The organism is Prevotella sp. oral taxon 306 str. F0472 (assembly GCF_000257925.1).
Classification (GTDB): Bacteria; Bacteroidota; Bacteroidia; order Bacteroidales; family Bacteroidaceae; genus Prevotella; species Prevotella vespertina.
In genome coordinates this window covers 115,343-173,013 of sequence record NZ_AJIN01000009.1, presented here as the reverse complement: position 1 = coordinate 173,013, position 57,671 = coordinate 115,343, and the positions used below count along the sequence as shown (strand labels likewise).

Annotated in this window: 45 protein-coding genes and 3 tRNA genes (2 of these 48 running past the window's edge); 17 read left to right on the top strand and 31 right to left on the bottom strand. The window is 42.9% G+C overall.

Annotated elements, in window-relative coordinates; translation table 11 throughout:
- Positions 1-56: the 3' end of a UDP-2,3-diacylglucosamine diphosphatase gene (locus HMPREF9969_RS00955; RefSeq protein ID WP_009433974.1), read on the top strand. It extends 709 nt beyond the left edge of the window; only the last 56 of its 765 coding nucleotides appear in the window; the start codon falls outside the window, past its left edge; the stop codon is at positions 54-56.
- 733 nt (positions 57-789) lie between these two features.
- On the opposite strand, the gene HMPREF9969_RS00950 is transcribed toward HMPREF9969_RS00955, so the two are convergent.
- Entirely contained in the window at positions 790-1,995 is a 1,206-nt protein-coding gene (locus HMPREF9969_RS00950; RefSeq protein ID WP_009433971.1) for an acetate kinase, read from the bottom strand.
- A 226-nt stretch (positions 1,996-2,221) separates the two neighbouring features.
- A complete protein-coding gene (pta, locus tag HMPREF9969_RS00945) occupies positions 2,222-3,268 on the bottom strand; it encodes a phosphate acetyltransferase (RefSeq protein WP_004384635.1) in 1,047 nt (348 codons plus the stop codon).
- A gap of 176 nt (positions 3,269-3,444) precedes the next feature.
- Between pta and HMPREF9969_RS00940 the strand changes: the two genes are divergently transcribed.
- Entirely contained in the window at positions 3,445-5,190 is a 1,746-nt protein-coding gene (locus HMPREF9969_RS00940; RefSeq protein WP_009433990.1) for a GNAT family N-acetyltransferase, read from the top strand.
- A 231-nt stretch (positions 5,191-5,421) separates the two neighbouring features.
- Here HMPREF9969_RS00940 and cdaA read toward each other — a convergent pair whose 3' ends face one another.
- The 4 genes from cdaA to HMPREF9969_RS00920 form a co-directional block, all read right to left on the bottom strand.
- Complete coding sequence (gene cdaA, locus HMPREF9969_RS00935) at positions 5,422-6,195, bottom strand: diadenylate cyclase CdaA (protein ID WP_009433987.1); 774 nt, start codon at positions 6,193-6,195, stop codon at positions 5,422-5,424.
- Positions 6,196-6,215: 20 nt separating this feature from the next.
- Positions 6,216-7,058, bottom strand: a complete 843-nt coding sequence (folP, locus tag HMPREF9969_RS00930; RefSeq protein ID WP_009433934.1) for a dihydropteroate synthase — start codon at positions 7,056-7,058, stop codon at positions 6,216-6,218.
- 723 nt (positions 7,059-7,781) lie between these two features.
- A complete protein-coding gene (locus HMPREF9969_RS00925; RefSeq protein WP_036894482.1) occupies positions 7,782-9,317 on the bottom strand; it encodes a RagB/SusD family nutrient uptake outer membrane protein in 1,536 nt (511 codons plus the stop codon).
- A gap of 25 nt (positions 9,318-9,342) precedes the next feature.
- Positions 9,343-12,426, bottom strand: a complete 3,084-nt coding sequence (locus HMPREF9969_RS00920; RefSeq protein ID WP_036894480.1) for a SusC/RagA family TonB-linked outer membrane protein — start codon at positions 12,424-12,426, stop codon at positions 9,343-9,345.
- A gap of 333 nt (positions 12,427-12,759) precedes the next feature.
- Between HMPREF9969_RS00920 and HMPREF9969_RS00915 the strand changes: the two genes are divergently transcribed.
- From HMPREF9969_RS00915 to HMPREF9969_RS00885, 7 genes are all read left to right on the top strand, one after another.
- Positions 12,760-14,082, top strand: a complete 1,323-nt coding sequence (locus HMPREF9969_RS00915; protein WP_009434011.1) for a UDP-N-acetylmuramoyl-tripeptide--D-alanyl-D-alanine ligase — start codon at positions 12,760-12,762, stop codon at positions 14,080-14,082.
- 78 nt (positions 14,083-14,160) lie between these two features.
- Positions 14,161-14,233: transfer RNA gene (locus tag HMPREF9969_RS00910), tRNA-Pro, on the top strand.
- Between the two features lie 518 nt (positions 14,234-14,751).
- Positions 14,752-15,738: an SPFH domain-containing protein gene (locus tag HMPREF9969_RS00905; protein ID WP_009434018.1), complete on the top strand. Its 987-nt coding sequence runs from the start codon at positions 14,752-14,754 to the stop codon at positions 15,736-15,738.
- On the top strand, positions 15,735-16,070 hold the full coding sequence (locus tag HMPREF9969_RS00900; protein ID WP_009433917.1) for a hypothetical protein: 336 nt from the start codon (positions 15,735-15,737) through the stop codon (positions 16,068-16,070). The genes HMPREF9969_RS00905 and HMPREF9969_RS00900 overlap by 4 nt, the downstream gene beginning before the upstream one ends.
- Before the next feature lie 22 nt (positions 16,071-16,092).
- Entirely contained in the window at positions 16,093-17,505 is a 1,413-nt protein-coding gene (locus tag HMPREF9969_RS00895; protein ID WP_036894477.1) for a TFIIB-type zinc ribbon-containing protein, read from the top strand.
- Between the two features lie 32 nt (positions 17,506-17,537).
- Positions 17,538-18,926 carry a TFIIB-type zinc ribbon-containing protein gene (locus HMPREF9969_RS00890; RefSeq protein ID WP_009433943.1) on the top strand — a complete coding sequence of 463 codons (1,389 nt, stop codon included), beginning with the start codon at positions 17,538-17,540 and terminating at the stop codon, positions 18,924-18,926.
- A gap of 23 nt (positions 18,927-18,949) precedes the next feature.
- Entirely contained in the window at positions 18,950-19,708 is a 759-nt protein-coding gene (locus HMPREF9969_RS00885) for a toxin-antitoxin system YwqK family antitoxin (protein WP_009433889.1), read from the top strand.
- A gap of 166 nt (positions 19,709-19,874) precedes the next feature.
- Here the strand turns inward: HMPREF9969_RS00885 and HMPREF9969_RS00880 are convergent, their stop codons facing one another.
- From HMPREF9969_RS00880 to prmC, 14 genes are all read right to left on the bottom strand, one after another.
- Entirely contained in the window at positions 19,875-21,323 is a 1,449-nt protein-coding gene (locus tag HMPREF9969_RS00880) for an alpha-galactosidase (RefSeq protein WP_009433935.1), read from the bottom strand.
- Between the two features lie 199 nt (positions 21,324-21,522).
- Entirely contained in the window at positions 21,523-22,758 is a 1,236-nt protein-coding gene (locus tag HMPREF9969_RS00875) for a SusF/SusE family outer membrane protein (protein ID WP_009433906.1), read from the bottom strand.
- Between the two features lie 30 nt (positions 22,759-22,788).
- Positions 22,789-24,534 (bottom strand): RagB/SusD family nutrient uptake outer membrane protein, encoded by a 1,746-nt coding sequence (locus tag HMPREF9969_RS00870; protein ID WP_009434002.1) that lies wholly within the window; start codon positions 24,532-24,534, stop codon positions 22,789-22,791.
- 34 nt (positions 24,535-24,568) lie between these two features.
- Positions 24,569-27,556, bottom strand: coding sequence for a SusC/RagA family TonB-linked outer membrane protein (locus tag HMPREF9969_RS00865; protein ID WP_009433926.1), 2,988 nt, complete (start codon positions 27,554-27,556; stop codon positions 24,569-24,571).
- 739 nt (positions 27,557-28,295) lie between these two features.
- Positions 28,296-28,994 (bottom strand): DUF4919 domain-containing protein, encoded by a 699-nt coding sequence (locus HMPREF9969_RS00860; RefSeq protein WP_036894520.1) that lies wholly within the window; start codon positions 28,992-28,994, stop codon positions 28,296-28,298.
- Between the two features lie 16 nt (positions 28,995-29,010).
- A complete protein-coding gene (locus HMPREF9969_RS00855; RefSeq protein WP_009433939.1) occupies positions 29,011-30,552 on the bottom strand; it encodes a YifB family Mg chelatase-like AAA ATPase in 1,542 nt (513 codons plus the stop codon).
- An 11-nt stretch (positions 30,553-30,563) separates the two neighbouring features.
- Complete coding sequence (locus HMPREF9969_RS00850) at positions 30,564-31,559, bottom strand: DUF4369 domain-containing protein (RefSeq protein WP_009433952.1); 996 nt, start codon at positions 31,557-31,559, stop codon at positions 30,564-30,566.
- Positions 31,560-31,576: 17 nt separating this feature from the next.
- A tRNA-Leu gene (locus HMPREF9969_RS00845) sits at positions 31,577-31,662 on the bottom strand.
- Between the two features lie 435 nt (positions 31,663-32,097).
- The gene (locus tag HMPREF9969_RS00840) at positions 32,098-32,682 is read right to left on the bottom strand and encodes a hypothetical protein (RefSeq protein WP_009433959.1); all 585 of its coding nucleotides are present in this window, start codon (positions 32,680-32,682) and stop codon (positions 32,098-32,100) included.
- Positions 32,683-32,692: 10 nt separating this feature from the next.
- Positions 32,693-33,142 (bottom strand): SRPBCC domain-containing protein, encoded by a 450-nt coding sequence (locus tag HMPREF9969_RS00835; protein ID WP_009433885.1) that lies wholly within the window; start codon positions 33,140-33,142, stop codon positions 32,693-32,695.
- A gap of 22 nt (positions 33,143-33,164) precedes the next feature.
- Positions 33,165-33,800, bottom strand: a complete 636-nt coding sequence (pyrE, locus tag HMPREF9969_RS00830) for an orotate phosphoribosyltransferase (protein ID WP_009434019.1) — start codon at positions 33,798-33,800, stop codon at positions 33,165-33,167.
- Positions 33,801-33,886: 86 nt separating this feature from the next.
- Positions 33,887-34,594, bottom strand: coding sequence for a ComF family protein (locus HMPREF9969_RS00825; protein WP_009433873.1), 708 nt, complete (start codon positions 34,592-34,594; stop codon positions 33,887-33,889).
- Positions 34,591-35,097, bottom strand: coding sequence for a regulatory protein RecX (locus HMPREF9969_RS00820; RefSeq protein WP_009433960.1), 507 nt, complete (start codon positions 35,095-35,097; stop codon positions 34,591-34,593). Before HMPREF9969_RS00820 ends, HMPREF9969_RS00825 begins: the two co-directional genes overlap by 4 nt.
- On the bottom strand, positions 35,094-35,957 hold the full coding sequence (gene prmC / locus HMPREF9969_RS00815; protein ID WP_009433876.1) for a peptide chain release factor N(5)-glutamine methyltransferase: 864 nt from the start codon (positions 35,955-35,957) through the stop codon (positions 35,094-35,096). Before prmC ends, HMPREF9969_RS00820 begins: the two co-directional genes overlap by 4 nt.
- Before the next feature lie 27 nt (positions 35,958-35,984).
- On the opposite strand from prmC, the gene ribD reads away from it, so the two are divergent.
- Positions 35,985-36,965 (top strand): bifunctional diaminohydroxyphosphoribosylaminopyrimidine deaminase/5-amino-6-(5-phosphoribosylamino)uracil reductase RibD, encoded by a 981-nt coding sequence (gene ribD / locus HMPREF9969_RS00810; protein ID WP_083835274.1) that lies wholly within the window; start codon positions 35,985-35,987, stop codon positions 36,963-36,965.
- A 4-nt stretch (positions 36,966-36,969) separates the two neighbouring features.
- On the opposite strand, the gene HMPREF9969_RS00805 is transcribed toward ribD, so the two are convergent.
- Positions 36,970-38,259 (bottom strand): serine dehydratase subunit alpha family protein, encoded by a 1,290-nt coding sequence (locus HMPREF9969_RS00805; protein WP_009433985.1) that lies wholly within the window; start codon positions 38,257-38,259, stop codon positions 36,970-36,972.
- Between the two features lie 75 nt (positions 38,260-38,334).
- Entirely contained in the window at positions 38,335-38,748 is a 414-nt protein-coding gene (locus HMPREF9969_RS00800; RefSeq protein ID WP_009433946.1) for a hypothetical protein, read from the bottom strand.
- A 182-nt stretch (positions 38,749-38,930) separates the two neighbouring features.
- On the opposite strand from HMPREF9969_RS00800, the gene HMPREF9969_RS00795 reads away from it, so the two are divergent.
- Both HMPREF9969_RS00795 and HMPREF9969_RS00790 read left to right on the top strand, forming a co-directional pair.
- Positions 38,931-39,170 carry a DUF4160 domain-containing protein gene (locus HMPREF9969_RS00795; protein WP_009433989.1) on the top strand — a complete coding sequence of 80 codons (240 nt, stop codon included), beginning with the start codon at positions 38,931-38,933 and terminating at the stop codon, positions 39,168-39,170.
- 11 nt (positions 39,171-39,181) lie between these two features.
- Positions 39,182-39,589 (top strand): DUF2442 domain-containing protein, encoded by a 408-nt coding sequence (locus tag HMPREF9969_RS00790; protein ID WP_009433982.1) that lies wholly within the window; start codon positions 39,182-39,184, stop codon positions 39,587-39,589.
- A gap of 9 nt (positions 39,590-39,598) precedes the next feature.
- On the opposite strand, the gene HMPREF9969_RS00785 is transcribed toward HMPREF9969_RS00790, so the two are convergent.
- A complete protein-coding gene (locus tag HMPREF9969_RS00785) occupies positions 39,599-41,539 on the bottom strand; it encodes an AAA domain-containing protein (RefSeq protein ID WP_009433997.1) in 1,941 nt (646 codons plus the stop codon).
- 547 nt (positions 41,540-42,086) lie between these two features.
- Between HMPREF9969_RS00785 and HMPREF9969_RS00780 the strand changes: the two genes are divergently transcribed.
- The 3 genes from HMPREF9969_RS00780 (at position 42,087) to HMPREF9969_RS00770 (ending at position 44,582) form a co-directional block, all read left to right on the top strand.
- The gene (locus tag HMPREF9969_RS00780; protein ID WP_036894472.1) at positions 42,087-43,529 is read left to right on the top strand and encodes a C69 family dipeptidase; all 1,443 of its coding nucleotides are present in this window, start codon (positions 42,087-42,089) and stop codon (positions 43,527-43,529) included.
- A gap of 146 nt (positions 43,530-43,675) precedes the next feature.
- Positions 43,676-43,747 (top strand) — tRNA-Arg (locus tag HMPREF9969_RS00775).
- Between the two features lie 25 nt (positions 43,748-43,772).
- The gene (locus HMPREF9969_RS00770) at positions 43,773-44,582 is read left to right on the top strand and encodes an ADP-ribosylglycohydrolase family protein (protein WP_009433927.1); all 810 of its coding nucleotides are present in this window, start codon (positions 43,773-43,775) and stop codon (positions 44,580-44,582) included.
- On the opposite strand, the gene HMPREF9969_RS00765 is transcribed toward HMPREF9969_RS00770, so the two are convergent.
- Entirely contained in the window at positions 44,545-45,540 is a 996-nt protein-coding gene (locus HMPREF9969_RS00765; protein WP_009433991.1) for a patatin-like phospholipase family protein, read from the bottom strand. The genes HMPREF9969_RS00770 and HMPREF9969_RS00765 overlap by 38 nt on opposite strands.
- A gap of 201 nt (positions 45,541-45,741) precedes the next feature.
- Between HMPREF9969_RS00765 and HMPREF9969_RS00760 the strand changes: the two genes are divergently transcribed.
- The gene (locus HMPREF9969_RS00760; protein ID WP_009433986.1) at positions 45,742-47,439 is read left to right on the top strand and encodes an RluA family pseudouridine synthase; all 1,698 of its coding nucleotides are present in this window, start codon (positions 45,742-45,744) and stop codon (positions 47,437-47,439) included.
- A gap of 13 nt (positions 47,440-47,452) precedes the next feature.
- Here HMPREF9969_RS00760 and HMPREF9969_RS00755 read toward each other — a convergent pair whose 3' ends face one another.
- On the bottom strand, positions 47,453-49,441 hold the full coding sequence (locus HMPREF9969_RS00755; RefSeq protein WP_009433895.1) for a KUP/HAK/KT family potassium transporter: 1,989 nt from the start codon (positions 49,439-49,441) through the stop codon (positions 47,453-47,455).
- Between the two features lie 142 nt (positions 49,442-49,583).
- Between HMPREF9969_RS00755 and metG the strand changes: the two genes are divergently transcribed.
- On the top strand, positions 49,584-51,647 hold the full coding sequence (metG, locus tag HMPREF9969_RS00750; protein ID WP_009433958.1) for a methionine--tRNA ligase: 2,064 nt from the start codon (positions 49,584-49,586) through the stop codon (positions 51,645-51,647).
- A 715-nt stretch (positions 51,648-52,362) separates the two neighbouring features.
- Here metG and HMPREF9969_RS00745 read toward each other — a convergent pair.
- The 6 genes from HMPREF9969_RS00745 to HMPREF9969_RS00720 all read right to left on the bottom strand — a co-directional run.
- On the bottom strand, positions 52,363-52,836 hold the full coding sequence (locus HMPREF9969_RS00745) for a DNA-binding protein (RefSeq protein WP_036894469.1): 474 nt from the start codon (positions 52,834-52,836) through the stop codon (positions 52,363-52,365).
- Positions 52,837-53,069: 233 nt separating this feature from the next.
- Positions 53,070-54,665 carry a hypothetical protein gene (locus HMPREF9969_RS00740; protein WP_009433925.1) on the bottom strand — a complete coding sequence of 532 codons (1,596 nt, stop codon included), beginning with the start codon at positions 54,663-54,665 and terminating at the stop codon, positions 53,070-53,072.
- Between the two features lie 43 nt (positions 54,666-54,708).
- Complete coding sequence (locus HMPREF9969_RS00735; protein WP_036894517.1) at positions 54,709-54,918, bottom strand: hypothetical protein; 210 nt, start codon at positions 54,916-54,918, stop codon at positions 54,709-54,711.
- Between the two features lie 382 nt (positions 54,919-55,300).
- Positions 55,301-55,846 carry a hypothetical protein gene (locus HMPREF9969_RS00730; RefSeq protein WP_036894513.1) on the bottom strand — a complete coding sequence of 182 codons (546 nt, stop codon included), beginning with the start codon at positions 55,844-55,846 and terminating at the stop codon, positions 55,301-55,303.
- 59 nt (positions 55,847-55,905) lie between these two features.
- Positions 55,906-56,616, bottom strand: coding sequence for an ABC transporter ATP-binding protein (locus HMPREF9969_RS00725; RefSeq protein WP_009434007.1), 711 nt, complete (start codon positions 56,614-56,616; stop codon positions 55,906-55,908).
- A gap of 7 nt (positions 56,617-56,623) precedes the next feature.
- Positions 56,624-57,671 carry the 3' portion of a putative transporter gene (locus tag HMPREF9969_RS00720; RefSeq protein WP_009433937.1) on the bottom strand. The gene runs 614 nt beyond the window's last position, so 1,048 of the gene's 1,662 nt are visible here — the last part of the coding sequence; the start codon falls outside the window, past its right edge — the gene reads right to left on this strand; it ends in the stop codon at positions 56,624-56,626.

The window sequence follows — 57,671 nt, the reverse complement described above, 5'->3', positions numbered from 1 at the left end:
TCGATGGTGAACATATGTTCCTAGAGGAATACGTTGAAGGGGAAAGCAAGCCTTAACAAAAGTAAAAATAAGCCTATTATCAAGATAAAAAGTTATTTTTTAGCTATAAAAACTCATTTTCCTTAGAAAGTATTTGGAAGTTACAAAACAAACTCGTATCTTTGCATTGTCTTTTAAGAGATAGTATTCTTCAATAAAGAAAGGCTATCAACTAAATAGAAATAGCATATTAAAAAGAATTTAAGACATTCACAATATAAAATTAAAACTCAGGTTTGTAGATTAAGTTTAGTCAAAAGAAAGGTGGTTGTCGTGAGACAACTACCTTTCGCATTTTATAACAATTCACCTCTTATATATATCCTACTCTATCACTACTAACGAAAAATTACTATACAACTTCATACTTATCAGTAGTTAAAAAATAATTTATTAGGGAGAAACAGAGCATAAAGGAAAATCTTTCTATAAGTTTTATACCATGTTGAGAATCATTGTTTGAAACTGATTTATTCCCTAGTCCATTTTAAATTTGATTTGCTGTCATATTTAGCACTTGAGATAAACAACTGGTTGTAAGTCTATTCTGAATGAGAAAATTATAACAGCAATGCCTGGAAAAACAAAAAGATAGACTGTAGCAAAAGCTCTTTTCCACATTTCTACATCGCTGAACATAGCAATACAAGTAAGCTATGGTAGAAACAATGGATGGGTCATGAGTATCATTACCCCACTTTTAATACAGTCTATCACTAATATTCAATATCCGTAGGAAATCCCTAGATATTACTTCTTCAAGTCTTTAACAAGTTCTTGAGTATCACGTGCAATGACAATCTCTTCATCAGTTGGCACAAGAACAACCTTTACCTTTGAATCATCAGTAGAGAGAATCTGCTCCACTCCACGCACTTCATTGCGCTTCTTGTCCAACTTGATACCAAGATACTCCATGTCTTGACAAGCATCCCAACGCAATCCGGTCTGATTCTCCCCAACGCCTGCTGTCCACACAATGATGTCTACACCATTCATAGCAGCAGCATAAGCACCGATGTACTTCTTAATACGATAAGTGTACATCTGCAGTGCTAAATGAGCAAGTTGATTGCCTTCGTTATCAGCATTCTCTATGTCACGCATATCAGAGCTGATACCCGTAATACCCAACACACCACTCTCCTTATTCAAGAAGTCTGCCATTTCCTGTGGTTTCTTACCGAGCTTCTCCATCAAGTAAGTTACTGCAGAAGGATCGATATCACCAGAACGAGAACCCATCATCAAGCCTGCCAATGGTGTTAAGCCCATTGAGGTATCGATGACCTTACCATTCTTGATAGCTGCAATAGACGCACCATTACCAATGTGACAAGTGATAATCTTCTGTGTCTTGATGTCTACACCTAAAATTTCACATACACGTTGTGATACATAACGATGACTAGTTCCGTGGAAACCATAGCGACGAACATGATACTTCTTATAGAGATCATAAGGAACAGCATATAGGTAAGCATAATCTGGCATAGTGCTATGGAAAGCATTATCAAACACTGTTACCTGTGGTGTGTGAGGCATCAAAGCATCCACAGCACGCAATCCGCGCAAGTGACCAGCATTATGAACTGGCGCTAAGTCTATAAGACTTTCAATACCTTCTTCTACTTCTTTTGTAACGATACAACTCTTCTCAAAGAGGTCACCTCCTTGCACTACTCGGTGTCCAACAGCGTCTATCTCATCAAGACTCTTTAATGCACCAATCTCTGGATCTAGTAACACTTTGAACACAAGAGCCACACCTTCTTTATGTGTAGGAAGGTCTGCCATGATTTGTTTCTTCTCACCATTAGGGAGCTTAACCTTTATGAAAGCCTCATCAAGTCCAATGCGTTCTACACCGCCCTGAGCCAACACTGACTCGTCTTTCATATCGTACAACTTGTACTTAATAGAACTACTTCCGCAGTTCAAGACTAATATCTTCATATTTTGATTATAGGAGTTAAAGGAGTGAAGGGAGTGAAATGGAGTTAAGGTAAATGTTCTTATTAGGGTAAAGCCATACCAATAAACGATTCACACGCAGATAAATATAACCCCAGAATTTACGCTCTTCCCTTCCTCTTTATTGATTACTTAATTACTTAGGAGTGTTTCCCTCTATGCATGCTACTCCTCTCTCCATAGGGAGAGGAGCTGAGGAGAGGCTTCTTTATAGCTTTTTTGCATCTTGAGCTTGGCATGCTGTGATAGCTACCATATAATAGATATCATCTACACAACAACCACGAGAAAGATCGTTAACAGGACGAGCTATACCTTGGAGGATAGGTCCAATCGCCTTAGCACCACCAAGACGTTCGATTAACTTGTAGCCAATGTTACCTACTTCCAGGTTTGGAACAACAAGCACATTAGCCTTACCTGCTATCTCCGAACCTGGTGCCTTCTTAGCAGCAACAGCAGGGACAAGAGCAGCATCAGCCTGTAATTCACCATCAACCTTCAGTGTTGGGAACTTCTCCTTGGCTATCTTTGTTGCCTCAACAACCTTATCTATAATGTAAACACTCTTACCCGTCTCACGGTCGATAGCGTCTTTTGCTGATCCCTTAGTAGAGAAACTCAACATGGCAACATGTGGGTCTTGGAAGCCAGCAACGCTCTTTGCGGTCTCGGCAGTAGTGTAAGCGATTTGAGCCAACTGATCGGCTGTTGGGTTAGGAGTAACAGCTACATCACCCATAACGACAATACCATTCTCACCATACTGCTGTTCGTGAGTGAGGATGAGCATAGCTCCACTCACACAAGTGATACCTGGCGCACATTTAATAATCTGTAAAGCAGGGCGAAGCGTGTCACCTGTTGTAGAGAGAGCACCTGATATCTGCCCATCAGCGCCCTCTGTCTTAATAATCATACAACCCAGATAGAGATTATTCTTTGTCACTAACTCACGTGCCTGGTCGATAGTCATACCCTTTTTCTGGCGTAGTTCAGCTAGCTTAGCAGCATATTCTTCGCACTTAGGGTTATTCTCTGGGTCAACAATGGTCGCCTTGTCAATGTTCTTAAGCCCCCACTCTGTGGCAAGCTTATGTATGTTGGTGGGGTTGCCAATGAGGATTAGATTGGCGATATCATCGGCTAATACCCTGTCAGCCGCTCTAAGGGTTCGCTCCTCTTCTGCCTCGGGGAGCACGATACGTTGCTTATCGGCTTTAGCGCGTGCAACGATTTGCTCTAATAAATCCATAGTTCTTATTCTATTGTAATAATTGTACTTCGGTCTTTAAATTGTTTACCTGCAAAGATAGCTAAATTAACTCATAATCCCAAACAAGAGTCTTGTTTTATATCAGAAAAGAGCTATCCTCTTGGCTATCCCAGCTTTTCTACATATCTTTGTAGCCTAACCAGATTATAGACAACATGATTAAATTCCACGATGTAAAGACGTCTGATCGCGAACTAATACAAGGTTATACACTTTGTGGAGACCGTCAGAACTGTGATTTAAGCTTTGCAAATATCATCTCATGGAGGTTTCTTTATAACACACAAATCGCTGAAGTCGATGGCTTCTTAGTGTTCCGCTTTTATACAGGGCACCATCTCGCATACATGGCACCAGTATGGAAATGTGCATGGAACGAGGCTATGCGCGACCGATTCGCTGCCGTTGTCCGACAGATGAGGGACGATTCTATCACCTTAGGGCATCCTTTCTTAATGCTAGGTGTATGCAGTTATATGGCGGAGATACTAGAAACTACTTTCCCCAACACCTTTGATATCAAACCAGACCGTGACCACTTCGATTATATCTACTCACGTGAAAAGCTCGCAACACTATCTGGTAAGAAGTTACAAGGTAAGCGAAACCACTGCAATAAGTTCCGTAAAACATTCCCAAACTACGTATATAAGGACTTAACAAAGGACATGATTCCAGAATGTATAGCTGTGGAAGAGAACTGGCGAGAGGTTACAAAGGAGGATACCGAGGGCGATGAAGAATTATCGGAAGAGCTTCGTTCAATGACACGTGTCTTCGATTTATGGGATGAAATCGGTGCTATTGGTGGCACAATATGGGTAGATGATAAGTTGATTGCCTTCACCTTTGGTTCGCCTATCACTAACAAGGTGTTCGATGTATGCGTTGAAAAGGCAGACACAAGCTACGAAGGAGCTTTTTCTATCATCAATCAGGAGTTCGCCAGACACCTCCCTGAGCAATACGAATACATGAATCGTGAGGAAGACCTTGGTATTGAGGGCTTGAGATACGCCAAACTTTCATACAAGCCAGACATTCTTTTAGAGAAGAATGTGGTCATGGAGAAATATCCCTTAGCGCAAGAAGAGGATCAGCAACGCATTAAGGAGGAGACAATCAGCCTATGGCGAGACACTTTCCACGACGTGGAACCATTCATACAACTCTATTTCTCACGTGTATTCAAGCCCGAATTTAACATCACTTGTCAGGCTGATAAGCATACTGTTGCAGCCCTTCAAGCCTTGCCCTATACAATGAAATACTACGATGAGGAGGTGCGCACGGCTTATATCTCTGGTGTTAGTGTGCGTGAGGAGTACCGAAAGAAGAACATGGGAGGCAATTTGATGTCTCAAGCTCACTTCCAACTCTATCACAAGGGGGCTGTCTTTGCAACATTGATACCTGCCGAAGAGTGGCTATATGAATGGTATGAACGATGCGGATATGCACGACGTATCATGGTAATGGCACCGCCTACTGATGTTGACAACATGGACTTTGATTCGTTCGACAAGTGGCAACGTTCCAAAGATTGCGTTCTATTGCATGATGCCGAGGGTTTCGATATTATCAAGGAGGACTATCGTATTGCGCTTTCTGTCGACCCGAATGCTAAAAGACAGACGGAAGATATACAAGGAATGATACGTGTTATCAATGCAGAAAAGGCGTTGCAGCTTTATGCTCAACGGCATCCTAATCGCATAGAGAACCTCCGTGTGTATAATGACTCGGATATTCCGAAGAATAACATGTACTTCCAAATAAAGGAAGGACACGTTTCTCACACGAATCAACCACTGCCGAACACACGTTCATTGACAATCAATGAGCTAGTAGACTATATCTTCAAGGATGACAAACTAGAGATGAATCTAATGTTGAATTAGGTTAGCTCGAATAGAAGAAGGCGTTTCCTCATTACAAGGAGACGCCTTCTTCAAAACAAAGAAACGCCCTTCTCGCATTGAGAAGGGCGTTTCCTTGTTTTCGTTCCGATAGTTCAATCTAACGAGGCTGTACCTCATTGCACACTGACCCATCCTCTACTTTCATACAGACGTCTGTCTCGCAAGTTGTTCCTCCCTATTCGGGGAGGTTGGGTGGGGCTTGCTCTGAATTCAAGACAGCACCATCTCCTTTGTCAAGATACTCTCCAGTTGTTCGGCAGAGAGGCGCAGTTGGAACTCACCATGCATGGCAACACTAATGCGACCAGTCTCTTCTGAAACGATGATAGCCAATGCGTCCGAATCTTGTGAGATTCCCATGGCTGCACGGTGACGCAGACCTAACTCCTTAGGAATATCTTGCTTGTGGCTTACTGGCAATATACATCCTGCCGCCTTAATGCGTTGTTTGGAGATAACCATCGCTCCGTCATGCAGAGGCGAGTTCTTGAAGAAGATGTTTTCAATCAGTCGTTGATTAATGCGGGCGTCTATCAAGTCGCCAGTCTCAACTATGTCTTCCAACATCACACCCCGTTCTATAACAATCAAAGCACCCACCTTGCCACGACTCATACTCATGCAAGCCATGACGATAGGCATAATTGTTTCCTTATCAACCTCCTCCTTGCTTGCTCTCGTAAATAGTTTGATAATGTTCTTCACCTTCCGATGTGCGCCAAGACTATACAGGAAGTGGCGTATGTCTTCTTGGAACAGAACGATAAGACCAATGACTCCCACCGAAACCAGCTTATCAAGGATACCACCTAAAAGTCGCATCTCTAGCACCTGACTAACGATGAGCCATAGGATAACAAACAACATGATTCCGATGAAGATGTTCAGTGAGCGTGACTCCTTCATCACACGATAAATATAATAGAGCATCAATGCCACAAGCACGATGTCGATTACATCCTTTATACCAAATGGGAAAAACATAAAAGAGGGTCTTTATTATTTCACTTTATAGTATTTTGTCGCATTGCACCAACTATTTTGACAGCCTCAACCGCCTCACGAACATCGTGCACTCGCAGTATGTTTGCACCTTTCAATAGGGCGATGGTGTTCAAAATGGTTGTTCCGTTCAGACTTTCAGCCGCCGTAATCCCCAAAAGTTGATGAATCATTCGCTTCCTACTAATGCCTACAAGGATGGGAAGTTCCATGACTTGCAACCGTTCCATGACACTTAATAGCTCGTAATTGCCCGCTACGGGCTCTTTACCAAAGCCGAAACCAGGGTCGAGAATAATGTCTTTTTGCCCCAAATCACGCAATTCTTGCACCTCTCGAGAGAAGTCGATAAGCATGTCATGAAGGTTAGCTGCGGTAGACATAAGGATATAAGGTGCCCCAAGTTCGGCTACGGTACGGAACATTTCAGGGTCTTTGCCTTCCTCAACATCGTTGATTATATCTGCACCGAACTCCTCAATCGTCCTTCGGGCAATGTCAGCATGGAAAGTATCAATGGATAGTATGGCATCAGGCTCGGCTTCTTTGACAATCGGGAGAGCGAAGGCTAATCGCTGCATCTCCTCTTCTGCACTGACAACAACGCCTCCTGGACGTGTTGAACAGGCTCCGATATCAATAATCTTAGCCCCTTCAGCAACAATCTGATGGGCTCGCTGGCGGATAGCTTCAGCCGTTTGCACTCGACTATTAGCATAGAATGAGTCGGGCGTAACGTTCATGATTCCCATTACCAGCGGTTCGCCCAAGTCGATGAGACGCCCACGAACGTTGATAGTATAGCTTATGGGCGTTCCATCACCCAATGTTTTCATCTTCTCCATAGGCACAAAGGTAATGTAAATATTGCACATTTATATCAGAAAAGCCCAACCTTTTTAGCGAAAAGCATAAGTTTCAGTAGGCAAACAGGCGATAGTTCCAATGCTTTTCACCAACGATTCAACTTCAATCGAACGTTCAGAAAGGGCGAAAAAAGCATTCGATCCAATGGTATAGATAGGACGAAACCAGCGGAAAGAACCTACTACATTTGTAAAGAAATACTGCTAAAATCTATGCTTATAACTGCGTTTTTATCGAAGAGCACCCTCCTTTGGGTCAAATACGCGCATTTTGACGAAGTTTGCAAACAATCGTATAACTCATTAATAACCAACGTTTTACATAAATCTTACATTCTTTTCAATCGAAAGTAACCGACCATCAATGGAAAAAATAACCTATTTTTACCTAAAAAGTACGTACTTTTCACCCAAAACGTATATACGTTTCACTAAAAACGGATATACATTTCACCAAAAACGTATATACGTTTCACCAAAAACGGAGGTACGTTTTCATAAAAACGGAGGTACGTTTTCTAAAAAAGGTATATACGTTTTTATTTTGAAGAATATCGCTTCCTATTTGGCTCTATATTGATAATTCCGTTTGTAAAAGATATTCATTCCAAACGATAGATATAATAGACAAGAAAAAAGGATGTGCCCAACTGGACACATCCTTCGCATTTATATTAGTTTGTTAAGCGACTCTGAACGGGGTTATTGACCATAACCATCGTTCTGCTTAATATTCTTGTTTGCATCTATCTCATAGCTTGGTATAGCTGCAAGAGCTTTGAAGTAATCGCGGTTGTAACTACGCACATCTGCTGGGAGAACAGCGCTCCAACCACGGTCGGATTCGTTAGTATAACGTGTGATAGTCTCATTGTTGCGTATTGCATCAAAGAAACGTTGACCCTCACCAACGAGTTCCTTACGGCGTTCGAGTGATATACGAGCGGCTGTAATAGTTGACGCTGTTACCAAACGAGACGCATCCGACGTTCTATTCTTCAATAGATCATTCAAATACTGGACTGCTTTTGCAGTGTTACCATCCTTAAATGCAGCTTCAGAAGCTATCAGATAAACCTCTGACAAACGCAATATTGGCACGCTAGCATAACGAGGATCACCATTGAAAGCAGGCATCTTGTTTAGATAAACCTTTGCACCATGGAATATGTTTTTAGAGTCATTGCTAGGTGCAAGGAACACATCTGCGCGCACGTCGTTAGGGTCTTGAGCCAGAAGAGCAAGGAAGTTCTTGTTGGCAACAGCCTCACCATAACCAGGAACATCAGGACGATTCTCTGCATATAGATAGGCTATACCCTCACGGTCATTCCAATCCTTTGTGTTGGTAACAGGTATCTCGAAAAGCATCTCTTTGGCGTGTGCTGCATCGTCTTTCTTCCATGCATTCACATACTCAGAGATTGTCCATAGACTCTTACCAGAGTTGTTGATAACATCTTCTGCAGTACTGAGAGCATTTGCCCAATCGCCCTTTGTCAAGTAAACACGTGCCAAGAGAGCCTTTGCTGCATAGAGACTAACATAACCAGGAGTAGTCTCTGATGGGAGCTTACCAGAGCTAATTGCTTCGGTCAAGTCCTTTATAACTTGAGCATAACACTCTGCAACAGTACTACGAGCAGGCTTAACATTTGATTGTAAAGAACTTGTTACCAGTGGAACTCCTAGCGAGGCACCATTATCCTCGGTATAGGTCTTACCATAAACGCGGGTCAAATCGAAAGTCGCCATAGCACGTAGAACCAATGCTTCTGCACGATATTGTGCTATCTCATCAGCCGCCTCAGTTTTATCAGACAACTTACCACCATCGGCTGCCTCAATGATTCGGCAAGCACGACCTATCACTGCATAAGGAGATTGCCAGATTGCGTTCGAACGATCAAAGTCGGATGCTGTGGTGTAAGACATCTGATAATAGAAGCTCGCACGGTTACTTCCGTAAGTTGAATTATACACTAAGTCTTCACCATGCAACTCGCCATATAGGAACATTTGCTGACCATAGTAATCGACCATATTACTATTTCCTTTAAAGACAGCATACATACCCGCACGAGCCGAAGCAAGGTCACTACTACTCTGGATGGCTGTCTCCGCAGGGACAGAATCGGCTGGTTTCTGCTCAAAGAAATCGTCACCACATGATGACATACCCATCAGGACTGCACCTGCGAGCATTAAGCCGTATATGTTTTTATTGTATTTTCTCATAAACAAAAATTCTTCAATTAATAATTTAGAAGCCTAACTCAATACCGAAAGTGAATGTTCTTAAGGCTGGAGTCTGGAATACACATAGACCATCTACTGGCATCTCTGGATCAACATAGAGGTTCTTTGACTTCAATGTGAAGAGATTTGATGCTGCAAAATAGACTCTTGCCTTATTCAAACCAAGTCTAGATACCCAGTTATTAGGTGCTGTAAGACCAAGTGTTAAGCTCTTCAAACGCAAGTAATCAGTAGGCATTAACCAACGAGATGACTCAATCGTTGGGTTGTTTCCGAATTGGAAAGCAGGGAGACTAGCCTTTGTGTCGCCAGGACCTGTCCACATCTTGTCTATGTCATAATAGGCTGGAACAGCACCACCATAGAGGAAGTTACCACCATTACTATGCTGCCATCTAGCTGCATCGTAAGCCTTTCCACCGAAAGAGAAGGTGAAGTTCAAACCGAAGTCGATAAACTTCCATTTGATATTATTCGTCAAACCACCTTCTATAGTAGCCTCGTGGTCACCTACGATAACCTTCTTCGCTGCTGCAGGATCAGTTGTTGTCTTGCGCGCATTAGCTGTACCATCATTGAGATAATAAGCTTCCTTACCAGTAGCAGGGTCTACACCAGCATACTCAAGAGCGTAATAGCTGTAATAAGTGTGACCCACCTTGTGAATCAATCTACCACTGATTACCTCATCCTGACTACCATTGAGCTTAGTAATCTTATTGTGGTTATGACCGAAGTTCAACATGGTTGTCCATGTGAAGTCCTTTGTGTTAACGTTATTACTTTGTAGCGTAAACTCGTAACCTGTATTGCGTAAAGAACCAATATTCATTGGTGTTGTGGTCTTATAAGTCTCTCCGTCATAATAACCAGGTACAGCTGATACAGGGAGATCATAGATAAGATCTGATGTTGTACGTGTGTAATAATCGAAAGTCAAAGAGATTCGATCAAAGAAGGTAAGGTCTAAACCAACATTGAAAGCACGGTTCTTCTCCCACTTCAAGTCAGGGTTACCAATACCAACGATACCCATTCCAGACTGACCATTATAGTACTCACCGAAGTGATAGAGGTTCAAATAAGCATAAAGACTAGTTGGCAATGTTCCATTCACACCATAGCTAACACGCAACTTACCATCACTTAGCACGCTCTTAGCTGATTCCATAAACTTCTCAGCACCGAATCGCCATGCACCAGATACTGACCAGAAGTTACCCCAGCGGTTAGCTTTTGCCAAACGACTACTACCATCGCGACGGAAACTAAATCCTGCATAGTATCTGTTATCGTAGTTGTAGTTCAAACGACCTAACCAACTTACCATCGTGTAGCCTGTTGCATTACTAGAACTACTCGTCGTTCCAGCATTAGAAAACTCATAAAGAGAACCAGGATAATTGGTTCCTTGGAGATAATTGTACTTGTAGGTGTACTTTTCTGTCTCGTATCCAAGAAGTGCATCAAGGTTATGTAAGCCGAAAGACTTCACATAAGAGAGCTGCGTCTGACCATTTAATTGAGTAATACCACTTACTACACGCTGTAGAGTACCACCAGGGGCACCATCGTTAGAGAAGCGATCCCAGAGTACATTCTCTACTGATGAAGTATAATCATAAGTGAACTTCTCACTCAAATGGAGTGCATCCCAGATGTTCCAATCGAGCTTCAATGAGTTAAAGGCACGTCTTACGTCGTTCTTATCACTTGAATGCTTGTATTCATAGAGAGGGTTGAGCTGTACGTAAGAACCAGTTTGAGTACCTGGAGCCAATGTGCCATCAGGGAGATAAGCAATGGCAGAAGGACTATCAAAGAATGCATAGTGAGCGATAGAACTTGTATAAGAAGTTCCCTCATTAGCCATCTGCTGATTCATCTTAGAGAACAAACCAGAGTAAACCAAAGTAAATCTTCCGAACTTATGAGTAAGGTTGGCATTACCTGTGAAACGCTCCAAACCTTGGTTCGCAGTGATACCTGTCTGCTTCATATATGACAAAGAAGTATAGAACTGGGTGTTATCACTACCACCACTAAGGCTTATTTGATAGTTCTGATGGTGTCCCGTCTTGAAGAGAAGATCCTTCCAATTGGTCCAACCATAGATTGGTTTGTTATTAGCATCGTATCCTACGACTGGTTTAGCAGCGTAGTCATCAATCTGATCCTTAACGAATGTAGCTGCATCAGCCTTTGATTTGCCCTCTTTATATATGGCATAGTTCTCCAAACCACGTGAGAGAACAGCACGACGAGCGTCACCATCCAACATTGGACGATAATTGATAGCCATGTTAGAGAAGCCCCAGTCACTACGGAAGTCAACATGCGTCTTACCCTTCTTACCGCTCTTTGTTGTAATAACGACTACACCATTAGCTGCACGAGAACCATACAAAGAAGCTGCTGCAGCATCCTTGATGACGGTGATTGACTCAATATCATTACTATTCAAAGTGGATAGAATGTCCGTACCAGTATCATTGAACTGACCTTGACCGAACGCATTAATATCACCAGATACCATTGGTGTACCATCAATGACATATAATGGATCATTGCCAGCATTGATAGATCCCATACCACGAATACGTATATTGCTTACAGCACCAGGCGCACCTGATGAACTAGTAACCGTTACACCAGGAACAGAACCAGATAGTTTATCCTGCACAGAGGCTACTGGTACGTCTGCTAACTTACCTGGATCTACGTTTGCCGCAGCACCTGTAAAGCTAGATTTCTTAAAGTTTCCGTATCCTGTAACGATAACTTCATCGAGAGAGCCAGCGTCTGGCTTCATCACAACCTTCATTCCATTCTTTACAGGAACAACGACAGTCTTGAGTCCAACATACTGTACTCTTAACTGATTCTTACCCTCTGGAACCGAGAGATGGAAGTTACCATCAATATCGGAAACAGTACCCATTTGTGTCCCAACAACGAGTATGGATGCACCTACAACAGGCTCTCCATTCTCAGAAGACACAACAGTTCCTGAAATCTCTGACTGTGCCAATGCTACGCCTAAGCATAGGAACAGACCCGCTAAAACCATTGATAATCTTTTAACCATAAGCTTAATCTATAAAATATGACTATTTCCTATTAAATAAGTGCAAAGGTATAAAGAATTACTTAACAAACCAAAACATTTGTAACTAAATTGTACTTTAAACTCAAATAACGTTACGAAACAACATAAATATTCAATTTATAATAACACTTCAAAGCATTACTTACATCATAACCATTACACCTTATATATATAGGACACCGATAGTCTGCATCCTCGACCATGCTTAACACGAATGGAGAACAGTGATAATCCATCTGTTAAAAAGCCTCTCTTTACTTTGTGTTGTCTGCCTTTTAGACTATCTTTGCACCATAGAATAAAGTTGAAATCATGGATATACAGGAGATTTACAAGATTTATTTAAGTCACCCAACAGTGACCACTGACAGCAGAAACTGCCCTGAAGGAAGTATCTTCATAGCACTAAAAGGAGCATCATTCGATGGTAACAAGTTTGCAAAAGCTGCTTTGGACAAAGGTTGCAGCTATGCTATTGTTGACGAAAAAGAATACGTTGATACCACTGATGAGCGTTTTATTTTAGTTGATGACGCACTCGTTACTTACAAAGAACTAGCACGTGAACACCGAAGACAATTCTCCATCCCCGTCATTGGAATTACTGGAACGAACGGAAAGACCACCAGTAAAGAGCTTATCTCTACTGTCTTGGCCGAGAAATATAAGGTTCATCACACCGAAGCAAACTATAATAATGACGTTGGTGTGCCTCGCACGCTACTTGGCATACGCCCTGATGATGAGATAGCTGTCATTGAGATGGGTGCATCACACCCTGGAGACATTGAGAAACTAGTAACTTATGTTGAACCAACCTGCGGTTTGATAACGAATGTTGGTCGTGCTCATCTACAGGGATTCGGCAGCTTTGAGGGCGTAAAACGTACCAAGGGAGAGCTTTACGACTTCTTAAAAGCACATGACGCCTTACTTTTCTTGAATGAAAGCAACGCCGATCTCACAGAGATGGCAGCACAACGTGAATTCGACCGCATTATCACTTACGGGCAAGATGATACTGCCGACGTACAAGGAAAGGTAATCAGTTGTGCTCCATTCCTCAAATTTGAATGGCAGTCGTCAAGCCTCAATAAGCAGCAACCAGCCAATACAATATACGAAGTACAGACTCATCTCATCGGCTCGTACAACCTTGATAATATGTTGGCAGCTATCACCATCGGTCTACACTTTGGTGTAACTCCACAGCAAATAAACCATGCCTTAGAGAATTATATCCCTCATAACAACCGTTCACAGCTCACAGAAACAGCCCACAACAAGCTCATTGTGGATGCTTATAACGCTAACCCGTCCAGCATGGCAGCTGCTATTGAGAACTTCCGACTTATGGAGGTTGAACACAAGATGGCTATTCTCGGAGACATGAGAGAGCTTGGCGCAGCTTCTGCAGAGGAACATCAAAAGGTTGTTGAACTACTCAAAGCTGCAGGCTTAACCAATGTCTGGCTTGTTGGTGAGGAATTTCAAAAGACTAACACAGACTTCCGTAAGTTTAAAGATGTTGATGAGGTAAAGGCTGAAATAGCTCTTCATCGACCAGAAGACCATTATATCCTTATTAAAGGAAGCAATGGAATAAGGCTCTTCGAACTGCCCAACTTGCTCTAAACATATCATAAAAAGAGCATAAAACATTGCACTAGTTCCGAAAAATTAACTACCTTTGCAACTGCTTGCAAAGGCTATCGGGATGTAGCGCAGTTGGTAGCGCACTACGTTCGGGACGTAGGGGTCGCCAGTTCGAATCCGGTCATCCCGACTCGAAAAGGGGAAGAACTATGATGGTTCTTCCCCTTTTTTAAACCTCCTAACAACCTCCTCACTACCCCTCCCAGCCTCCCCAAAGGGGAGGAGCGCCTAACGGAAGCTAACCATGGGATGGTTGGTTGATGTGTAACAAGGCAATGCTCCGGTAGTCGGAAACGCAGAAGACCAAACAAGGAAACGCCCTCTTCACTTTGAAGAGGGCGTTTACTTGCAATGAAGAGAGCCTCTCTTTGATACAAAGGAACGCCCTCTTTGAATCCCCTCCTAGCCTTCCTCAAGGAGAGGAGTACCTAACGAGGGCTAGTTCGGAAAGGCTATATCCCACACAACAAACAACTTGTTTACTTGTCAACTCGTCAACCCGTCAACTCAAATAAACCCTTCATTCTTTAGAAATCTCTTGCTGTTTTCAATACAATTCATTATATTTGCAGGGTATTAAGAGGTTTAACTACAACGTCTTATACGATAATTTGAAATACATTTTACTGACAAGTAACAACAGAGGCTATGGGTATAAAGAACTTATTTAAACGGCAATTAAGAAGTGTCATAGAGTGGAAAGAGCAAGACAGCAAGCTACTTTTCCATCAGTTGGAAACAACAACTGATGAAATAAAGGACGCTAGTAAACTCATTATTGCACCTGGTCAGGGTTGCATTATCGTCTATGATGGACAGGTGAGAGCCACACTTACAGAACCAGGAGTGTATGAGATGGAGTCTGACAACCATCCTTTTATCACCACATTGCTTAACATCTCTCAGCAAGCAGAGAGCGATCATAAGATGAGGTTCTACTTCTTCCGTACAGCGGAGATGGTGAACATTCTTTGGGGAACTGCTTCGCCAGTGAAATACATAGAGCCCGATTATCAATTACCAGTGGCTCTCGGGGTTTGTGGAAACTTCTCTGTAAAGATACAAGATGCATCTCAAATGTTTGTCACACTGCTTGGAATGGTCGCAGACTATTATGCAGAGGATGTGCAAGAACTCGTATCTTCACGTATTGTGACGCCACTCACAGCCTTTCTTGCAGTCAAAGCCTACCCTTACCGAGAAGTGGATAGCCACATAGGTGAGCTTTCCAAGGAGTTACAAGAGAAGACTTCAGAGGAGTTATCACGCTTAGGTTTGGAGCTAACCGACTTCCGTATCACTTCTGTTACATTCGATGACGAAACGATGGAACGCATTGGTAGGATTGCAAACATGACTACTGAGAAGTATGCAGCAGCCGAGGTAGACCTTGATTACACTGGATTGCAGAAGTTAGGAGCCTTACGTGATGCTGCAAAGAACGAAGGTGGACTGGCAGGAGCAGGCTTGCAAATGGGAGCCGGACTACAGTTAGCACAAGACATATTCAAGTCGAGCGATGTTAGTAGTGACCCTACTCTACGCCTACGAAAGCTCAAGAAGCTCTTAGAGGAACAACTCATCACTGCTGAAGAATACGAACAAAAGAAGAACGAAATACTTTCTAAATTATGAATAAAGTCTTAATCCCCGCCATAGCAGTCCTCTTTGTCAATATCATTGCAGGTCTGGTTCTATCAATCTATCCATTGGTAAACATGCTCTACACAAGTGTTGCTATTATAGTCAACACTCTATTGGTTGTAATGTTGTTTGCCCTTGGTGCAGAGCGTTCGCATCGTTTGAGCCTTGGTATGCTCTTCCTCTTAGCAGGAATCATAGAGTTTGTTAGTGGAATGATAGCACCGAGTGGCGTAAAAGACAACTGGTGGATTATCCTCTTTGCTATCTTTACAGCCATAGAAGCTATCTTGTGTTATCTAACCATACATTATAAGAAACAATAAAAAGTACTGATTGAGTTATACAATGTCAACAAAGATAAAACCAATAAAGTGCCCAAACTGTGGTAGCGAGAAGCATGTCCAACTGGATGAAAAGCGCTATCAATGTAGAAATTGTGGGACGGAATACTTCTTGGATGACGATGATATAACCATTAATGTCAAGCATAATTTCGAATACGAAAACTTCACGCAGCCCAAAGAAGAGCCCCGCGTCACCATGAGCAATGTGATAAGAAACCTAGCGGTTGTACTTATTGTCTTTCTCTTTCTGTATGCAGCTAAGCACTTTTGGGGCGGAGATATCAAAGTAAGTAAGCTCTTTGGTGTAAGTGATTTATTCTCTGTCGACTCTGTAGAGGTGGCAGATGACTACGATGCCATCTACCCTATGAAGCATAAAGGACGTATTTGTTTCTTCTACGTAACGAATCGTAGGTACGATTACGGGCTTAACGATGATAAGACCTTAGTAGATGGTCACTATTATGGATTCGTCGATGCGCAGACTGGACAGGTGTTAGCTGATAAGCTCCTCATCAGTGACGATGAGAGCAAAAGCCTTGAGATGTACTCGTTTGATGAGCTTAAGTTGCAGCATCTCCCGCAAGCAGACAAGTGGTTCTGCATAGTCCCGGAACAGTTTATATACGAAGTTGACCCACAAACACTCACGATGAGTAATGTCACAAATACTATCTTTGCTCATAAGGAAGCAATGTCAAGTGGGATCTCATCTGTGAATTTTATCTTTAGAATAAACGATGGTCACGCTAATTCATTAGAGGGAGGTGAGGGCTTCGAAGTATCTAATAATTTGGCAGAAAATTACTATTACTTTCCTGCAACAGACCATCTTTATACGGAGGAGGCTTATAAGTATGCCCAAAAACTACCAGCTTCTGGGCTCAAAGGAGAGCTACGTAAGGATGTAATGTATGAATTGGAAAGTAAGAACTCAAGTGAGTCATCCAATCAAAAAGGTCAAAACATAATAAATAGAGTACAATACACGCATTACCTAGGAAACCCTCAGTACCTTAATGACTCTCGCAATGGTAAATATGATTTTGTATATTCTGACATGCGAGTTGTCGATAGTCAGCCAATAACAGATTGGTTCACAGGATTCGATGCAGAGCTCATTTACCAAGATCCAAAGTATTTATGTATTGAGTATAAGGCAAATATCTCGAAGAATGCACCAACTATTCTTCAGCTAAGAAACACTAATGGAGGAATCCTTTGGACACGCTCTCTTGATTGTCCAATAAAGATTGGTGGTGTTCTACGAGACAATCAGAAGATATGGTTCAGAGCAACAAGAGAGCACACTGATCGCTACGATGATGAATATATCATAAGCCTTACGTTAAAAGGAGGTAACATAAAATACGAATACAAGTTTGCAACTAGTCACAACGTAAGGAAGCAATAAGTATATATAACGAATACAGATAAAGCAATACAATGTCAACAAAGATAAGACCCATAAAGTGCCCGAATTGTGGCAGTGAGAAGCATATTCAGTTGGATGAAAAGCGTTATCGCTGTAAAAACTGCGGTACAGAATACTTCCTAGATGATGACGACATAAACATTAATGTCAAGCATCAATTTGATTATGGAGGCTTCACACGCACCAAAGGAGACGCAGACATCTCCACTAGCAATGTGGTAAAAGTATTCGCTATCATCGGTGGTTCTTTATTCTTTCTATTCATGTTATTGTTCTTCAGCATAGACTCTTCCAAGCCAAGCGCTAGTTATAAAGACTCTATCAGCGTAGAAGATTCATATAAAGCCATTGTCCCAGTAAAGTATAACGGACGTGTTTGTTTCTTCTATTTAACCGATCGTAGTTTCAGTAACTGGTATTCTGACGACGAGACACCACCATCAGGTTACTATTATGGATTCGTCGACCCAGATAGTGGGAAGGTGTTTGCTGACAAACTATTCATCAGTGATGACGATGCAAGGAAGATTGGTATGACAGCTTTCCACATGCTTCAGATACAACATCTGAACCAAGCCAAGAAGTGGTATATCACGATTCCTAGCCAGTTTATACTTGAGATAGACCCACAGACACTCACGCTAAAGGATGTCTCAAAGACTATCTTCGCCAAGAAGAAAGCGATGTCAAGTGGTATCTCATCAGTAGAATTTATCTCTGATACCTACGAAGACCACGCAAGTACGGCGGGCGTAGGTGAAGGGTTCAAGGTCACCAACAATTTGGCAGAAACCTATTATTATTTCCCAGCTACAGACCGTCTTTATACGAAGGACGCCTATGAATTCGCCCAACAACTACCTGCTTCTGAGCTTAATGGTGAGGTTAAGGATAGTGTGTTCTATATTTTAGATCGTAAGGAAGCAAGCGAATCCTCTAGCCAAAAAAGCCTCAACCGCTTATGGAGAATACGCTTCATGTATCACTTAGGAGACCCTCAAGACGCTGGTTACTTCCTATATGGTGTGACTGATTCTCCGCGTGGTGACAAGCGAATGATTAGTCACAACGCAATAACAGATTGGTTTACCGGCTTCAATTCAAAGATCGATTACCAAGACTCGAAGTATATCCTTATAGAGTATAATGCTAGTATCTCGGAGGATGCGCCAACGATTCTTCAGCTGAGAAACACTAATGGCGTTATACTTTGGACACACGCCTTTGAGCTTCCACTGAAGATTCAGGGCATCATACGAGATAATCAAAAGATATGGTTCAGAGCAACCAAGGATAACGATCATACTGAAGACGAAGACTATATAGCGAGCCTTACCTTAAAGGAAGGTTATCTGAAATACGAATATAAGTTTACTACTAAACACAAGGTTCCAAAGTAATAAGTATTAAACACGAATATAATATGATAAAGATAAAATTACTTCTGCTCTCTCTAATCACACTACCTTTAGCAAGTAACGCACAGGTACAGAAGATAGTAGAGTCTTATGACAACGGACAGATAAAGTCGATTACATATGAAAATAAGGAGACGGGGCTACTAGAAGGGCATTGTGTTAGTTATACGGAAGATGGTCGCTTATTCATGGAAGAAGACTATAAGGACGGTCTAAGGGATGGGCTGGTGAAGTATTACGATGCATTTGGTAACATCGAAAGCATTGTGAGTTACAGCAAAGGGAAGAAGCAGGGTAAGCTCATCAAGTACCAAAAGATGAATCGTCCCAGTGCAAATCCTTATCTTGACTACATTGAGAACTACGAGAATGGACTGCTACAGGGAATGACCTACGTGTACGATGATACTGGGCAAAAGATTATCGAACACGCACGTTACGATGATGGTCTATGTGTCGAAGATACTGTATATCTCCCAAAAGGTACGTTCTATGCGTATCGGACGAAAGGACCTGATGGTACTTATGTTGGTGGTGAACTGAAGAGCAGAATAGTACCCAACAAGAAGAATGCGGCTATTCATCAACCTACGAGAAAGGCTCCCGTTAGACAACGCCCAACAGCACCAAGACCTGTTAAGGCTAAACCCGCTCCACAACGCAAGCCTGCTCCCGTCACTAAGCCCAATCCTCAACCACAACCTAAGCCAACGCCTAAGCCACGCTTAAAGGTAGGTAAGGATGGAACAATAGAGATGGGTTAGCATATATAATAAGGTGATGAAGGCACACGGCTAACCTATCTACTTTACAGAAGAAACCTATTCAATTACGAATAGGACATAAAGAAATCGAACCAGCTGGATACGTCCAACTGGTTCGATTCTTATAATAACTCTGTCCCAATGAGGGGACAGAAGTTGTCATTACTTACTTTGTCAGCTTGATAATCTTACAACCATGTGCTGGGATAACAGCCTCAATCTTATCGGTTACCTCGCCCTCGTCAGCATGCTTCCAAAGGTCACGCACCTTATAAGTTCCTGATAGTCCTAACTTAGACAATTCTACAGAACGTGTTGCAGCAGCTGTCTCACGATTGAAGAGACCTACAACATAAGAGCCGTCCTTCATCTGTCCATACCATACCTCACCATCTGTATTCCACAGATTACGTGCTAGTGGCTTACCTACGAAACCATCCTTATTCAATGCAAGTAGCTCGTCGTTCTGGAAGAACTTGAGGTCATCACCTGTTGGTAAGTCGGTGATTGAGATAGGACCGCCTGCCATCAAAGGAAGAGAGATAACAGACATCTTCTCATTGTCATCAGCGTAACTTCCAATACGGATAAAGTCACCATCGAGGCGAATCTTCTTACGTCCAGAAATCTTTGACCAGTTGATAAAGCCATCAAAAGCATTCTCGGAGTTAGGCCAACCACCACGAAGACTACCACGGTTGTTATCTGAGAAACGATACCAACTACCCTCAAGCGCATCGGCATCAATACGTACCATGTTACCAGCATACTTCTCAATGATTGCGTCATTGCGCAAGTGTGGCATTACAAGAGACACATATACACCATACTTTTGTGCATATTTATTGATCCATTGCATACCCTTCACGTAACGCTCACGACCAAAGCCTTTGTCGATAATGTCCGTATAATTCATACCATCCTCATACCAAGAAAGGAAGTCCATACGCACGAATTTCACGCCTAAGTCAGCATAGTGTTTGAAGAAACCTTCAAAGAACTGCTCTGCACCTGGATGGTCGGTCATCACCCAACCAAACTGCTCCTTAGCCGTAGGATATTTCACGTCCTTATCCTTTGCAGGGTCATAAGCAAGGCTGCTTACTGTGATGTTGTCAGTACCAGGAATGATAGCATTAGGGTTAGAATAGTGCAACCAGAAAGGACTGTCATACACACCCAACTTCAAACCTTTAGCCTTCAACTTAGCAACGATAGTGCTTAAAGGAATCTCAGGAGAACCCTCATCTTTCGTCGTGTGACTATAACGTGTCATGTAACCATCATCACCGCCCATAGCAGCGAAACCATCGGTAACAAGCATATCATAACCATGTGACTTGAGATTGGTCACTACATAATCGATGGTCTCATCCCAGTCATCCTCTGTAAAGATATTAGGGAAAGAACCTGCCTTCTCCTGTGCGCGAAGGTTACCATATACACTCCAATAAAGAGGAGCATAATCCATTCCTTCCTTCTCCGCAACAGGTGTAAGTCCAACAGTAGGATCCTGCTTGTCAACACTCAAGTCGCTGGTGACGTCCCACTCGTTACTATTACAGCTAGAGAGCAATGCTGCGAATGCCAAGCTAGCGAATATATATTTCTTCATTGTTGTTTATTCTGTCATAAGTAATTAGTAAATGGTAGCTACGAAAAGCGATATTTTGTCTCACTTCTATTGATACATACGTGTCAACGAATTGACTCCTATGTGTCATCCCCTGTAACACATACGTGTCAAGCACGTGACTCGTATGTGTCAGAAAGGGGTATCGTATGATTGCAGCTACCGAATCATATTAGTGGAGTTATGCGCCTAAGTACTCTGCCTTAAACTTCTTATTCTTCAAATCGAGCGTTAGCTTATACTTACCAGCCTTTGTTACCTTCCACTTCTTGTCGCCATAGCTCTTCTCTGTACCATATACAAGTGCATCGTCGGCAACGCCCTGCGCATTTACTTCCGTATTCTCTGCAGGCGCAAAGAAGTAGGGCTTTTCGTCAGAGAAGCCAGTTTTATCAAGCATAAACTTCATCTCACCCTCTGCCAACTGAACCTCAACAGAGAAGATATGATCGCCTGACTTCGTGAAAGCAACGCCATTATCAGTTACCCAACCAGCAGGAGTTGCGCTACCAATCATATAGACGTTTTCAGTGTCCCAAGGTGTTGGAGCTGCTGGAGCAGGAGCATCAGCCTCGAACTTCGTCACCTTGATCTCATGCTTTGTGAGGTCGAATACAATGGTGTAAGTACCAGCTTCTGTTACCTTCCACTTATTGTCATCGCCACCAACAACCATACCTTGCTTTGCTGGTCCATTGTGATTGAACTCACAATCGGCTACAGGAGCCTGTATCAAGTTGTTCCATCCATCTGATTTATCGAATGACAATTTGAACTCACCCACGTTGAGATGACCCTCATAAGTGAATTGTAATGGGCTAGTAGAAGTCTTAGCAAACTTAGCAGTGCCAGCTTGCACCTTAGCCTTCAAACCATCGATATCCCAGCCATAAGGCGTTGCATTACCTATGAATGACAACCACTCTGTCTCGATAGGAACGATTGGACCAGCTGGCTCTTCGCCCTCATAAGTAACCGTGAGCTTACGTGTACGGAGGTCGACAGCGAAGGTATAAATACCCGTCTTTGTCACCTTCCACTTATTATCGGCACCACCTTTACGAATGTCAATCGCATCGCTGGCAACACCCTTATCATTGATTTCAGTATCAGCAGCAGGTGCGTAAACAAATGTGGCACCCCAATCACCCTTAGAGAGTGGCAACTTAATCTCGCCCGTCTTTAGTTTACCATGATAAGTGAAAAGGTACTTATTATTCTCATCACGTGTCATCTCGTATGGATTGTCAATGCTCCACCCAGCAGGGGTAGCATCACCCACCATATAGAGATGATCAACCTTCAATGGAAGCTCTTCTGTGATGACCACGATATCCTTATCATCATGACATGATTGGAAGGTTATTGGCGCTAGAAGTGCCAATAGAGCCATACCATATTTTACTATTGATTTCATCTTACGAATAGGTTTTAATCATTTAATAAATTATTTACTATCATAGCCTGGGTTCTGCTTCATACCCTTGTGAGAATCCAAGATATCAGGATGGAATGGGAAGATTTCGGTGTGCTTATCAGCATCTGCCTCCTTGTCCCACCATGCATCTTCAAACTTTCCGAAGCGAATCAAGTCGATACGACGACGTCCCTCTGCGAAGAACTCACGTCCCCACTCTGCCAACATCTCCTTCATATCGAGGGTTGCTGTACCTTCTGGGGCATAGAGAACAGTGCTCCAATCTGAAGAAGGATAGTTACGCTTGCGAACCATATTCAATAGCTTGCCTGCTGTAGTAGCATCGCCCTTACGCAACTTGCACTCTGCTAGACTATAGATAATCTCTGGGAGGCGAATCTCACAGTAATCTGCCTCAAGTTGATGATCCTCTTCCGTATCTGGATAGAGAGGGTACTTAGCAAACATCCAACCAGAGTTGTCGTCACCATCCTCGAGTCTACTATCAGCCTTATTGAGCCACTTGCTACCATCAGTAGCACCGAACTTACCAACAGCGTCACGTATGTCAAGAGCAAATCTACCATTGTGATCCTTCAAATACTGTGGGTGTCCGTCATCATCTATATAATGAATCTTACCGAAGATGAACATACCTTCACGTCGACCATTGTTTAAGTTCTTGTACATCTTTAGTCGAACGTCTGATGGATACTTCTTGAATTGAGCGATAGGCATACCTAACTCGAAGTTATACTTCTCTCCCTTAGGATTATAAGATGGTGAAGCTGAATACTTGATATTGTGTGTACCCTCCTTGCACTTCTTATCCTTCAACCAGTCATTAGCCTTAGATGGAGTAGTCCACCAATACATATCACCCTTATAGTGCCAGTGTGTCTCACCCTGAGAGCTTGGGAATGCGAAGATAACCTCATCACACTTGTCATTATCCCAATCGAAAGCAGCGTCCCAACGGTCAGCTACGGCGTATGTACCATACTTACCATCAAGGATGTCCTGTGCGTACTTCTCAGCATCAGCATAGCGGTCTTCACCAACATAAACCTTTGCATTCATGTACAAACGAACCAACAATGCAGCCGCACCAGCTTGTGTCCATTGACCTTCGAGGCGATCGTTACCACCAAGTGAAGCCTTCTTTACTAACTCTGGAAGAGCATCTTTAATCTCTTTCTCTATAAAGTCAAAAATCTGACGTGGTGGTACTTGTTCCTGTGAGTTCTTTGATGTGTCTTTGAAACCAACTGAGTAATAAACGTTGCGGAACGCATCCAACAGACGAAGATAATACCATGCACGGAGAACGTGGTTCTGTGCGCGAAGGTTAGCGAACTCGGCTTCAGAAAAGCCGAACTTCGATGCAGAAAGCGTATTAAGGTCTTCAATTACCTTATTAGCCTGTCCGATACCTTGATAGCAACCATTGAACTCAGACTGAGCCTCACCATTCTTGTTAATCCACTTATGGCGGTGCATACGAGCCCAACGACCACCATCATCCCACCAGTCTTCACGTGTAGGAGTAATCAATTGGTCGGCTGTTTCTTCATTCAATACATGGCGACTCTGGATACTCCAGAAACCATGTTCGAATGGACGAAGTACTGCGCGGATAACGTCATCCTTCGTATTATAATAGTTGCTTGATGCCACTTGGTCGTACAGTGTCTCACTAAGATCAGTACAACTTGAGGCTGTCATAAGAGCCGCAGGCACTGCTAACAATGCTGCGTATTTATATAACTTATTCATTGCTTTTCATTATCTAAATGATTGAACGATTGTTTTAGAAGTCAACTTGCAATCCTAACATGAACTGGCGTGTTGATGGATAGTATGTACGTGAACCCGTAGCACCTGGTGTCAAGCCATTCAACTGATAGGTAGAAGGATCTACACCAGAGAACTTCGTAATCGTAAAGAGGTTGGTTGCTGTTGCATAGATACGAACAGAGCTAAGATACTTCTTCTTCATATCTAAGGTATAACCAAGACTTACAGAAGAGAGCTTCAAGTAGTCACCTGGCTCAAGGAAGTAGTCTGAGACGATAGGGTTCTGTGATACTGCAAGGTTCTTACTGTATGCTTTATCCATTACATTACCTTGGAAGTTCTTAATACCATAATAGAAGTCATGGATATTGAAGATATCAAAGCCCAAAGCTGTCTGGAAGAACAATGAAGCATCTAAGTTCTTATAACGGAAACTATGTGTCATAGAACCCGTGAACTTTGGAAGACCATTGCCAACATACTGACGATCATCATCTGTAGCGTTGTCTGCTAAGACCTTATCACCATCCTTGTCATAAACAATCCACTTACCATCAGGGGTGATACCAGCATACTTCCACATATAGAAGCTACCGATACGGCGTCCCTTCTCGATACGTTGTAGTGTATGGAATGGGTATGGATCCTGTGTATCAACCATGTAATAGAAGTCCTGACCAACAAACTTACTGTTGCTGAACTTAACGAACTCATTACCCATTGTTGCTCCTACGACATTGAGTGTATAGGTGAAGTCCTTCTTCTTAATAGCATTCCAAGTTACATCAAACTCGAAACCAGTGTTACGCATAGTACCTACGTTCACGAAAGTTGTCGTAAACAAATATGGTGGAACAGTCACATTATAATCACCCAAGAGGTCTTGCTGTGTACGATTGAAGTAGTTGAAAGAACCGAAGAGGTTACCATTGAACAACGCCCAATCAAGTCCGACGTTCCAGTTCTTACCCTTCTCCCAGTGCAAGTCATCGTTTGGATTCTTACCAGGACCCCATACTTGATAAGACTTGCCATTATACATATAATAACCAAAGCCCGTCATTGTGTCAAGTGACTTGTATGAACCGAAGTCCTGATTACCTGTCACACCGAAGTCAGCACGGAGTTTCAAGTCGGTCAACCAACTCTTTGTTCCTGCCATAAAAGCCTCGTCAGAGATACGCCAACCTGCAGACACAGCTGGGAAGTTACCCCACTTGTAATGCTCACCAAACTTTGTTGAACCCTCATGACGCAAAGAAGCTGTCAACATATAGCGTCCCTTCCAGTCATAGCTTACACGTCCGAAGAATGCAATCAGCTTGTAACCATTCTTATAAGAACCCATACCAAGCTCGTCTTTCTTCTTCATGAACTTACCTGTTCCTAAGTTGTTGTCCTCAAGAGCATCGTTAGGGAAGTCCTTGTTCTCTGCATTGAAGCCTGAGTAGAGAGCCTCTTGATAAGAGTAACCAAACATAGCCTTTAAGTTGTGATTACCAAAAGAGTTGCTATAGTTGTTAATCCACTCCAAACTATGGAGAGACTCCTTGCCATAACTCTGTGAAGCTTCACCATCACGACCTGCATTAATCGTACGGGTATTAGTTGATGGACTAAACCACTGGTTATAGTTATCATACTGATGGTCAGCGAATGTCAACTGTGTCGTCAACACCTGCTTTCCAGGATTAGTCAATAACAATGGGAAGAGATTCAACTTAACAGTACCATCCCAGTCTATCAACTTTGTTGTACCAGTATCTTTACGTCTCTTCTCCTGTTCAACAGGGTTCCACTCAGCAGGCTGTCCTTTAAAGTTATAGTACAGCGCAGGGTTCTGTGGGTCCCAAACAGGAGTAGTAGGGTTAGCCTCTAAGGCATTACGGAACACATCCCAAGTTGCGTTCTTACGATAGGCAACACGTGGAGCGATATTCAAACCGAAGGTTATCAAACCGCTGTTGGTTGTATGGTTCAAGCTGATACGAGCACCATACTCCTGACGACCAGAGTACTTATCAATACCCTTTGCATCACGATAGTCTACCGATGCACGGTAATTAGACTTGATGTTACCACCACTAAGTGTCAATGTATGAACTGTGCGAACACCAACACGGCTCACTTCCTTCATCCAGTCTGTTGAACCACCAAGGTCATAACCAGTACCAGAAGCCAATCGGTTGGCACGATACTCATCAGGTGAGAGCATATCAAGATCCTTCTTAATGACATCTAAAGCGATAGAGCCACTATAAGAGGTATGCAAGTTTCCGTCACGAGCTCCCTTCTTTGTCGTTACGAGAATAACACCGTTAGAACCACGAGTACCGTAGATTGCTGATGCAGCACCATCCTTCAAGACATCATAACTCTCAATGTCATTAGGATTGAGGTTGGTTAAGTTACCACCAGGTACACCATCGATGACAATCAATGGACCAAGTCCTGCAGCACGAGATGAGACACCACGCACCTGGATACTTGCCTGATTGTTAGGGTCACCAGCACCAGTATTGGTAATACTAACACCAGCCACCTTACCTTGAATCATCATAGATGGGTCTACACTTGCTACCTGTGTGAAGTTCTTAGAAGATACGTGAGAGACAGCAGAAGTAAGTTCCTTCTTATCCATCGTACCATATCCGACAACTACAACCTCATCCAAATTAGCTGCATCTTCCTGTAACTTTACATTGAAATCGGACTTCCCTGCAACAGGAATCTCCTGTGTCTTGTAGCCGATGTAAGTTACTCGAATACGAGATTTAGCACTTGTAACAGGCAAAGTGAAGTGACCATCAATGTCTGTTACTACACCATTCTTGGTTCCTTCCTCCATAATGGTAGCACCTATAATAGGCTCTCCATTCTGGTCAGTTACGGAACCCTTTACATTGAAATTTTGAGCAGCTACGTCCAACGTACAGGCTAGTCCCACCGCAAGGGTAAGTACTTTGCGCCATGAACTGTTCTCTGTTTGCAATGGCTTCATGATTGTTCTTTTGTTTTGATTTATGTTTTTAATACTTCTATCTACGCTCTTCTACGAGACAATGTCCCTATAGGAAAGTATGTGCAAAGATAACAAAAAAAAAGCCTTTAATATACTTAAATAAAGGTAGTCAAGCAAATGTACAAACAATATTAATTGATTATCAACAACTTAGAACATACTTCATACAACAAAATACAACGTTAGTTATAAGCCTTGATACTAAATGATAAGTATCATAGAGTACTATTTATTAACATTTAAATGATGCCTTTATCTTACAGAATCAATAATATTTATGAGGAAATTGGATAATGAGTTGCTATCCTACTAGTAGGTTATAAACATAAAATCAAACAACCTTTTACCATAAGAAAAACCGATGAAATGGGCTAAAATTGCACCAACTTTACCATAACAGGAGAGTTAAATCAATGTAACAAGTAGATAAATAAGGTCAGAGAGAAGCCCTCTGTATAGTGAAACCAAAACCTTTGACAACAAGAAGAGAGAATTAACTAAAATGGAGACTAGGGATATTTGCAAGAAAAATCAGTCTATTTTTCTTTATAAAACAAACTAATCTTTAAATAAAAATAGACTATTTTTAGTTTCAATAGGATACCTCGACAAATACATCTACCTACATATAATGACGAAAGAGATGCTTGTCTGGCAGATTACAAGTATTCTTCTAAGAAACAGAAAGCCTGTTTTTATCCTATAACAATAACCTCGTTTATTTCCTACTAAAGCCCTTCTGCTCAAGTTCAAGACATCTAGTAATATCAAAATAAACGTTTTTCTCTTTATAAAATTCGTTTGACTCTCCCAAAGAGATGCGATCTGTATCGCCCAAAAAGGCTTGCCCTTTTATATTGGAAATCTTTAGATAATAACGAATAAAGTTGTATTCATCGGCAATGCAGGTAACAGCAAAGGGATGAATCTTACTTCCGTCACCAGTCATAGCAATGGTATTTAAAATTATCTCAGTGCGTAGAAGGGTCTTCTTAACATCTTCCTCAACACTCCATGACCTATCAGGATGATTGTTAGCGAGCTCCGAATAATAACTTAACTTACCTATTAAAGCATCCAAACACAATGGGTTTACCTTCAATATAGAGTCTGCCAATTCACTAACAACTTCCATCTTGCGACAACGAAGAGAGTCTTTCATATCCCTACAAACGTTCATTTCCTCACCACAACTTATGTACGATTGACCAAAGAAAGCCAAGATACGATCCTGACTTGTCATTGTCGAATCCATACGCAACAATGCCATACGTTCTACCAAAGTCTTCACTCTCTGCGGATTATGCTCTACTTCCGTCCGAATATAGTCCCAATCAACGGGAGTAATAGGTCGTTCTGTCTGTGCAACTATCATAAGATTAACTGAAAGAAACAATAAAATAAGTATTTTCTTCATCTCCATTTACTTTTACTCAACGCTCTGCCCAATCACTTCTATCTAAGTTTCTATAACCTATCGCCTCGGCTATGTGCTGTGAAAGGACAGCCTCAGAACCATCTAAGTCGGCTATCGAACGAGCCACTTTCAGTATTCTGTTGTAAGCACGCGCCGACAATTTCAACCGCTCCATAGCATTCCGAAGCAACTCCATAGAGGCTTTGTCTGGGTCTGCAAACGTGTGGATGAGCCGCTCGGACATCTGTGCATTACAGTGAACATTGCGGTATTCACGGAAACGCTCCGTCTGTATGGCTCGCGCTCGGATAACTCTTTCACGAATAACAGCACTCGATTCGCCCGCAGCTGCTTGTGAGATGTCTTTGAAAGGGAGCGGAGCTATCTCGCATTGGATGTCAATTCGATCCATGAGAGGCCCTGATATCTTCGCAAGATACTTCTGTATCTGCCCCGGAGTACACACACAATGATGCGTAGGATCGGCAAAGTAGCCACAAGGACAGGGATTCATACTCGCCACAAACATGAAGCTACAAGGGTAAGTAACCGTGTATTTGGCACGAGAAATCGTTATATGACGATCCTCCAAAGGCTGTCGAAGCACTTCTAAGGTATGCTTATTGAACTCAGGAAGCTCATCGCAGAAGAGCACACCATTATGTGCTAAGGTTATTTCACCCGGCATTGGATTGGCTCCCCCACCAACGAGTGCGACCTCAGAGATGGTGTGGTGCGGACTTCGGAAGGGACGTTGCGTAATCAATCCAGCATCTCTACCTAACTTCCCAGCAATGGAGTGTATCTGAGTTGTCTCTAAACTCTCTGCAAGGGATAGCGGAGGAAGGATGGAGGGAAGCCTCTTTGCCATCATACTCTTACCACTTCCAGGTGGTCCAACCATAATGAGATTGTGCCCACCAGCGGCTGCTACCTCCAAAGCACGCTTCACATTCTCTTGCCCACGGACGTCAGCAAAGTCGAGATCGAAGGCATACTGATGTTCATAAAACTCTTTTCTCGTATCGACATAACAAGGTTCTGGATTGGTTGTACCATTCAGGAAGTCGATAACCTGCAATATGTTCTCCATGCCATAGACCTCCAATGTATCCACAACAGCCGCTTCGTGCTCGTTAGCTTTTGGCACAATAATACCTTGGAACTTATCTGCTCGCGCCTTAATAGCAATCGGGAGCACTCCTTTCACGGGTTGCAACGTACCATCAAGACTTAATTCCCCCACCAGCATAAAGGCTTTCAAGCGGTCATTACTCATCTTGTCATTGGCGGCAAGGATGGCTATTGCCAATGGAAGATCAAAGCTGGAACCCTCCTTCTTGAGGTCAGCTGGCGCAAGATTAGCCGTGATGTCGGCTACAGGAAACTTATATCCAGTATTGAGAAGGGCTGCTGCAATACGGTCGTGGCTCTCCTTTACCGCGGCATCAGCAAGTCCGGTAAGATGAAACAAGACGCCTCGCGTAATGCTTACTTCGACTGTCACGGTGGTAACTTCCATTCCGTTAACAGCTGCACAGAATGTTTTTACAAGCACGTTAGTAGTTTTTATTCAACGCCATAACGCTGACGTATGGTATTGGCAGTAATGTTTCTCTCTGTTACTTTACCATTGCGTATGACGATATTATCAGGTATCATAGTCAGTCCGAACGTCTTTAACAATGGTGAACTCAGCATTTTTCCATCGCAGACGTTGGGGAATTGGATGTCATCACGTACCAGTGATTGACGCACCTCCTTAGGGTTTGCATCCACACAAATGCTTAATGCGGCTATTTTACCAGCCTTCACAGCATCGTTCAAGGCTCGTTGTATATCCAAACTTTCATAACTCCACGTTGCCCAAACATTGATGATTGCAACGTTCTTATTGCTATACATTGCATCATTCACAGCCTTTCCGTTTACGTCTTTGGCTGTAAAATGAGGCAACTTACGCCCTATCTCCACATTACCCAAGTCCTTTATTTGTCGGTTAAGACGACTCAAAGTTGTGTTCTCGGGCTGTTCCTTTATCAAAAGAGGGAGCAGTTGGGCTGCCAACTTATAGTTGGGAGATTCTGTTTGAATAAGATATCGGTTTAATAAATATGCGCTCACAGGCGACTCGGGATGGTCTTTAATAAACTGAATAGCATATTTAAGTTCTTGAGGTGGAGCCACACTCGCAATCTGCTTACGGAACTTTGTCATCAATTCATTCGCATCGGTACCCTCCACCTCCATCTCTTTAAGGTGTGACGCATCGGCTTTCACCTCTACAGCCTCACCTGACTCTGCGAAGATAGGTTGCGTTGAGTAATTGGGAAAGACTATAATAAGTGTGGCAGACTTACTACATGGTCTCTCATACGAAAAGCGCCCAGTTTCCACCTTGATAGTATCCAATCCACTGATACCACCATCTGGACTATATACATAAAGTTCGCCTTGATTCATGTGCAAGAAGCGCCCCTCCATCTTGAAGTAACCACTGCGAGTACCACAAGAGACCAACAGTAAGGAGAGTAAAAACATATAAACTATTCGCTTCATGCGCATAGAGATTTAAGAAGAAGTGCCGCGAGCGGGACTCGAACCCGCACAGCCATTACTGGCCAAGGGATTTTAAGTCCCTCGTGTCTACCAATTCCACCATTGCGGCAAACCGTTTGCAAAGATAAGGCTAAATCTCCGAACTGACAAAAGATTTGCTTGTTTTTTTGATTAGAAAAGCTCATTTTGACTCCAGATATAAGCTAATTGAGACCTAAATAAGCTATGAAGAACATTTGAAATAGCACAATCTCATTTGCAACAGACAAAAGAGTGCAAAGAAGGAAAGCCCTTCCTTGCATTAAAGAGGGCGTTTCGTTGCTATGAGAAGAGCCTCTCTTCCAATGGAAGAAAGGCTCTTCTCGACTTCAACAACAATCTACATTAATTGAAGATAAGGTTCTTACCCCTACTTGAAACTATTCAATTCAGAACATAGAAACCTGTAACTAACCTCATCTTCCAATGTTACTCTATCGTTTATAGACGTTATTAAGAAGATATTTCCTTATGATTTTCTATCTAAAACGCACTTTCTTCCAACTCAACTAACGCCTAATACGCCAAAAGGACCAGTACTATTAGCACGATAACGGGTTAGTTTTTTACCCGACCCACCGCTGACTATGTTGCCACCAGTATTGAGATTGTATTTGCGATGACAGTGGTTACAAGTAGCAATACCCGTGTTATTGATTGTCAACTCATAGTTCCGTAGGGGCAACTCACGCAAGTCAAAGCAATTAGGACATTGCAAGTCATAGGCAAAGAAAACGGCTGGGTTGTCTAGATTCCCATAACCAACTATGAGTCCATTGTTCATCCCGACATGCTTCCAAGACTCTAGTCTAAGGTCGATACCATCAAACCATACGGGTGCAGAGGAGCGTAGTCCTTGGTTGTTCTCGAACTGGAAACAATACCTCCCACTCGTGTAGGACGACTTGATGATACAAAAGACTCCAGGTGAAAGAGCATTCATTGCTGTTGCAAGAATTGGGTCTCTATGCGTGTCGTTATTAAATGTAAAGTAAGGATGATAGTTGCTGTATTCATAATCGAAATTGTCTCCACAAGACGAGAAAGACAATAAGATCATGAACACAACACACTTTAGAAGTTCTTTCATAGGCTTTCCTTTATTCAAAAGGAATCATTGCCAACGCATCAGCAATCTTCTCTATACCCTCTTGCAAAGGCTTTGATACCATCGACTTAGCAAAGAATGGGACGTCTGCATCAATGGTTAATTTCATCTTAGAAGACGCCTCTGTTACAGGTAATATTTGTATCCAGAAGTTAAAAGAGAAGGGCGAGTTGTCACTCTCAAACTTGATTGTCTTAGGCTCATCACGCTCTATGATACGCATCGAAACTTGCCCAACAGGATCAACCTTAATCGATAAGGAATCATGGTCGAAACTAAGGTTCTGGAGTTTATCCTTTACCTTATCCATATCTTCATTACCGACTGATTCGTCTGGAAGATGGTCCTTTAAACGTTGTATATTATTAAGATCACTCAACATAGCATACACGCTTTTCTGTGAGTGAGGAATCTGTTTTACACTGCTTTCAAACTTTGTCATTATGTTTATTGGTTATGTTTTCTTAGTCTTTCTGCCAATTCGCAGGATCCTTGCGCCACTCATGTAGCATAGTGACATCGGCTTCTTTGATGTAACCAGTTTCTAGAGCCGTCTCTACAACATGCTCATAATCGGTCAAGGTAACGAGTTTTACACCTGCTTCTTGGAATGCTTTCTCTGCAACGGGGAAGCCATAAGTATAAGAGGCAACCATACCTACAACATCAAAACCAGCCTCTCTAAGAGCAGCAACAGCCTTTAAAGAAGAGCCACCAGTTGATATTAGGTCTTCAACAACAACCACCTTAGCACCAGCGGGAAGCTCTCCTTCAATCTGATTCTTCATTCCGTGGTCCTTTGGCTTTGGTCTTACATAAGCATAAGGCAATGCTAGTTCATCGGCAACAAGCATACCTTGCGCAATAGCTCCAGTCGCCACGCCAGCAACAGCAGTAGCTTCTGGGAAGTTCTTCAGCACTGCATGCACCAGTTCTAACTTCACAAACGAACGCACATCATGGTATGATAGCGTCTTGCGGTTGTCACAATAGAAGGGAGACTTCCATCCACTCGCCCACGTAAAAGGGTCATTAGGTTGCAACTTGATCGCTTTGATCCCTAGTAACTTGCCTGCAAAGGCTTTCTTTAAATCGCTCATCTTGATAGTTTATGGTTATATTCTAAATGCAAACTTACACATTTTTTTGATATTAAAGGGCTAAAGGTAGGAAAAAGAATAGCTCTTTAATTGTTCTTGGCAAAGCCTAATGAGAGTACACTCAACTTCACGTTATCTCCTTTGAGTAGCTCTTGGGCAGCAGAAACAAGGGTTGCACCAGAGGTTATTATATCATCTATCAAAAGGATATGCTGCCTAGCTATACTGGAGGAGTCTGTTAATCGGAAGGCTTTCTCTACATTCTCATTGCGTTGCCAGTGGTCTTTTTGCGTCTGACTACCATGAAATGTAACACGTCGGAGAGCTTTCTCTATAATCGGAATACCCGTAACAGCGCTGATGCCACGTGCTATCTCCATACTTTGATTGTATCCTCTCTCGCGTAAACGTTGCTTAGTTAAAGGTACAACAACGATAGCTGTGATTCCATCAAAGTATTGCTCAACATTAAACTCATCTGCAATAAGGCGTCCCAAAGCCTCTCCTATCTCTGGATGATGTCCATATTTAAGCTTATAAATCAGTCGACTTGTATCGGAATGGGGCTTATAAAAGAAGAGAGAAGCCCCTTTCTCTATTGGTATTAGCCCCCAAAACAAACGAACAAGCTCGTTATCATAGGGCGAATGGACATATCCTGTACGGGGAAGTCGTAGGTTGCAAGCCCCACAAAGAGTCTCTTCTGACATGGACAAACGCTCTCCACACACTGCACAGGCACGTGGGAAAAAGGTATCTAAGAGTCTGGAAAGAAAGCTAATAGTCCTTTTCATTCTTCTATGAAGTCTACATCTCCATCGCTGTCAGCCACTCCTTCATCAATACACCGCCGTATCAAGTCCATCGTGAAGCCACGTCCCATGGCGAACTTTATCAGTTTCATCGAACGCTCGTAATCGCTTTCTGCCTTTATAGTGCGGAACTTACTAGCCATTAAGGGGCGTAAAACCTCTAAGTACTCAGCATCATCAACAGCATCCAAAACGCTTGATGCAATGTTACTATCCACTTTCTTCAACCAGAGAGCCTGCTCTATTTTACGTCTACCCCACCTATTGTAACGTATTTTATCATGTACAAAGAACTGTGTGTAACGCTCGTCATCAACATACTTCAGGCTTATCAATTTCTCAAGTATGCGTGTTTGTGCATCTTCGGAAAGCCCCCATTTGCGCATCTTCTCAATCATCTCACCCGAACAATGCTCTCCTTTCGCACAAAGATCGGCAAGCTTTTTCAAGGCTTGAGGCTCTAATATCGGTCGTTTCTGTATCATCCTCTCATCGCTTTAACGAACCTCTGTTTGCCAAACTGGTCTTCCTTCAGTTCTATCTGTTTATATCCTAGATTGCTTAACATGTCTTTCACCTTATATATATATAATGGATTGGTCTCAAAATAAAGCTTCCCTTCATCGGTCAAAGCCATCACACCATATTCAGCAATAACCCTATAAAACTTGATTGGGTCGTTATCAGGAACGAAGAGGGCTGTTTCTGGCTCATACTTCAGCACATTTTCCGCCATAGAAGAGCGCTCTTTATCGCAGATATAAGGTGGGTTACTGACGATGATATCCCACTTCTGTTCCTTAGCAGTAGCCGAAATCGATAAGATATCCTCCATCTGTAGCACCACAGAAGAGTCCCATCTATGCACATTGTCACGTGCTATCAGGAGTGCATCAGCCGATATGTCCCATGCAGTAACAGCCGAGTTATACAAATCTAAAGCCAGTGTCACAGCAATACAACCACTACCTGTACCCACATCTAGCACTTGCAAGGGTACAGGAGGTTGCAAGGCGCAATACGGATGATTGTTATCTTCTTCTATCCAATGGCACAACACTTCCGTTTCTGGGCGTGGTATCAATACACCAGGGGCAACTTTAAAACTACGACTGCAGAATGTCTCCATGCCTAACACATACTGAACAGGCTCCGAAGAAGCAAGTCTTTGCATGATTTTATCGAGTTCCTCCGCTGCATCTCGGGATATTTCATTAACTTTGCCAGTATATATATCGGTTAAGGAAAGCCCAAACTTCACTTCCAAAACTAATCGAATGATAGCTTGTGCTTCGCCTTCTCCATATAAGGGAACAAGTCTGTGCCATAAATCTTGGTATGTCATAGATGCAAAGATATGAATTTTAATGATATGAAACAAGCCGATATTGACGAAAAATACATGCGTCGTTGTTTGCAATTAGCCTACAATGGGATGCTAGAAGCTAAACCCAACCCTATGGTGGGGGCTGTTATTGTAAGCAAAGAGGGCAGGATTATTGGTGAAGGTTACCATGTGCAATGTGGTAAGGGGCATGCAGAAGTGAATGCGTTTGCCTCTGTTAAGGAGGTTGACAGCCATCTCTTACATAATGCAACATTGTATGTTAGCCTCGAGCCATGCTCACATTATGGTAAAACTCCACCTTGCGCCGACTTGATTATACGCAAGGGTGTACACCGAGTAGTGTGTGGCTGTATTGATCCCTTTGCTGAGGTGCATGGCAGAGGAGTACAGAAACTACGTGACGCAGGCATTGAAGTGACCGTAGGAGTACTCGAGAAAGAATGCTTGGAACTAAACAAACGCTTCATAACATACAACACGCACCATCGTCCCTACGTCATCTTGAAGTGGGCACAAACGATGGGTAATCCTGCATATATAGGTTATCTGCCAAGCAAAGATTACCATCCTTTGAACATATCAACGCCTTTCACAAAGATGTTGGTACATAAGTTAAGGGCGGAGAATGACGCTATTCTCGTTGGAAGAACTACTGACGACTTAGAGCATCCACAGCTTACTGTAAGGGAGTGGAGCGGTAAGAACCCCGAAAAGATAGTTCTTTCACAACAGAAATCCACCTCATCTTCACAATACCCAAGTCCCCAATCCGTCCTTGACCATCTATATCAAGAGAAGAAGCAAAGCCTTATTGTTGAAGGTGGAGCAAGTACTTTACAGAGCTTTCTAGACGCTGGTTTATGGGATGAGATACGTGTTGAGACTGGTTCCTTATTGGTTGATAAGGGGGTAAAAGCCCCTCAAATGCCTTCGAATATACGCATAACCCGTATCGAACAATGGGATAGAAACAAGATTATAACCTATCAACGAGAAGAGAGATAAGCCCTTAGTCACACTTATGAGTCATGATGTTCAACACCATATCATCGGTATTGCACATCGCTTCCTTGCCTATGCTTGTAAGGTTAAGGATAGACTTATCAACGTCATCATCGATGATTCCCTCCGCAGCTGTCACATGTTTGCCTTCCATGGAGAGCGTTGCTGATAGTATCGCAGTGGATACTCCAGATGAAATCTTCAGTGAACAGCTAGGCTTCGCACCATCACATATCATCCCAGTAAGGTTTGCGATCATGTTTTTCACCGCATGGCAGACATTCACGTAATCACCTCCCATGAGGTAAGTAATGCCACAACTGGATCCAATACTTGCCACTACGCAACCGCAAAGGGCTGAAAGAGCACCCAAGCTCTGCTTTATGTAGATAGCAGTTAGGTGACTTAATGCAAGTGCGCGGACTAGTTCTTCACGCGTATTCTCGTTCTCCTTTGCAAAAACAGCTACTGGATTCGTTGCACAAATACCCTGGTTTCCAGAACCACTATTGCTCATCACGGGTATTAATGCACCTCCCATACGAGCATCACAGGCTGATGCTGTCTTTGAGATGATATGTGAATAGATACTGTTTCCGAATATTCCTCGACTCAAAGGACGGTCCATTATCTTCCCAAGGCAGTGCCCGTAATTACCTTTCAAAGCCTCTGCTGCAGCACGAAGGTTATATCGCTTAGCTTCAAGAATGAACTCTATCTCCTCAACGGGAGTAGTTGTTGCAAACTCCCAGACTGTTCGTAAGTTCAGATCAACACCTTTGCAAGCAGCAACAGAACCACTCGGACCACGCTTATCCATACATACTTTGCCATCGACACTCTCGTAAACAAAGTTCGTATGACTACATGAGATGATGGCAACCGATTGGTGTTCTCCTGCCTCACAAATCGCTTCAATGTATAGTTTCTCGGTGATTCCTTCCTTCAACTTAATGTCTATTCGATTCTCACCAATAAACTTCTTACCTTCTTCCAAGCCCTTTGGAGTAAGCTCCTTAATGACTTCCAATTGGTATTCGGACTTCCCTATCAATGCTCCCAAGGCGATAGCAATAGGCAAGCCTATCATCCCTGTACCAGGAATACCCACTCCCATGGCATTCTTAAGGATATTCGCAGAAAGCAACACACGCACTTTCTCGGGTTTAGAACCTAGTAATTCGGCGGCACGAGCGACGCATAATGCCACAGCCATAGGCTCTGTACAGCCCACAGCAGGTACCACTTGATGATGTATCAAGCTGATAATTTGTTCTCTAATGTTTGTTTCTAGCATAATGATTTATATCGGTTTAGCCTGTTTATAGCATCTGATTTAAATGAAAAACACACCCTTTTGTCGTTCTTCTCACTAACAATTCTCAGAGAGGAGATTCCCCAATTCATGCCTCATAGCCTCCATCTTCTGTTGTCTATCTATAGAGAATGTAGTGCCATGAGCCTCTACATAATAAAATAAAGCGTATGCTTTTTCCTGTAAAAGAGAGCGCAAAGGATTACCCTTATAGCTTGCTTCAGCATAAAGAAGCTCTGCCACCATATCAATGCGGTCTATCCTCTCGTTCTCAGCCCATTGTTCTTTCGCATACAACAACAGCTCATCAACGGAGAGATTACGCAAGTCTTCATATTCACCAACATATTGTTTATAAAGGTCTTTTAGCTCTTTATCACGCTTCAAGTCATCTTCCTTTTTCGTTAGAAAGCGTGAGATTGCTGCGCTAAACTCCTCTATTAGTCTAATGAAATAATCTCGTTGCAACATAGTGTACTTCTTTTTATGTCACAAAAGTAAATAAAAAAAACATATAAAAGCTCTTTTCTCGAAGTTAATGTACAAATAACTTTGATACAAGCTCTATCCTTTTGCAATGTAAAAAACCAACTTTAAGTTTGCAGGTATTAGATATAATACCTATATTTGCACCATACTAAGACAATAAGACAATGCCTGAAATATTTAGATTCTATGGTTTCTCATTTTTCTTCTACAGCCGAGAACATGAGCCAATACACATACATGTAGAAGGAAACGAAGGTTTCGCAAAGTATAACTACAATGGGGAAGACTTCGTGTTGGGTGTTCATAAGGGTATAAAAAACAATGACTTAAAGAAGATAAAGTCAGTAATAACCGAGAATAAAGATATTATCATATCACGCTGGCAAGAGTATTTTGAAAAATAAAGGAGGCTAATATGAATATTAAGAAGATTTGGTTTGATAAAGATTACATCTATGGTAAAAGTGAAGAGGGACTGACATTTCGCCAATCTCTACTATGGTATCCACGTCTTGCAACTGCTACAAAGGAAGAGAGGGAACAATACCATATAGGCTTTGACGGCATACATTGGCGTAATATAGATGAAGATGTTAGCTTCGAGAGCTTTACTTACAACGATGCTGAACCTACCGCCTTACAACGTTTCTTCCTAACTCATAAGGAACTAAACATCGCTGAATTCGCAAAGAGTATAGGCATGAATGCATCCCTACTACGCAATTACATTAATGGATTCAAGAAGCCTTCGAAGGAGAGAGAAGCAGAGATTCTAGGTCATATACATAGGATTGGGATGGAATATAGTGCTGTTGTCTTTTAGTGAACAGCACTACTCCGCCTGCTCTATGCTCTCCCATAGCTTCTTATAGAACGGATGCTGCGTCATTGTTTGTATGTTTCCAAGGATGATAAGTTTCATCCTTGCACGCGTAATAGCCACATTCATGCGACGCAAATCACGCAAGAATCCTATCTGACCAGCGTCATTTGAACGCACTAAAGAGATGAGTATCACATCCCGCTCTTGCCCTTGAAAGCCGTCAACTGTGTTTACGCTAATCAAAGAACGGTATGGTTTAAAGAACTCGCGCTTCTTAATTAGCCCCCTCAAGAACTGTACCTGCGCACGATAAGGCGATATTACACCTACATCAATACGCTCGTCTAAGATGCGTTGTTTGCCTATCTTCGTAAAATAAGATTGTAGTGTTTGCAATGTCAATTCGGCTTCTCCCTTGTTAATACGCCCAAATGACTCACCAACAAACTGCTCTTTGAAGATAGATTTATCCTCATTTTGTCCCCCTTCTGATTGATTCTCTAGACTCGAATCGGACGTATCTATCCACACCATTGGGTTGTCGTAATCAAGGATACCACGGTATTTTATCTGTGGCGCACTCTCTACTTGCCCTCCATAGAACCAGTTGGACGAGAAGCGCATAATCTCTTCATTCATCCTATATTGCACCTTCAACAACGTTACAACCTCTGGTTTGTTCTCTACGACACGCTCCATTAATGTTTTACCCAGCCCCGCATGCAAGGCAGCTAAGCTCTTCACCGTTGGTGGTAATTGACAATGATCACCTGCAAAGATAACTCTTGATGCCCTACGAATGGGTATCCAGCATGCCGCCTCAAGTGCTTGTGCAGCCTCATCTATAAATAAGGTAGTGAACTTCTGACCCTCCATTACCCTACTATTTGCCCCTACTAAGGTCGAAGCAATCACCCTCGCCTCACCAAAGAGTTCGCTATTAATCCTAATTTCAAGCTCTGTGGCACGACTTTTCAGGCGTTCCATCTTCTGATGATAATTCTCTGAACTCCGCTTACGATGGTTTCTTAACTCCCGAATAGCCTTACGGATAGACCATAATTGAGGGTAGTCTGGATGCGCCTCAAACTTCCTTTCATAGGTAAAACCAAGCATTTTATCATTCACACGAGTAGGATTACCTATGCGAAGGACGTTGATTCCACGATCAACTAACTTCTCCGATATCCAATCAACAGCCATATTACTCTGCGCACAAACCAACACTTGACTCTCACGCATGAGTGTTTCATTGATTGCTTCGACCATTGTTGTGGTCTTACCTGTGCCTGGAGGACCATGCACAATGGCTACATCTTTTGCCCACAACACTTCATTAACGGCCTTTTCCTGCGTTGGATTCAACCACGGGAGACGGATAGGAGCAAAAGAGAACTTACCCACTTTTTGTCGAGAATAGAACAAGTCACGCAAGTAAGCAAGCCTATTTCCCTTAGCTTTCATCGCTCTTTCTAAGGCATCAAACATCATTTGATAACTCGTCTCATCAAATCCTAGCTGACACCCAACCTGCTGCTGTGATGATTGGAGTTCGAGTAAAGGAGCCGAGTCGGGCACAGCAACAACCATTCTATCGCCATCCACATAAGAAACTGAGCCTGTAAAACGGAAATATTCCAGCTTATTTGCTTTCGTACTAACACTCACTTCTTTTGCAAGAAACTTGAAGAACAAGACTGGACGACCGCTTTCAAAGTTATGTTCAATATCTCCGTCTTGCGTTCGAAACACCTCAATACATAATTGGTTGAGCCCATTATAAAAGCGTTTACCCACTCTTAATGGGAACCAAGCATCTCCTCTTTTCACCTTCCTATGCATACCTGTCGCCTCAGTTTGCTTCCTGAAGGCTTCCTTTTCAGCGTAGTATTCCATCTGAAGTAGCATCTTTTGCCGTTGTAGTGCTTGTATCGGAGATTCCTGTGTCATCGATTGTCTATTATATTAAAAACATGTTTCCGCTCGTCACAAAACGAACATTACAAAGATACACATAATATTCCAATAAGGCAACAAAGCTTCATTTAAAGCCTCCCCAAGCCCCTCCAAAGGAGGGGATGTGCCTAACGGGAGCTAACCTGGAGAGGCTGGGGTGATGCATAACGAGGCTATGATTCGGTACACAGAAACGATGAAAACAAAACAAAGAAACGCCCTCTTGAAATGGAGAAGGGCGTTTCCTTGCTATGAAGAGAGCCTCTCTTTGTCATGAAGAGACGCCTTCTTTGGATGGAAAAGATACAAACCTATAGGGAAAGACTCCTTCGTCTGTCCCTACTTTATGGTGCTCTATTCCAAAGAACAAATAGCCTGTCTACTTGTTAACCAGTCCACTCGTCAACTCTCCCTAATCTGAATTTTGAATTAAAGCAAAGCCTCTTTTATAGTTTTTTGTATGACCTTTTGCATCACTTCTATCAATTAATTACTACTTTTGCGATTAGATAGAAATTCGCAATTAAATACTTTTAAGCTTATGAAAAAGACTAATATGCAACAAAAGCAAAGCCTTCCATCAGAGTGTACAACCATCATTATCGGACAGGAACAGACCGCAGATGGTTCTATGATAGTAGCTCGTTCTGAAGATTGGGACGCTATGGTAGCTAAGAACTATGAGATCTTTAAAGATACAGAAAACGGCTCTCAAGAGTTCGTGGCACTTGATAGTCCGTTCCGTTGTGAGCTTCCTTCTAAGGCATTAGGCTATCACGCACTCTCACCTCACCATCTCCACCACCATTGGGGAAGTGCTGGTTTCAATACAGCAGGCGTTGGCATGAGTGCAACTGAGAGTATCTTCAGTAACGATGAGGCGTTAAAATACGATCCATTGGTGGAGAATGGCGTTGCAGAAAACTCTGTTTTCAATATCACCTTACCATATATACATACAGCAAGAGAGGGCGTTGAACGTTTGGGAATGCTTGTTGAAAAGTACGGAATAGCCGAAGGCTTCGGTATAGGTTTCGTCGATAAGGATGAGATCTGGTACTTTGAAACAGCTTGTGGACACCGTTGGTTAGCCTGTCGTATGCCACGTGATCAATACTTCGTTACGGGTAATCAGAGTCGTTTCCGCAAGTATGATCCAAACGACAAGAACAACTATTTAGCATCAGCCGACCTCATAGAGTTTGCCGAGAAACATGGTCTCTACGATCCAGCTAAGGGCGAGTTCGACTTCCATGAGGCTTATGCTCGTGATGTAGAGTTGGATACCACTTATAATTACCCACGTGTATGGGGCTTGCAACAGTTATTCTCTCCAGAGATAAAGAACGATGTTACGAAGAACACCTTCCCGGTCTTTGCGAAGCCAGCACATAAGATTTCACTAACTGAACTACGCTCTGCTTTCCGCTTCCATTACGATAACACGGAGCATGACCCATATCTCCATAGCAATCCAAAGGAGGTTTATCGCCCTGTATCTATCTTCCGTACGACTCAAACTCACCTCTTGCAGGTACGTCCAGAGCTGCCTCAAGCCATCGGATGTATTAACTATGTCGCAATGGGAATGGCTGATCTTGGAGTCTTCCTTCCACTCTATCAGGGTGTGACGTCATACCCAGAAGCCTATACAAAGGGCACCAATGAGTCAAGTGCAGACTCTGCTTATTGGAAGTTCCGCAAGGTTATGGCATTGGGAATGACCAACTATAACAAGTATGCACCAGTCATCAAAGAGGCTTACGCAGCCTTTGAAGCAGAGACAGACCAGCGTCAACGCGAAATGGAAGAGGAGTATCTTCGTATCTATAAGACACAACCTTTTCATGCACAGGATATGTTGCAAGCCTTCTCTGATAAGGTTCTCAACGATGCTTTAGCACTATCCGATCAATTACAAGAGAAGCTCTTTACGCTGCTTACTCAGGACATCCAACAGGAGTATCTCTTCCATGGTGCATAAGAGAAAAAGCCGCTTTTGTGCTTAGGAAATAAATAAAAGAACTATTTACAAAGGTATATAAGTTTTTTTTCCTACCTTTGCAGCTATAAAGAAGATGCCCTCTTATAGGACAACCATTCTATAAGAGGCATCTCTATTAATGGTTTGCTCTGATAGTTCAATGGATAGAACGGAGGTTTCCTAAACCTTTGATCCGGGTTCGATTCCCGGTCGGAGTACTCTTAAAGACTAACCTAAACTATTATGATTGGCGCTATTATTGGAGATATAGTAGGCTCTCGCTTTGAATTCGGAGCGGCTCCAAAAGAAGGATTCGACCTATTCACAGAAGATTGCTCATATACAGATGACACCATTTGTACTATCGCTATTGCTGATGCGATACTAAATGGTCGTGATTATCAAGATAGCTTACTCGATTGGTGCAAACGCTATCCTGACCCTATGGGAGGCTATGGTTCTTGGTTTGACGAGTGGTTACATGCCGAGCACCCACAGCCTATGAACTCCTATGGAAACGGTTCGGCAATGCGTGTCAGTTCGATAGGCTGGCTCTTTGATGAGTGGGAAGATGTAATCGAAGAAGCGGCTAAGAGTGCACGAGTTAGTCACAATCATCCAGAGGGAATAAAGGGTGCGCAATGTGTTGCCGAGGCTATTTGTTGGTTGCGCCTAATGCGTTTCTCCAAGGCAGATGTTGAGAAGAAAGTACACAAGTTCTTTGGTTATGAATTGCCATCCATGCGTAACATCCTAAAGATTGGGGCTGAAGGTCACTTTGATGCAACCTGTCAGGAGACTGTTCCAATGGCGTTACGTTGCTTTATGAATGCCAATAATTTTGAAGAGACGATACGCTTAGCTGTGATGTGCGGAGGCAATACTGATACTAAAGCATGTATAGCTGGTTCTATTGCAGAAGCGTACTATCAGGTGCCAGAATGGATGATTGAGAAAGCAATCGACTATCTCCCTGCCGATATGTTAGATATCTTGGGACAGTTTTACGAGCGTGTTAAGAACCTTTGCCAACCTTGGAAAGCAACTCGGTAAGCTGTGGTTGATACTGCTTCCCTGTCTCTTCTCCAATGCGAATCATATCCTTTATTGCTTTAGCATTGAAGTCTTTTACACCATAAGAGCCTAAGTTGGGATTGATGTAGATGTCGGCTTGGGTACGATTAACATTATATTTCTTTATATCAGGGCGTTCCGCCAACCAATCCAGCACGCCACCCATTCCCTTCAAAAAGGCTAATGGCGAATGATAATCATTGTGTTTATCCTGTTGGAGATCAATGGCAATAACGATGTCGGCACCCATCTTGCGCACAACATCTACTGGGAGGTTATTGATCATACCACCATCAACAAGCGTCATCGTATCTAATGGAATCGGTTTGAACACTCCCGGAATAGCCATACTAGCCCGCATATTACGAGCCAAAGAGCCTGTATCAAGCACTATCTCTTGCTGTTTCCGAATGTCGAAAGCCACACAAGCAAAGGGAATTGCCCTTTGCTGTAATCCACGTTGCACGGGGGAATGAGCGACAAGAGTATCTAAGAAATTATAGATATGGTCACCATGCAATAGTCCGAAAGCTTCATTTGCTACTGTTCCAGCCTTTCGACGAACGGGAAAACCGAACAGATAGTACACACCATCCTCTTCTTTGAACACCTTTCCCATAAGAGTTGTATCGCGATCAGCCATCAATGAAAGCCAATCTTGCGAACGGAAAAGGGTGTCGATATCATTCGCTCGATAGCCCTCAGCATAGAGTCCGCCAATAATCGAGCCTATACTTGTCCCAGCGATATAGTCGATAGGAATGCCCACACGCTCTATCTCTTTCAATACTCCTACTGCCGCAGCTCCTTTCGCACCGCCTCCTCCGAGCACAAGTCCTATCTTTGGACGACTTACGGGAGCCTTTGCTGTCTGTTGGGCAATGCTGTTCAGTCCACAGCATATTATCATTAGAAATACAAAAAATACCTTCTTCATAAGGGCAAAAGTAATGTTTTTCTAAAAGATTAGCGTGTTTTACGAGTTTATTCTTCATTTTATTAGTTCTAATTAAAACCTATCAACACCCCCAATTACCAACAACTCGTTTCCTCGTAACCCCGTTCATTTGTCTACTTCCCCATCAACTTGTCTACTTGTAAACCCGTTTACTTGTCAACTTTTCCTTACCTTTGCAGCATGAAGTTCCACCCGTTAGTAATAGATACACCTCTCCCCACCTGCTTCAATAATCCCTTTGATTATGAACCAGATGCAATCTGTCGTGCTGCTGTTGCTCAATTACAGACTACATTGCCCCCAACACCTATTGAGGGAAAGATGTATGGCGTGTTAGTTGTTGAATATAAAGGACAGATAGGATACCTACAAGCCTATTCAGGACAGATGGAGAAAGGTGGAGAAGACTATGTTCCCGCAGTATTCGACTATCTACAACCGGGAGAATACTTCAAAGTTCACGAGGAAGAAATAACTCTTCTCAACAAGAGAATAGCGCAGTTGAAAGCCTCAACAGCCTATAAGGAGACAAAAGAGAAGCTCTCTCAACTTCAGAAAGAGGCGACAGAAGCTATTGAACAAGCACGCAAGACAATGCAAGAAGCTAAACGATTGCGTGAAAAAAGACGTAATGAGAACGCTGTAATAACCGATGTTGAACAAGCTGAAATGATAAGAGAAAGTCAGTTTCTAAAGGCTGAATTGCATCGAACAAAGGTGTTATATACGGAAAAAATCACGGCTGCCAAGGAGGGACTGGCTCACTATCAAGAGAGGATAACTGCATGGAAAAGGGAGCGGAAGATGAAGTCGGACCACCTACAACAGTGGCTCTTCTCACAGTTCAATTTGCTCAATGCTTGCGGAGAGACGAAGAACTTACTCACAATCTTCCGTGAGTATTATCTAAAGAATAGTCCAGCACGTACAAAGGCTGCACATCTATCGCCAGCCACCGAGAGCCTCGCTCCATCATTACTTCCACCTGCTGGTGCAGGAGAATGTTGTGAACCAAAGCTCTTACAATATGCCTTTCTACACGGATACAAGCCTATCTCAATAGCTATGTTTTGGTGGGGAGCATCACCAAAGACTGAGATTCGACAGCATGGAAACTATTACCCAGCCTGCAACGGGAAGTGTAAACCTATATTAGAATGGATGTTGAAGGGTTTACAAACGCCTTTGTTTGGTGGGAAGGCAGTGGAGAGTAATAAGAATGAGGCAGAACAGATAAAGTTAGAAACACTTTACGAGGATGATTATTTGGCTGTTGTCGTAAAGCCATCAGGCTTGCTTTCTGTTCCAGGAAAGGGCGACCAACCTTCTGTTTATAGTCTATTAAAGACACAATGGAACGATAAGAGTGATGTATTCATCGTACATCGATTGGACATGGCGACGAGTGGTTTGCTTGTTGTGGCACGTTCGTTGGAGATTTATAAGGCTTTGCAGGCGCAGTTTATACAGCGTTCTGTGAAGAAGACATACGTTGCTTTGCTCCCAATGTCTTTCCTTAATAAACCTTATCCTTCGTCGGGTAGAATAGAATTGTCGCTTTCCCCCGATGTTAATGACCGCCCACGACAATGCGTCGACTATCTACATGGGAAACAAGCAATCACTGATTATTGTGTAATTGGCGAAACTTTATATGAAAAAGAGAATCTACCAGCTGTAAAGATAGAGCTTCATCCGCTAACAGGACGCACCCATCAATTACGCATCCATTGTGCTCATCCCGACGGATTAGACACACCCATCATTGGTGATAACCTTTACGGACAACGTGCAGAACGCCTTTGGTTACACGCAGGACACCTTGAATTCATGCATCCAATCAGTCGGGAACAAATGAGTTTCGATACTCCTTTATAAGTATCAAAGCAAGTTACTCGGCGTCTTCCTCTATCCTTTCAACTCTAGGAATACCATTCTTCGCTTGTTTTGCATGTGACCTCACCACAAGTGGAACATTCTCTATCAAAACATTACTTGTGTTCAATCCTAAAGAACGGGTCATACTTAGTTTCAATCGGTCAATCCATTCATAAGCATCCATGATAAGGCGCTCCTTAAAAGAGAAGGAAGTGAAAGTGGCATAGAGCCTATTAATCAGTACGAAGACAAAGTTTCCCATAACATCATGCTTAGCTAATGACGGATAAGATGACGCTAGTGAAAAGCCATCTTTAGCCACCATATCCTCGATTATCTGCCTGAAATAACGATTAACAAGTGGATGAACACGGAATCCTAAACGTAAGTTGATGCGGTAAAGAGTATCAGGAATCAGCGTCGTAACATCATATTCCAGTGTTGAAGGGCTGTCCTGATAGTCTATATGCAGCAAGAAATAATGATCAGCACGCATTGGGTGCTTATTAATTATCGAATAGAGAATCTTCTGTTCGATGTCATATTTACCACCAAGTTTGCTTAGATAGACTATATTCGTGGCATACTTGGGAATAGTATCATCGTTCTTTATATCTGAGATGATACTAAATGATTTGCGAATATCACGTATCTGAATCTGTGCGTTACGAATGGTTGTGGCATTGTACCATACATACATGATGATTATCATCACACTGGCAAGAAGCATGGTAACCCATCCACCATTCATAAATTTTGCCATATTGGCAATAAAGAAGATACTCTCTAACCCTACAAAGACAATGAGGAACAAGGAGATTAACCAACGATTTACACGACGAATAGTGAGATATGCACTCAAAAGGAGTGTTGTCATCAGCATGGTTATCGTAATAGACAAACCATAAGCAGCCTCCATTCGCTCTGAACTCTCGAAGAAGAGAATGACAATCACACATAGAATGTAGAGTGACATATTAACAAACGGAATATAAAGCTGCCCTTTCACATCAGTAGGATACTTAATCTTCTGACGTGGCCAGAACTTCAAGTTCATCGCTTCACTGAAGATAGTAAACGACCCACTAATCAATGCTTGACTTGCAATGATTGCTGCTATCGTTGCCATGATAATGCCAAAGAAGAGCATGCCGTGGGGCATGATGGCATAAAAAGGATTCATCCCAGGATTCAAACTATCTGTATGCGCAATTATCCAGGCTCCTTGACCTAGGTAGTTGAGGATGAGCATGACTTTAACAAACGCCCAACTGGTTCGGATATTATTGATTCCACAATGTCCTAAGTCGGAGTATAAAGCCTCTGCACCAGTCGTACAAAGGAAAACCGCACCTAAGATTAAGAACCATTCAGGGTTACTTGCCAACAAATGAACGGCATGTAAAGGGTTAAAAGCCTGTAAAATAGGGATGTAAGCACCTATATTTGCAGCTCCGAACACACCTAACATTGTGAACCATAATAACATCAATGGACCAAAAAGCTTACCTATAGCATTTGTACCGAACTGCTGAATAAAGAATAAGATGGTGACAATACAAAGGGCAATAGGTACTACTGGGGTCTCTGGCTCATAGACTTTCAAACCTTCAATAGCCGAGAGAACGGTGATAGAAGGTGTTATGACTCCATCAGCTATCAGTGTACTGGCTCCGACAATCGCCAAGAGATAGAACCATTTACGGCTATGTCGACGTATCAAAGCATACAGAGCCAGAATTCCACCCTCCCCTTTATTATCAGCACGAAGTGCAATTAAGACATACTTAACCGTTGTTTGGAGTGTTAACGTCCATATAATACAGGAGACAGCACCTATGATATACTCCGCATTAACTGGATTCCCAGCTCTTACTATTGCCTTCATTACATACAAAGGAGATGTTCCTATATCTCCAAAGACAATACCTAATGTTACAATCACGCCTATCAAACTAAGTTTATGACGTGTTGAATTGTTACAATTGTTATCCTGAGTCATTATAACTAAATCTTAAAACGAGTGCAAAGGTAAATAAAATCAGGATAACGACACCATCAACCATTGGCTTTTATCTATATTTCTTTTGCCGTTTACCTTATTTACAGTAACTTTGCAACATATAAATAACAATCAAACATATATGGAAGAAAAGAAATTCAAGCGCACTACTGTTACGGCTGCATTGCCTTATGCCAATGGTGGTGTACATATAGGACACCTTGCAGGTGTATATGTTCCAGCCGACATCTACGTGCGTTATCTTCGTCTAAAGAAGCGTGATGTGATCTTTATCGGTGGTAGTGACGAGCATGGAGTACCTATTACTATTCGTGCAAAGAAGGAAGGTATCACTCCTCAAGATGTATGTGATCGCTATCATAAACTTATCAAAGACTCCTTTGAAGAGTTCGGAATATCATTCGATATATATAGTCGCACAACAAGTAAAACGCACAACAAGTTTGCTTCTGACTTCTTCCGTAAGTTATATGATGATGGTAAACTCGTTGAACAAGAGAGTGAGCAATATTACGACGAAGAGGCTCATCAGTTCTTGGCAGACCGCTATATCATGGGAGAATGCCCTCATTGTGGCAATCCCAATGCGTATGGTGACCAATGCGAGAAGTGTGGTAGTGACCTTAGTCCTATGGAATTGAAGAATCCTCACTCTACTATCTCTGGTTCACAACCTGTTATCAAGAAGACAAAGAACTGGTACTTGCCCTTGAACAATTACCAAGAATGGTTGAAGCAGTGGATTCTTGAGGATCATAAAGAGTGGCGTCCAAACGTTTACGGACAGTGTAAGAGCTGGCTGGATATGGACTTGCAACCTCGTGCAATGACCCGTGACCTTGACTGGGGTATCCCTGTTCCTGTAAAAGGAGCTGAAGGCAAGGTTCTATATGTTTGGTTTGATGCACCTATCGGATACATCTCAAATACGAAAGAGTTATGCGATAGCGACCCAGAACACTTTGGTAACTGGCAGAAGTGGTGGCAAGATCCAGAGACAAGATTGGTTCACTTCATCGGAAAGGACAACATTGTCTTCCATTGTCTCATCTTCCCAACGATGTTAAAAGCCCACGGCGATTACATACTACCCGATAATGTACCTGCAAATGAGTTCTTGAACCTTGAGGACAATAAGATTTCTACAAGCAAGAACTGGGCTGTTTGGCTCCATGAATACCTTCGCGACTTTGAAGGGAAGCAGGATGTTCTGCGTTACGTATTGACTGCCAATGCTCCAGAAACTAAGGATAATAACTTCACATGGAAAGACTTTCAAGAGCGCAACAACTCTGAGCTCGTTGCTGTCTATGGTAATTTTGTGAACCGAGCATTGCAGTTAACGAAGAAGTATTGGAATGGTATCGTACCAGCTTGCGGTGAATTACAGGAAGTGGATCGCCTAACTATACAAGAGTTTAAGGATGTCAAGGCAAAAGTAGAGGCTTATCTCGAAGTATTCAAGTTCCGTGAGGCACAGAAGGAAGCTATGAATCTTGCCCGTATCGGTAATAAATACATCACAGAATGTGAGCCATGGAAGGTTTGGAAGACTGATCCTAAGCGTGTAGAGACAATTCTCTATATCTCACTTCAGCTCGTTGCAAACCTCAGTATTGCCTTCGAACCATTCTTGCCATTCTCTAGTAAGAAGCTACGTGAACTCATTAATATGACGGAGTACGACTGGAGTGAACTCGGTTCAACCGATCTCCTCCCTGCAGGTAAACAACTGGCAGAACCAGAACTCCTCTTCGAGAAGATTGAAGACGAAGCTATCGAGGCACAGCTTCACAAGCTAGAAGAGACCAAGAAAGCCAATGAAGCCGCATCATACAAGGCTGAACCAATTAAGAAGGAGATTCCTTTCGAAGACTTCGAAAAGCTCGATATCCGTGTAGGACATATCATCAAGTGCGAGAAAGTGAAGAAGAGTAAGAAACTCTTGCAGTTCACTATCGACGATGGTTCAGGTGTTGAGCGCACCATCCTTAGCGGTATCGCAGCCTATTATGAGCCAGAGCAGCTCACAGGTAAGGACGTTCTCTTCGTTGCCAACTTTGCTCCTCGTAAGATGATGGGCATTGAGAGCCAAGGAATGATCCTCTCCGCTGTCAACTTCGACGGCTCACTCACGGTTACAACAACTATGGGCGAGGTGAAACCAGGTAGCCAGGTAGGATAAAAGTCTCACACCTACAAAGGATGTATCAAAACGCAATCACCTTTTTGAGATAGGCTAACACTTTAAAACTAACCAATAAGAAAGACCATTTCCGAACTCCTCTCGAGTAAAGAAATGGTCTTCTTTGTACTGCCTCACCAAGCCCACGCCTCACCCCCAGCCCCTCTCCCGAAGGAGAGGGTAGCTCAAGGAGGGAATGTCCCTAACCCTATTTACATGCTTTCATTCGTTTCAAACTATATCCAATATATCTTTTTGCTTTACCATATCTCCAAAACCTATGTCATTGAAAAATATGTCGCTTTGTCATTCCATCTAAAACTTATGTCATTAAATAATATGTTCTTCTGTCATTTTGTCTCTAAATCCCATGTTCTTCTGTCTCACACAAAAGCCTCCCCCCGTTAGGCTCCCCCCTCTCTGTAGGAGAGGGGCTGGGGGTGAGGCCGTACCACGGAAGCGAGAGAACCAAATTAATACACTAGTTTTGAAAGACATTAATTTCACAATTAATATAATCGATTGTCTTATTACAGAACGATTGATACCCTGAATCAATCTTAAATGCTCCCGTGGTAAAAGCCTCCCCAAGCCCCTCCAAAGGAGGGGATGTCCCTAACCCTACTTACAATGCTTTCATTCGTTTCAAACTATATCCAATAAGGACATCCCCTCCTTTGGAGGGGCTTGGGAAGGCCTCTTTTTTGAGGGGGCATTACCTTACCACTGGTCCAGGGTGCTCTTCACTCCCCTCTCCTTTCGGTTCGGTGGCGGAGCTTTCCGGCTTCTTTCCTTTCTTCCTCGCAGGATTATCCACATCCACCTGCAACTCTTTTAATGCCTTGCGCACCGATTCCTTCCATGTCAATGTCAATCTCGGAGCTTTAAGGCTCTTGGCACATACATCTTTCTCGTTTTCTTCCATCTTCGAGGGAACGTTCACACGCAAAGAGAAAATATCACCGAGGTCTAAGCCTGTTCCCATACGTGCACATTCAAGGATAAGGTTACGCAGCGTGATAATCACATTCCGTGCATCTCCCTCCGTCAATGAGGTTTCACGAACTATACGTTCCAACACCATTTCGGGTGAGATCTTTTGTTGACCTTTCGGTACGGCGATATACACCGTTTTACCCTTCATTTTTCCCATTGTCGCCTTACGAGGCGCAACTTTAAATTCTAGCATTGTGAATCAGAATTTAAATTAAACATTATATTCATAATAACATCATTTTGGTGTCCTTTTTCATGTATTTTATACCCAGCGGTTGGGTAGTCTTGTACCCAGCTGCTGGGTAGCATCGTACCCTGCCCGTTGGGTAGCCCCCTACCCATTCGCTGGGTACGATTGTACTTCTTCGCTGGGTACAATTCTACCCATTCGCTGGGTACAAAACAGTCTACGAACAAGCGCAAGGACTACTCGAACCCGCCGACCCTGAACCCGGAGAAGCGGTCGCCGAAGCCCACTTTGACGCGGTTACTCATGAAGGTCAGGCAGTACGCGGTGTTACTGTCCCATGGTTCAGCACTTGACGACCAATAGCCGCCGAAGTAGCCGAAGTCGCCAACGCTCATCAGCTGACCAGTGACGTAGTTACTCAAGGCGGGCAGGTAGAAGTATTTGCCTGCGTCAGCGGCGGAAGGGAGGCCTGAGTCGGTGATACTACTGCTGAAGTTGTTGTAGCCCTTGAATGTTGTACGCATGTCGGTTGAACCGTCGGCAGATTTCTCGGTGTCGTAATGATGATCTGCCTGTAATACGGACTTCTTCTTAAACCACATACCACCTTTATATAAATGACCCATAGTTGTCCATAGTTCATCTTCATCCCAACGGGGATCGCCGTACTTGCAATACCAAGACAGCTCGTTAGCGTTGGGAAGAGTTGCACAACTCTGAGTAGCGTTGAAGGGTGAACTGCTGCCCTCGTGGTACCAACGAGAGTCAGTGTTGCTCTGGGCGTAGTTGCCTGCTGGCTGACCAAGAAATGTTGGCTGACCTACGCCTGCTCCCAAGTTTTTTGTCCATTCGTAACCCTTCCAATATTGATCCTGTGCATCCCACATATAGTAATGATCACCGTCATAGGCACGGATATCAAGGTCGGCTGTCATGTCGTAGTAGGTATTCTTATCGTAAGTGAATGAGCCAGGAACTTTGGTGATGGTGCCCTCTTTACTAGTGACGGGGTCTTTCAACCAATAACGAATCTTTAACTTGTGTGTGCCTGGTTTGATAAACATATAGATCTTGTCTGCTGTGGTGCTGCTGGTAGAGTTGTCCAACTTAAAACCATCAGCGTATGTACCGCTACCCTTGGTGGTGAGGATGATTTGCTTGTCGCTACCTGCTCCCGTAATCTCACCATTGCTAGGATCGAGGGTATAGTTGCCTGCGATGTTGTTATCGGCTGTAACCTCTACTTTGGTTAGATAGCAGTTCTTAAACACGGCATTCTTTGTGAAAGGCTCGAAGACGAGGATAGCTGCTTGGTGTTCGAGTTGGAAGGAAAAGGACTTGCCACCTACTGTACCTGTTGCATCTGCTGTACCACAATCGCCTGATGTGCCGAAATGATCAGTAGTGCTGGGAGTTGTCTGTGTTTGTGCAGTGGGGATTGTCAGTTGGTTATTACTGCCATTCTTGCCTGGGTAATAAACCTTGTAGGTGGCACTGTTGTTGAATTTACCAGATACTTTGAACTTGAAATAGCTGGTCTTGCTTGTTGGTGCGTTGCTGCTCACCTTCCATGCGCCGTCATCATCCTGTACATAGATCTTGTCGCCTGCTTCCCAATAGAAGTCGCCGCTGTTGTAATCCATTGTTGTACGGGTCTTCGTTGGATTGCCGGCTACAAAGGTTGTCATGTTCTTATCGTTATCGTTGCTTCCTGTGTCCGTACCATTCTGCGCAACATCCTCATTGGCGCAGGAAACGGCTGCCAAGGCCATACTGCAAAGGGCTGCAAAGGACAATAGGCGAGTCTTGAATAATTGTTTTGTTCTCATCATTACTTTGTTACTTTGTCTTTTCTGATTCTTGTTGATAACTCTCTTAGTCTTCCCAAGGAGAAGTGTTTTCTGCATTGTCTTCTTCCTCTTCCTGCCATACGGTCGCTGCTTTCGCACCGGAAGGACCTGTACCATGGTGTCCTGGCTTATGCTGGCTAGGGAAAGACGTTTCCATCAAATTAGTGGTTTCGTTCATCTGGATTATCATGCAACTGGGTGCAGAATAATCCCTCTTAGTTTGTTCTTTTCTCATAACTTTCTTGATTAAAATAGCTGTTATTTCGTTCTTATTTTGCTTAAAACGGAGTTCACAAAAGGGCATAAAAAAGCGAACAAAGGAAACTCCTAGAAGTCCTTTGTTTACAGGGGTTACGGCACGCTTCGCGCGCGCGTATGCGAGAAGAAAAAATGTGTTATTAGACGCTAGGTGCGAATGTGTGTGTGTGTGTGTGTTAGCAAATTATTTGGATTGACCAAAGATAAAGTGCAAAAAGATGCAAAGAATTCGATAATTCTTTGCAGTACTTCATTCACTTGATATGTCATTGCTAATTGTTTCACGGCGGCAAAGGTAAGAAGAAATAATTAAAGGGGCAAGGAAAGTTGAGAGAAAGTTGCCTTACCCCTACGTACTTTTACTCAATCCTCACACTCTTTCCATCCTTATAACAAGCGATGGTGCGGTTACCTTTCTTATATATATCCTCATTGCCGGGCATATCCAACGTAAAGCCAGCAGCTTTGACTTGAGCTACAAGGTTATCGTATGCAGGCTGATTGAATACTGCGATAATCATTGCGCCATCCTTGAAAGCAATGTAACTAGACACACCCTTACGCATTGGCTTTGGATAGTCCTCATACTTATCTGCGGTGAGGAGCTTTGCTAAAGCACAATTCTTATAGTACATCTTAGAGAACTTATCGAGTCGATAAACCTCATAGTTCGTTTTCAGCTTATAGCCATACTTCTTGGTAATAGCAGCCGTCTTATCTGGATTCTGGAACATCTCCAGTGCCTCAGCTATACTGATTACGTCCTTTATGGGTTCAACACTTACAACCGTATCAGTAGTTACGGGCTTCGAAGTGGGCTGTGTTGCACTTTGCTGCGTACCACAACTACTAAAACTAAAGACTGCCACAACAAGGGCTATTGCTATCCATACATTCTTCTTCATAATCATTCCTTATTTTATCGTATTGATTCTTTCATGTTTAACTGATGATAAACACTATTCTATTTCCCGATTATCTCCTGCATTTCTTGCCTCACCTCGGCAGCCGTAACAGTATGCAATGAGCCTTCTTCCACCTCCAACAGGCAATCAGCAAAGCGCACAGCCAATTCCAAATCATGTGTAGAAAGCACGATGAGTTTATCTTTCTCATGCGCCATGGAGCGTAACAACTGAAAGGTCTCTGCCTTAGAAGGGAAATCAAGAAAGGCAGTTGGCTCATCAAGGAGTATGATGGGCGTTTCTTGTGCAAGTGCCTTTGCAATCATCACCTTTTGTCGCTCGCCATCAGAAAGCGTCTGAATCATCCTATCCCGAAGTGGTTCTATCCCCACAGAGCGGATAGCATCATTAACAACTGCACAATCTCTAGCGCGCAACTTACCAAAGAAACCTGTGTAAGGGGAACGCCCCAACCCGATAACTTCTGCCACTGTCAGATTCTGCACATCAGGTTTCTGTGTCAGAACAATGCTTATCTTTCGTGCCAATGCTTGCTGTGTAAAGGTCTCTATGCCTTGCCCATCTAATAGCAGGTTGCCCGATAGCTTTGGAAGAAAGCCTGTCAACGTCTTTAGGAGCGTAGACTTACCGATACCATTCCGACCTATTAAGCAATGTAATTGACCGCTTTGCAACTCTACATTCACGTCAGAAACGAGTGCTTGCGAAGCCGTATAGCCTACTGAGAGATGTGACAGGGAGATCTTCATAACACCGTCAGACAAAGAACATCACCAGCACTTGGGCTATGATCACACGAATAAACATACCCAAAGGATAAACGGTTGCATAACTGATGTTGCTTGTTTCGCCATTAACGGTATCGTTGGCATAACCCAATGCCATTGGGTTTGCCATCGAGCCACATAGGATTCCACAGATAGTACCAAAGTCGAACTTCTTCATGCGGAGCGCAACAACACCCACAATGATCACTGGCAGTACCGTAAGGACAAATCCCAAGCCTATCCAAAGTAAGCCTTCTGGACGCACAACCGTTGCTAAGAAGTCCTTACCTGCATCCAAACCGAGGCATGCAAGATAAAGGGCTAGTCCTAACTTACGCAACATCAACGATGCACTACGGGTGGCGTAAGCGATGAAGTGGAAACGAGGACCGAACGCACCGATGAGGATTCCCATGATAATAGGACCTCCTGCAATCCCTAAATGGATGGGCGAATCCATACCCGGGAGCGTGAATGGGATTGTTCCTAACGCCAAACCGAGCAGCATACCAAGGAAGATAATAGCCAAGTTAGGCTCATTGAGCGTCTTAACAGAGTTGCCCAAGAACTTCTCTGCATGGTCGATTGCTTCTGGCTGACCCACTAATGTGAGGCGATCACCATAGCGCAAGACAAGATCTTCCGTCGCCAAGAGCTTGATATCACTACGGAGAACACGACTAACATTGACGTTATAAGCATCACGAAGGTGCAACTGACCAAGTCGCTTACCATTCAGAACGCTCTTTGACAATACTATCACACGGCTCTCCACCTTAGAGTCTAGGTGGTTCCAGTCCACTTGTTCCTTATTCAAGTCACGCTCCACACGCTTACCAAAGAGCAATTCCATCGCTGGTACTTCCTCTTTCTTCGTTGCCACAAGGAGGTTATCATTCGTCTTGAGTTCGGTTGTGCCCTTCGGTACAATCACTTCATCACCACGCCAAATGCGGGAGATAATAAACTTGCGATGCGTGCCCTGTGCTATGTCTGCAATGTTCTTACCATTGATAGCAGGGTTGACTACAACGAAT

Bases quoted from the DNA above. Each gene is read 5' to 3' on its own strand.
- HMPREF9969_RS00950 (WP_009433971.1), bottom strand. From the start codon at position 1,995: ATGAAGATATTAGTCTTGAACTGCGGAAGTAGTTCTATTAAGTACAAG.
- pta (WP_004384635.1), bottom strand. From the start codon at position 3,268: ATGGATTTATTAGAGCAAATCGTTGCACGCGCTAAAGCCGATAAGCAA.
- HMPREF9969_RS00940 (WP_009433990.1), top strand. From the start codon at position 3,445: ATGATTAAATTCCACGATGTAAAGACGTCTGATCGCGAACTAATACAA.
- cdaA (WP_009433987.1), bottom strand. From the start codon at position 6,195: ATGTTTTTCCCATTTGGTATAAAGGATGTAATCGACATCGTGCTTGTG.
- folP (WP_009433934.1), bottom strand. From the start codon at position 7,058: ATGGAGAAGATGAAAACATTGGGTGATGGAACGCCCATAAGCTATACT.
- HMPREF9969_RS00925 (WP_036894482.1), bottom strand. From the start codon at position 9,317: ATGAGAAAATACAATAAAAACATATACGGCTTAATGCTCGCAGGTGCA.
- HMPREF9969_RS00920 (WP_036894480.1), bottom strand. From the start codon at position 12,426: ATGGTTAAAAGATTATCAATGGTTTTAGCGGGTCTGTTCCTATGCTTA.
- HMPREF9969_RS00915 (WP_009434011.1), top strand. From the start codon at position 12,760: ATGGATATACAGGAGATTTACAAGATTTATTTAAGTCACCCAACAGTG.
- HMPREF9969_RS00905 (WP_009434018.1), top strand. From the start codon at position 14,752: ATGGGTATAAAGAACTTATTTAAACGGCAATTAAGAAGTGTCATAGAG.
- HMPREF9969_RS00900 (WP_009433917.1), top strand. From the start codon at position 15,735: ATGAATAAAGTCTTAATCCCCGCCATAGCAGTCCTCTTTGTCAATATC.
- HMPREF9969_RS00895 (WP_036894477.1), top strand. From the start codon at position 16,093: ATGTCAACAAAGATAAAACCAATAAAGTGCCCAAACTGTGGTAGCGAG.
- HMPREF9969_RS00890 (WP_009433943.1), top strand. From the start codon at position 17,538: ATGTCAACAAAGATAAGACCCATAAAGTGCCCGAATTGTGGCAGTGAG.
- HMPREF9969_RS00885 (WP_009433889.1), top strand. From the start codon at position 18,950: ATGATAAAGATAAAATTACTTCTGCTCTCTCTAATCACACTACCTTTA.
- HMPREF9969_RS00880 (WP_009433935.1), bottom strand. From the start codon at position 21,323: ATGAAGAAATATATATTCGCTAGCTTGGCATTCGCAGCATTGCTCTCT.
- HMPREF9969_RS00875 (WP_009433906.1), bottom strand. From the start codon at position 22,758: ATGAAATCAATAGTAAAATATGGTATGGCTCTATTGGCACTTCTAGCG.
- HMPREF9969_RS00870 (WP_009434002.1), bottom strand. From the start codon at position 24,534: ATGAATAAGTTATATAAATACGCAGCATTGTTAGCAGTGCCTGCGGCT.
- HMPREF9969_RS00865 (WP_009433926.1), bottom strand. From the start codon at position 27,556: ATGAAGCCATTGCAAACAGAGAACAGTTCATGGCGCAAAGTACTTACC.
- HMPREF9969_RS00860 (WP_036894520.1), bottom strand. From the start codon at position 28,994: ATGAAGAAAATACTTATTTTATTGTTTCTTTCAGTTAATCTTATGATA.
- HMPREF9969_RS00850 (WP_009433952.1), bottom strand. From the start codon at position 31,559: ATGCGCATGAAGCGAATAGTTTATATGTTTTTACTCTCCTTACTGTTG.
- HMPREF9969_RS00840 (WP_009433959.1), bottom strand. From the start codon at position 32,682: ATGAAAGAACTTCTAAAGTGTGTTGTGTTCATGATCTTATTGTCTTTC.
- HMPREF9969_RS00835 (WP_009433885.1), bottom strand. From the start codon at position 33,142: ATGACAAAGTTTGAAAGCAGTGTAAAACAGATTCCTCACTCACAGAAA.
- pyrE (WP_009434019.1), bottom strand. From the start codon at position 33,800: ATGAGCGATTTAAAGAAAGCCTTTGCAGGCAAGTTACTAGGGATCAAA.
- HMPREF9969_RS00825 (WP_009433873.1), bottom strand. From the start codon at position 34,594: ATGAAAAGGACTATTAGCTTTCTTTCCAGACTCTTAGATACCTTTTTC.
- HMPREF9969_RS00820 (WP_009433960.1), bottom strand. From the start codon at position 35,097: ATGATACAGAAACGACCGATATTAGAGCCTCAAGCCTTGAAAAAGCTT.
- prmC (WP_009433876.1), bottom strand. From the start codon at position 35,957: ATGACATACCAAGATTTATGGCACAGACTTGTTCCCTTATATGGAGAA.
- ribD (WP_083835274.1), top strand. From the start codon at position 35,985: ATGAAACAAGCCGATATTGACGAAAAATACATGCGTCGTTGTTTGCAA.
- HMPREF9969_RS00805 (WP_009433985.1), bottom strand. From the start codon at position 38,259: ATGCTAGAAACAAACATTAGAGAACAAATTATCAGCTTGATACATCAT.
- HMPREF9969_RS00800 (WP_009433946.1), bottom strand. From the start codon at position 38,748: ATGTTGCAACGAGATTATTTCATTAGACTAATAGAGGAGTTTAGCGCA.
- HMPREF9969_RS00795 (WP_009433989.1), top strand. From the start codon at position 38,931: ATGCCTGAAATATTTAGATTCTATGGTTTCTCATTTTTCTTCTACAGC.
- HMPREF9969_RS00790 (WP_009433982.1), top strand. From the start codon at position 39,182: ATGAATATTAAGAAGATTTGGTTTGATAAAGATTACATCTATGGTAAA.
- HMPREF9969_RS00785 (WP_009433997.1), bottom strand. From the start codon at position 41,539: ATGACACAGGAATCTCCGATACAAGCACTACAACGGCAAAAGATGCTA.
- HMPREF9969_RS00780 (WP_036894472.1), top strand. From the start codon at position 42,087: ATGAAAAAGACTAATATGCAACAAAAGCAAAGCCTTCCATCAGAGTGT.
- HMPREF9969_RS00770 (WP_009433927.1), top strand. From the start codon at position 43,773: ATGATTGGCGCTATTATTGGAGATATAGTAGGCTCTCGCTTTGAATTC.
- HMPREF9969_RS00765 (WP_009433991.1), bottom strand. From the start codon at position 45,540: ATGAAGAAGGTATTTTTTGTATTTCTAATGATAATATGCTGTGGACTG.
- HMPREF9969_RS00760 (WP_009433986.1), top strand. From the start codon at position 45,742: ATGAAGTTCCACCCGTTAGTAATAGATACACCTCTCCCCACCTGCTTC.
- HMPREF9969_RS00755 (WP_009433895.1), bottom strand. From the start codon at position 49,441: ATGACTCAGGATAACAATTGTAACAATTCAACACGTCATAAACTTAGT.
- metG (WP_009433958.1), top strand. From the start codon at position 49,584: ATGGAAGAAAAGAAATTCAAGCGCACTACTGTTACGGCTGCATTGCCT.
- HMPREF9969_RS00745 (WP_036894469.1), bottom strand. From the start codon at position 52,836: ATGCTAGAATTTAAAGTTGCGCCTCGTAAGGCGACAATGGGAAAAATG.
- HMPREF9969_RS00740 (WP_009433925.1), bottom strand. From the start codon at position 54,665: ATGATGAGAACAAAACAATTATTCAAGACTCGCCTATTGTCCTTTGCA.
- HMPREF9969_RS00735 (WP_036894517.1), bottom strand. From the start codon at position 54,918: ATGAGAAAAGAACAAACTAAGAGGGATTATTCTGCACCCAGTTGCATG.
- HMPREF9969_RS00730 (WP_036894513.1), bottom strand. From the start codon at position 55,846: ATGAAGAAGAATGTATGGATAGCAATAGCCCTTGTTGTGGCAGTCTTT.
- HMPREF9969_RS00725 (WP_009434007.1), bottom strand. From the start codon at position 56,616: ATGAAGATCTCCCTGTCACATCTCTCAGTAGGCTATACGGCTTCGCAA.